The sequence below is a fragment of the Bythopirellula goksoeyrii genome, assembly GCF_008065115.1.
Classification (GTDB): Bacteria; Planctomycetota; Planctomycetia; order Pirellulales; family Lacipirellulaceae; genus Bythopirellula; species Bythopirellula goksoeyrii.
In genome coordinates this window covers 1515978-1573648 of record NZ_CP042913.1, presented here as the reverse complement: position 1 = coordinate 1573648, position 57671 = coordinate 1515978, and the positions used below count along the sequence as shown (strand labels likewise).

Sequence of the window (57671 nt, the reverse complement as noted above, 5' to 3'; positions counted from 1 at the left end):
CACGACCCGGTGTTTGCGCGGTTTAAGTTGAAATAGAACTCGACGCGCTCCGCTACGCCGAGCAGGACTCGCCTGCCGCGTCGCGGCTAACCCGGGGACCTACTGCATTGCTAGGTCGCTGCGGGCTTTGCTGGCGGAGAGATCGACGCGGCGGACGAGTGCCCAGTCGTCCTTGAAAACGACCGGAGCAAACTTGCTCGTCCCATCGGCACCGAACTCTTCCGCGATCTTCGTGCCATCCCACTCGAATTCGAGCAGAGCCTGGCGGACGGCATCCTGGATTTCTGGGGCCAGATTATAGGCGAAACCAAAGGCCGCGGGGGGGAATTTTTCCGATTCATAAATGCTGCGCACCGCCTCGGGATCGACCTCCCCTTTGGCTTTCATCCGCGCGAGTACATCACTGGCAATCGGTGCAGCATCGACCTCGCCAGCCAGGACGGCGTCAATCGAACCTTGATGACCATATGTGTAGCTCCACTGGTAATCGAGTTCAGGCTGCAGATTCTTCTCGTCCATCAGCAACATTGCCGCCGCCTTGCAGCCGGAATTGGAGCGGGGCCGAGTGAAAGCAATTCTCTTGCCGCGTAGATCTGCCAGGTTTTTGATCGGACTGTCGGCCTTGACGATAAACTCCATTTTGTAACCGCTTGTGCCATCTTCCTGGCCAAACGCACAAACGGGGATAAATCCGGCCGTGTTGACTGCGGCGGGAACTTCTCCGGTACTCAATGCCGTAATGTGTAGCTGTCCGTTGCGCAGGGCCTCGTATTGCTGACGCGAGTCGGTCAGTCGCAAATAGGTCACCGGAATACCGGTCTTATCGGCAATCGCATCCATCAGTTCTTGCCACTGAGCCGGCTCATTGGTGGAGTCTTCGGAGGTGATAAAAGAGAGCACCAATTCGGCGGGCTTGGCCTGCAGGGCTTCGTTCTCGGGGACGTCCGCCAGGAGGTCCCCATCGGCGTCGCGATACACCGAGTCGAGCTGAGTAATGGGATTGAGACTCGTAAAGAAGTTGCTCATCGTCCGCGTGACGTATTGCTCTTTGGCAGTCCTTTCCCAGCTAGAGGCAACATAGGAGGCGTAGCCGGCAACTAACGCCGCCACGGCAATTGCGACAATGACCCGGATACGCACAAATGCAGATTTGGTGTTCACGAAAAGAGTCTCCCCAGAATAGTGCAGATCAGAATTCTACATCGACGGGTTCAGGCCCATTGCTTGCATTGAAACGCCCATCGCGTGTGCCGAGGGCACGCCAAACGTCCAGATTGATACTATCATTAACGATAGCGGTGTGTCCATCACCAAAGGCGACAACTACTGCGCCAGGGTGATCGCTACGAGCGGCTATGATCGCGTGCTCGGCCGGAGTATCTGGGATAAAGTTGACTCCACAGTCCTGACCTGTCCAGTTTGGTGGTGCAACATGGTTGTACTGGGTCGAATCGTAACCAGCAAACGGCCAGCCATTGGACCAATCGCCAATCCAACGTCCTGCCGCATCGAAATTGAATCCATCCGCTACGGGTGTGTAGTCGGTTGCTGCCTGATAGGCGACGTCAATATTGACATTGGGAGCCAGATTGCCAGGGCAGCGAATCATGGATGTCCGAGAAGGCAAAGAACTATTCTCTTCCCCCTGACCTTTTATGCGTTCCGAGAAAAAGGCTGTTTTCGAAAGGCCATCTGCATAGGCACTTGTCTTCAAGCCCTTTTCACCGATGGTAAAAGCTCCGCTTCCTCCAATATGCCACCAGTCCCCTGATGGACGTGGTTCAACTATCGTCATTGAATTTGTGCGTACTCCAGCGCCAGGGCCATCTCCTCCAAAGTTCGCTCGGTAATTGTTCTCAGAGATCACCATTCCCGTATTCGCATCGCTCGGACAGATAAATAGTCCCTGGGCAGTCGAATACGCATCGAAATGAGGATTAGTAGGGTTCAGCATTTTCTTAACTTGAGGTTGGTTGAAGTCAATCAAGTTGTACACATTGTTCGCTTCCATATAGGGCAGAAGCCAGATATGGACGGAATAGAAGCCAGTCTTGTCTCCTGGAGTTGGGCCAGGATCATAGCTGGTGTAGCCTCCCTTGATACTTCCGCCGCTGACCCAATCTGGGAACAGCCTCCCTGGAGGAAACGTACCACGGGCACTTTCATAGTTGGCAGCAGCCAATCCCATTTGCTTAACATTATTAACGCAAGAAGTGCGTCGAGCCGCCTCGCGTGCCGCCTGGATGGCAGGCAACAATAGCGCAACCAATACACCAATGATGGCGATCACAACAAGCAGCTCGACCAAAGTGAAACCAAATGACTTGCGTTGGGACATAGCACACATCTCCATCAAGGAAGAAAAAATAGCAAGTTAGAATTATAGGATAAAATTACTCAAGGTAGGGTTAAGTAAGAAGTTATCAACTTATGCGTATCACTACCAATCAACATCCACCCAAACCAATCGATGGTCAGAACTGGGAAACGGATAGGTTCCAACCAACGAGAAGAGGCTGTCTGTATTGTCGGGCCAAAATACGCCGGAAGCAACTACTTTTAAATCATTTGACGGTAAAACGTAATCTAAGCGTAGATTCCCCGGGCCATCGTCGGCGGCATCGAGCGTGTCATTGCGGGAACTACCCACATGCTGGGCGTTCACTCCTCCCTGCAACCTTGCCTGTTCTGCGCCACCCTTACTCTCAGGCGGTGGATACTGGACAATTGCCGGCGATGCAAGAAGCTGTGCGATGCCTGCCGACCCTTCACCGTCATGAGGATCACCATTGAGGTCTCCTAGGAGGACAAAGCTCTCCCCTGGTGCGAGGCCACCATACTTCCCTAGATCATCGTATATGTATTCGCCATCTTCCCCAGAAATGTAGTCGACCCAAAAACGGATTTCGTCGTGGTTGCGCCGACCGTTACGATCCTCCGCGCCGTCGAAAATCGGCGGCGTCGGGTGACTCGCCAATACATGAATCGTCTGCCCATCAACCAAGATTGGCACATCCCAATGGCTCTTGGAGGAAAGTCGAAATTGAGCCAGAGCTTCTGCCGAGTACCAATCCGCCGGCTCGTCATTGTCTACATCATCCGGGAGCAGCGCACCGGGCATGTCGTTCCACAAGAATTTCTGAAACGTGCGAACATTCTCGACGTCGATCGGGAATCTGGACAGTAGTACCATACCGTATTGCCCGGGGTATTGACCGAATCCCCAGCAGTCTCCGCCATACTCGCGGCTGCCAGGTTCACTGGTAATTTTGCCGTTGCGATCCAAGTCAAAACCGGAGGGCATACCTGTGTTTACGGATGCGAAATAACAATAAGGATAATCCATCGGCTCGGCCGGACCTGCTTCCGATCCAGAAACATTCTGCTCCACGCCGAGGTACTTTTCCCGGAATTCTTTAACGAGTTTGCCCTTAGGGTCGTAGTCCACTTCATTCAAAAGCAAGACATCGGGCCGAACTCGTTGAATGATCTCCGCATCGTAACTGGCTTGTTGGTCGTCTCCTTCGGCAAGCCGTTTTGCGACTTCTCCAGCCGAGCCCCCATAAAGCGACACATTGAACGTGGCGAAACGTACTGGCTGGCCTGCTTCCCCAGGCTGAGCGGCTACCACGCTGGGGAGGAGAAATAGAAAAACAGTTAGGTACCTGACATTCGTACAGGTGATGTCGGCAAAACTGATTCCAGGATCGAAAGTTGACATTTTCTCTGACTCTCATTTGCACGAGTGAATCGCCCCCAAGAATGTCTCAGAACAAGAATTCACAGTGTTTTTTGTGACTCTCGCTGGCACCTCGAGGCAATCCCGCTTCGTACGCCTCTTTCCATGGGACAAAGCCGAGTTTCCTGCAGAGAAACTGGATAATCGCCCTAGGTCGCTTCTCAACCGTGAGTTCTACCGCATTGATGTGAAGAATTAGAGGATGGGTTGGGGCGAGAGGGCTGGAAATAAGGGATTTCCGCAATTAGGCTAAAAAGAGTGCCTTTTCTTTGGCAAAATCCGCAGGATCTTCATAAATTGTAGATAGTTCCCAAGTATAATCGACGTTTGTGGCGTGCCATGTTGGTGCGTGTTTTCAAGTTGGTAGTCCATTTCGCATGCCATGGGCTACTGTGTCATTTAGTTTCGCATGACTGTAAAGGGGAGAAGTTCTAATGAAGAAACAGCTCAGTTTAGTTCTGGTCGCAACAGCGATCGTTGCCATGACAGGTGGCATTGCCAGTGCGACGACATTCATGTCGGACACTTTTAGCTACGCCGACGGCGAGTTGACTAGCAACGACGGAACGGGCGACAACGTCTCGGGTGGTGCGTGGAGATCCCATAGCGGTGAAACTTTTGATGACAATATCGATGTCATCAGTGGTCAGGCCGAACTTCTCAATTCTGGTAGCGAAGATGCCCACCGCGACGCGGTCTTCGGAGGTTTGCAACAAATTGGTGCCGGCGAGACTTGGTATTACGCTGCCTTGGTCACCGTCAACGACCGACGTGCAGACCCGAACAACGAATCGCTTAACAACGATTATTTCATCCACTTCATGGACAATGGTTTCGGTTTTCGTACACGTACCTGGATTGATGATCCGAACGTTGCTGATCCAACCAAATTCACCTTTGGGTTGTCCGCGACATCGGGTTCTCAAGCTGCTAAGTGGGCGACCGATTTAGACTTTGGACAAGAATATAAAATTGTTGGGTCCTATGCAGTTAGTACCGGAGAGACAAACCTTTGGGTAGACCCTGTTGATAGTAGCAGTACGAAAATCACTCATACAGACGGAGCTGCTGCTCTTACCCTCATTCAAGCCCTAGGATTGCGTCAAGACTTTGTTGGTGGTACGCCCAACAATCAGATTCTGGTTAATTCGGTTGCATTGGGTAACGACTTTGACAGTGTGTTGATGAACGCTATGAATGGTTCGAATATTCCCGAGCCTACTAGTCTGGCTATGGCCTTTTTGGCTTTGGTTGGAATTGTTGGTTCACGCCGGTCGCTGTAGTTTTTCTACGAGAGCAAGATTCATGGATTTCATTCACTGATTCTTGTTTTCAGACTAAACAGTTTTAACGATCGAGTAGATTGCACTGAGATCGAGCTGTCGTCGGTCGCCTTTCCGGCGGCAGCTCGTTTCGATTTTAGTCGACACCCCAAGCCACTCATTCCTCAGCCAAGAAGGACACAAGGATAGATCGTCATGGAATTTAGCCGCTTTTTTCGCACCTTGCTTACCTGCCCGTTTATCATGGGGCTTTGCCCCGCAATAGCCCTAGCAGCGGCACCCACTCCGCAAAAGATTTTTGCGGTCTCTCAAACTCAGCCCGGGGGAGTAGCGGAAATACCAGGTGCACCTTCTGATTCACTAATCTTCTACGATGTCACGGACATAGGTAACGGTGCCAGTTCAGGGGTGTTCAATAACGATCCTTTGTTTTCCGTCTGGATGGGGTTCGAGATTTTTGAGGGCGAGAGGAATGAACTTCCTGAAGGCTTGCCGGCAGGTAATCGCGAAGAGTTTTCTGCCTTCACGTTCAATCCTGCCAACGGCACGATCTACGCAGCCGCTTTTGACAGTGGTGCTCCGTCTGCGCTTGATGGCGTAGGTGATACACAAGGCGATTTCGATCTCTACCGAATTGACTATCAATCGATCCTCAAGGATTTTACGGATAACGCTCGCCCGAAGGGGACTATCTATGCCCCAAAAACTTTGAACATTACAACTGCGAATGAACAGTTTCTGTCGGATATCAGCAGCCCACTCTTTGATGGGTTGGTTGATGGGTTGGCGAATGATATTCCTCATCCCTCCCTGGTAAACACGGTTCACCTTCCAGGGGCGTTTCAAAAGATTGGTGAAGTTGGGCGGTCGCAGTCTTCCACTTCGTTTTTCGACTATCAGATAGATTTCCTAAACCCAGAAACTCTTTTACTAATGGATGCCAATTTTGGCACTACGGATCCTGCGACCCAAGACTTTAACATTCGCACTTTAAGTCGCGCGAGTACGAGCCAAGGGGCTGCAACAATTCCACCAGATCTGTTCCCGAATACACCCACAGACCAACAGGGCGGTTTTAATAGTGTCAACAATACCGAGTCGTGGAATTCCAAGATTGCTGGGTTCCTGAATCTCGATGCCGCTGGAATTACGACTCCTCGTGGTTGGACACTCGTCAAGAACAACGGAACACTAGGCATTTGGGCTGCAGATAGTGATGGCGGTGGAGACGACTTCGCTTTCTACGAGCTCGACCTGTCCGGGCCGAACCCCACGGCAACCAAGAAGGAGCTTTTTACTTCGCCAACCGGTGGACCCTATGCAAATCAAATAAGTTTGGCTGAAGATCCCACTTCGGACACCACGACCAACGATGGCGAGATCGACCACTTGTTTGTCGACAAGAATGGAAATCTGGTGATCGTCGAGAGTGGTTTCTTCGATACGACGATGGGCAGTACAACTCCTCCGCTAGGCAATGGCGGCGAGACGGCCCAGGAGCCTCGGGTGTTTACCGTCGGAATTGCTGATTACAACAGCCCTGATTCCGACGGCAGCGGTTTCAATGAAGTCGTTCCTACTGGCCCAGCTGGGACAGGATTCAATGATTCGTCACCCTGGGCAGTCACTGCCAGTATCCCTGTGACTGGTGCCATAGACAACGACGATGATGTAACTAACAGCACTCGCGTAGCCTATGACAAGAGTACAGGCTATCTCTACATCGTCGACCAAGACACGGGATTCACCGAAGACATTTATGTTTTCGACCCTGCCACTGGCACGATTGTTTATTCCGAATTGAATCCGTTTGATATCGGCATTTTCAACCGAGGAACGCTCAAAGTCTTCACTCGTGGCGACATCGACGGGAGTGGCGAAGTCACCTATGCCGACATCCAGGCTTTGGCTGACGGAATCGCCGACCCCACTTTGGGTGGTACTGTTTCAGCTTCCGTGGGTGCCGAATGGTACGACTTGACTGGTGATGCCTCTTTGACCGCTGCTGATGTGACGGAATTGGTTGAAAACATCCTTGGCACGAAGCTCGGCGACTTCGATCTTGATGGCGACGTCGATGGCAACGATTTCCTGGTCTATCAACGAGGACCCCAGTTTGACGCCGGAGATTTAGCCGATTGGCAATTGAACTACGGGTTTTCCAACATGGCTCCCCTGGCGAGTGGCACGGCAGTGCCCGAGCCAGCAGCGGTTTCGATGATCCTCTTGGGGTTGGCAGGTATGTCGATTCGAGGCCGAAATCGTTGAATTAATGAGTTAGCCTGACTCCTGTGCGAAGGCACGTACGGTAATCAGCACGACTAGAACAAATGATCTTACCGAAGGCGACGACGGTAACCTGGAGAAGCGAGTCGCACGGAACTACTTACTTGGTGTTGCATCTACCGTGAGGGGAGCGATTCCCAAAGGGAAACATTCTTTCTGAAGAGGACAAATATGAAACGTATCAAAGTAGAAGACAGTTGGGTAAGACGATTCTATTTCGCAAGTGCCTTTGTTGCTTGCCTGACACTTGTGGGAGGCAACACCGCCTTTGCTCAATTGGAAATCACTGAGGTGATGTTCAATCCTATCGACGATAATGTTTGGGAATGGATTGAGGTCCGCAACACCGGGGGCTCTTCTGTCGATCTCAATGGTTATCTAGGTTTCAACCTGGGGGACATAGAACTTACTGCTCCCAATCCAACAATCAATAATGCCCTCGCTCAAAACACCGTGATTGGTGCTGGCCAAGTAGCTGTGATATACGACGCAAACTATGGGAGTGGAAATGCTCCTATGGGCAACCCAAATAATTTCGTCGACGCCGATTTCCGTAGTGCCTGGGGACTCGCACCTACCGTTCCTTTGATAGGAGCTAACTTTTGGCCAGGGCTTTCCAATACAACTGGAAGCCAGGGTCAATCGATCGGATTCTGGCCTGATGCAGCCACCTACGCAATGGACATTAGTCCTGTGGAAGACCCGGATAATCCCGGCACATTCATCAATCGTGTCACCAGTTTTGCCAATACAGCTTTCAGCCTCGACTACTCAGGTAACTATTACATCGATCTTATCCCAGACCCAGTCCCAGGCCCTCCCTTTCCGGCAGATGACGGAATGTCGTCAATTACCTGGACAGGTAATGGCAGCAATCAAATCGGCAGCAATTGGACATTGAGTGTCAGTGGCTCGAATGGAGCTGTTACAAGTGTTCCAGTTCAGGTTCCCGGATTTATCAACAGTGATGCAGACATTGGCAATCCAGGGATTGTACCGACAGGAACACCTGGGACTGCAGGTTTGTACTTTTCAGAAATCATGTTTAATCCCGCTAGCCCTGAAGACGACTGGGAATGGGTTGAACTCTACAATAGCACTCTCTCCGCAGTTGACCTGTCCGGATATATTTTTGATGATGACGACAACCCAGAAATTGCAACTGGAAACATTGCTTCCGGTTCAATTGCGGCGGGTGGCACAGCGATCCTTTATAATGCGGACGATGTTAGTTCCGCAGATTTTGCTGCTGCCTGGGGAGGATCGCTCAATCTAGTAGGAGTGACAACTTGGCCAGCTCTTGGCAATAGCAGCGGTGATGCAATCGTTTTAAAAAATGGATCGGGGACCACTGTAGCAAGCCAGTCTTTTCTAGCGGCAGACGGATTTCCTAATGCAAATGGTTCTTCGATCTCTCCGTTTGATTTAAGCTCTGATCTTGCCGATGGTGGTAACTGGGATCTTTCTCTCGACGGGGACTCCATTGGTTCTTTTAACGCCAACCTGGTGGCAGATCCTGGCGGGATGGTTCCACTGCATGCTGGAGGCGACGTTGGCAGCCCCGGTTCCTTTGGCGTAGTAGTTGGCATCCCTGGCGACTTCGACATGGACGGCAACGTGGATGGCAATGACTTCCTCGTCTGGCAGCGCAACCCCGCAGTCGGAAATCTCTCCGACTGGCAGAGCAACTACGGCACTCCCCTCTCGGCTACGATTGGTGCTGTCCCTGAGCCAGCGACCCTGGTCATGCTAGGCTTGGCTTTGATGCCGCTCACTTGTGGCCGTAAACGATAGTTGCAACTAGAATTGAGATGTGCTTCGGCCATGCCTGCTGATGCGGGCATGGCCGTTTAATTTTTAGACTCTTTTCCGGAACAGAGTGTTGAGTCGATCGCGGTTACAATATGCATTGAGCATGCTTTGCGTGCTTCTTCTGCTGGTGAGTCAGCAAGCGGCTGCCGCTCCGTACGATCCGCCGGCCACTTACTATAACTCTGCTACAGGCACGGGGGCGACACTCAAGTCGCAACTGCGCACCATCATCAGCAACATGGATGGGGTGAGTTACGGCGATGCCCGCTACTCGGCCCCCTATACCGACCAAGACCCGAACAATGCAAACAACATTCTGTTGATCTACAACCGGGCATCAGTAGATGGCGAATGGGAGACAAGTCCTCTCATCTGGAATCGCGAACACATCTGGCCTTCCTCGCGACTTGGTGTGGGTTCACCTAGTAACGGAACGACCAACATCGCATCCGATCAATTCAACTTGCGGCCCTCGGATGACGGAATCAATTCAGACCGGGGTAACGATCCTTTCGGCTTCGACACGACCATCGGCGGTTATGGTCCCGTGGGATCGTATTGGTATCCAGGAGACGCAGACATTGGGGATGTCGCCCGCGCGCAGTTTTACATGGCCACGCGTTACACCCAACTTTCCCTGACCGATTCGTTCCCTTCGGGCGAGCAGATGGGAGATCTTTCCTCACTCGTCGCTTGGCATTATCGCGATGTACCCGATGACTTTGAACGTCGCCGCAATCATGCCATCTATGGGCTAGCAGGCGACGGGGCTCCGGCGATCAACAATCCGTACCGCCAAGAGAACCGCAATCCTTACGTCGACCACCCCGAGTACGTTTGGTCGGTGTTTAAGGATCAGCAAAACGATTCGCAGCTTTACGTCGGAGCATCGCCTAGCGCAAATGGTAGCTCCTCCCAGGATGTGAATCTCGGAAGTGTCCTGGTAGGTGCATCTGTTCCTTCCTCCCAAAACGTGACCCTGCACAAAAATGGTCTGGATGGCACGTACTACGAAGTGACCCCCACAGGCGCTGCGACTTCCTCAGTTTCAGGCCGCTACAATGCATTTCCGATTCTTACTTCCGGCACGAGCAGCAAGAATCTTTCCGTAGGTCTCAATACGACTACGGCGACTGCGGGCCTTCGTTCGGGCAGCATTGCGATCGACAATCTCGACATCACCACTAGTGGCGGCAGCGGCCGTGGGGCCAACGATGGCAACGACTCGATCAACGTCACTCTAAGTGTGCTCGACCATGCCAACCCCTCCTTTGAGCTGGCAAGCGACATCAACACTCTCGCCTTGGATTTCGGTACAGTGTCCATGGGGAGTATGGCACCCACGCTGGACTTTGACATCGCCAACTTGGTGAGCACGGCCAGTTTTACGGCCGGCTTAGACCTCGATTCGATCGTCCCTGCCGGGGATTCGAGTGTGTTGAGTACCGATCTGACGACTTTCACGGGTGCCTCGGCCCTCGACGCAGGCCTGACAAATTCCTTCACGGCCATGCTCGATACCTCGGCAGTCGGCATGTTCTCAGCCAGCTACACGCTCAACTTCTCCGACGAAGACCTCGCCGGGGCGATCGGGCTGGGGAGCCTCACACTGAGTCTCACCGGAAATGTCGAGGCCGCTTTCGTCGAATCGGCCGACTTTGACGAGGATGGCGACATCGATGGCGCTGATTTCCTTATCTGGCAGCGAGGCTTCGGCATGGGGACCTCACTCGCTACCGGAGACGCCAATAACGATATGGTCGTCGACGGCGCCGATCTGGCCATCTGGCAGGACCAGTATGGTTCTTTGCCAGAGAGTCTGGTGAGTGCTGCTGCCGTTCCCGAACCCACGGCCATGGCACTTCTGGCCCTGGCCTGCCTGTCCCTAACCCAATTTGGCCGAGGTCGCTTCAGCGAGCCGGAAAATGACTGTTCTTAGGCTACAAGCCGTTGAACTGCTCCAACCCACTGAAGTGGGCACGGCCGTTGTTTGAGAGTTCGGCGCTTAAACTGCTGCGGTTTCTACGAAATACCAGGCCAACTGTTTGTCACAAACCGTTTTCATGCACACAATGGAGTAGAGGACAAGGTTGGATCTTAACGGGACCAACCGAGAATGGGGCACATTCTTTCGGAGCATTTGATGTTAGGTGGCAAAACGAAGGCGCTAGTTCTACTTTGCGCCGGAATTGCAGGATTCTTCACATGCTTCGATGCGTATGCGCAGTTGCGCATGGTGACGTACAACACCCTGACGGGCCAAGCCTTTGGGGGCCAACAAACGGCCCGCCTTCCGTATAGTTCCACGATCCTCGAAGCGATCGGCCTGGAAAATGTTGGGGGGATCAGCAAGCCCATAGACGTGCTCATTCTGCAAGAACAGTTTTCCATGGAGTTGTCGACTCAATCGTTCGTCGATGTACTCAACAGCATCTACGGAGCCGGCACCTATGCTCGCTCGACCATAAATGGGGCCGTAAGCAGTTTCAATGGAGGAGGTGGTCGTCCAGGACTCGTTTACAATACACAGTCCGTGCAATTGATTGACGAGCTGGCTTTTGGCACAGTGGGAACTGGCGACTTGCAGCCAAGAGCTTCGCTCCGATATCAACTCCGCCCCGTGGGATATGATGCTTCGGCAGATTTCTATGTCTACAACAATCATTACCGCTCAGACAATCCGACCAGCCGTCTCATTGAGGCGACTTCGGTGCGAAACAATTCCGACGCCTTGGGCGAAGGGATCCATGCGATCTACGCTGGCGATTACAACGTCACGAGCAGCAATGTCGGCATGTTTCAAGAATTGCTTTCGAGTGGCAATGGCCAAGCCTTTGATCCCATCGATACGCTTGGCGTTTGGCACGATAATCAGTTTATTGGTCCCACGGATATCCGCCATGTGCATACACAGTCCCCTGCAGTAGATGGTGATCCCATTGATGCGGAAGGGGGCGCTGATGGGGGGCTTGATGATCGCTTCGATTTCCAACTCGTCACGGGTGAATTCCTTGACGATGAGGGGCTGAGTTATATTCCTGGCAGCTATCGAGCGTTCGGCAACAACGGGACCCACAATCTAAATGACCGCATCACTTCTGGCACGGGTGCCTCACCGACGGTACTATCGGCGTTGCTCAACAACAGCGACCACCTGCCGGTGGTAGCTGACTATCAGTTGCCTGCCAAGATGAATGCCATGCTTGCTTCGGTCCCCACGAATGTCATGCAAGGAGCCTCTGTGGGGATTGATGTCTTTGTCGAGAATATCGCCAATGTGCTCTCGGTCAACGGGGCTGACGAGTTAGACTATACGATCACCGTCGGGGGTTCTCTGCTAGGGAGTGGGAGTGGTACGGCTTTTCCACTAGCCGGAGCGGATATGAGCCAGATTTTCCTTGATACTTCTTCCACGGGCTTCAAGACGGGGATCGTCACGGTTGCGAGTTCGAGTCAGCAGGCAGCCAATCCCGTGTTCAATTTCCCCGTTAGCTTCACGGTGGGAGGTGGCAGCGGGGGGGAGGTGTTTGGTGTGATTGCCAAGGACACGTTTGATGAGAGTTTGAAGCTCAATAGTTTTTCGCAAGATCCTGCAGTGGGTGCCTACTCAAGTAATGGGGATGGCTTTCAGCAATATCAAGTTGGTGTTAGCAGCTCGATTCCATCTCAGTTAGTCGACGATTCTCTGAATGGCAATCCTGTTGATGTACAGGGCATGATCGATACCTCTACCAAGACCGACGCTTGGTTTGGCATAACTGATACCGTCAATGGAGATAATCTACCTGTATCCAATCCTGGAGAGGTCACTGCAACATGGGAATTCGATGTTGCTGGTGCTTTCGACATGCAAGTATCGATCGATATGGCTGCCATGGGAGATTTCGAAGCCTCTGGAGTCAATGGTGATCGTTTCAATTGGACCTACCAAATTGACAATGGATCCGTGCTACCTCTTTTTTCCTCTACGATCACCGAAGACATTTCCCAGACCTACGCTCTGGCCGATGGAGACATGTTTACTCTCGATGATCCGGTGCAGATGACGACAACCGATAGTGAAATAGTCACCTTGTCTAATTTGCTTCAGACTTTGACTTCACCCATTGATGGACTCGGTGACCTACTGACCATTCAGTTGACAGCCAAGACTGATGGAGGGGATGAGGCCTATGCCTTTGACAATCTCATCATCGAAGGAACTACCTTTGTTGAGTTCCTGGCCGCCGACTTCAACCAGGATGGCAACGTCGATGATATCGACCTCACCAAGTGGCAAATGGATTACGCCTTGGGCAACGGATCCGACGCCGACGCCGATGGCGACACCGACGGGGCCGACTTCCTCGTCTGGCAACGGCAATATGGCCAAAGTACGCTGCCCCTGCTGGCATCTACCGCGGCTGTTCCCGAGCCGTCAGGTTTCCTACTGCTGACCCTGGCAGCTTTAGTCAGTGGAAGCCTCACCCGCCCAACTCGCTGACATCACACAAATAGTGCAACTTCTCTATGTCGGTAGCCGCGATGCTACGCGTTGCAGGTCCCTCCCGAAACGCCCACCGCTGAATCTGCGGTTTCTACGCAACAGATGAAGATTCCGCTAATCTCGGCAAAAAACAGGCGACAGCGAGTTTAACGGCTGGTAGGATGAGGAAAGGGAGGCCGACGTGTTGGCCGGCTTACGAGTCGACTGGCCGCGGCGTTGAATTACATTTTATGCGGACTCGAAGTTTCAACAGGAGATGAGCTAATGCGAATCGGAAAACAGTTTCTAACAATACTCAGCATCGTGGGAATGCTTTCAGCGACAATGGCAATAGCACCAGCTGCCATCATAATTTCCCAATACTATGAAGGTGCCAGTTTCGACAAGTATATCGAGCTCCACAACACAGGTCCTGCAGCAGTTGACCTTGCTGCTGGCCTGTACAATCTCTCTCACTGGAGCAATGCGGCCCGCGAAGACTGGAAGACCGGTGGTTCACCAACGGGCACCCAAAGCCTAACCGGTGTCATACCAGTTGGAGGGACATACTTGGTTGCTCATTCATCTGCTGCCACTCCTGCCTATGCGCTCCCCGCCGATGCTGCCGATGGCGGCAACGGTGGAGTCAACTTCAACGGCGATGACAGTTCTGTCCTTTGGACCGGTGCAGCATATGCGTTTGCCAGTGTTGTCGACGCCTTCGGTGCAACTGCGAATGCCTTTGGAAACACCAGTTACGTTCGCAATGCCAATATCACCTCTGGTACAAATCTTGATTTCGATGCATCCCAATGGACACAATTCTCGAATGATGACGTGAACAATGCGGCCACTGGTACCAACCAGCGTCTGGGGGAGCATAGCATTATTCCCGAACCCGCCAGCATTACTCTGCTGATCGGTTGTCTAGGGGTAATGACCATTCGTCGTCGCTAAGCTTTATTTTCAAGTCTCGGAAGCCTACGCGGCTGGTCACCTTCGGGTGACCAGCCGTTTGTTTTTTTTGCGCGGGTAAGTCGCAATTTAGGATCGTTTTCTGGAATTAGTACACCTTGAATGTGGCCCCGCTTCTCACGGGATTATGGATCACTCATAGGGCTTCCCGGGCTTTGTGGCTGATTTAACCAACGCCTCCGAAAGCTGTTTTTTTTTGAGCCTTCTACAGAGCTATTCGGAGCTCCCCGAGCTATGATAGAAATAGGCCGATATGGTGGACTCACTACTGGCTCGATTTCCTTGTGTAACCTACCATCCAAACTCTGACAGCACCGCCCAAATACTCCACCAGATCGACACCTCATGCCCAGTCGGCCATCGAAATCGCAATCGATCTCATCGTTTAAGCTTCCACCGGGAAGAATCCTGGCTGGCAAATACGAGATCATCTCCCCCTTAGGGCGTGGCTGGGAAGGGGAAGTTTATAAGCTCCGCGAACTTGAAACGGACATCGAGCGCGCCGGCAAGTTTTTCTTCCCCCAGCGCAATCTCAATGGACGTACCTCGCGTATTTATGCGCGCAAACTAAACAAGCTTCGCCATTTGCCAATTTTGATCCAGTACCACACGAGTGAGTCTTTCATATTCAAGGGCCAAAAGGTAACGTTTCTGGTCTCTGAATTGGTTGAGGGAGAGTTGTTGAGCAAGTTCCTAGCCCGGCAACCTGGTAAACGCCTGAGTGTATTTCAGGGTTTGCATCTCCTGCACGCCCTCTCCCTGGGAATGGAGGGAGTACACAACGCGCGTGAATATCATGGCGACCTGCATATGGGAAACGTCATAATTCGGCGGCAGGGCATCGGTTTTAACATAAAGTTGTTGGATTTCTATGATTATGGCACCGCACGAGCCCATGATCTGCATGACGATGTTTGTGATTTGATCCGAATCTTCTATGATGCTATCGGAGGGAAGCAGTGGTACTCAAAGCATCCTCCTGAGGTCAAAGCCATTTGTCGAGGTTTAAAACGTTCGTTGATCCTACGCAAGTTTCGCACAGCTGGGCAGTTGCGTCAGTATTTGGACACGATGACTTGGTCGTAGGACATTAGCTTATTGGGTTTATTTGTTTCTCATTGAGGGAAACTGACCGGTGCATCGTTTGTAGCGTCTGCACCGTGAGAGAGTGTTTTTTCTCCTGAGGTAGCCTGCGGTATTATTGAGGAGCAATGCCGTGCCGCCCCAAACTATGGATGCACCCTATTTCACTTTTCTAGCGGACCCAGACCACTTGGAGACTTGCCAAGTCGCCGGGGGGGTGGCAGTGGTAGCCTCGCGCACTGCCCCAGAGAAGACGACACCCAACGAGGACTGCGCCTCAGTGATTCCAGTTGGTGACGATCAGGCCGTATTGCTTGTCGCTGACGGAATGGGAGGACACGCTTCAGGGGAAATTGCTTCGCGATTGGCAATCCAGAAGATAGAAGAATCGCTTCTCGAAAAGACCGAGGAAAGCGAAGGACCACTCGACGCCGAACAACTTCGGGCTTCAATCATCACAGGCATTGAACGCGCGAATCAGGCGATCATGGAAATAGCTACTGGGGCCGGTACCACCCTATGTGTCGCCGAAATCCAAGGCGACACGGTCCGAGTCTATCACATCGGAGACTCCGTGATCATGCTGGTCGGACAGCGGGGGAAGATGAAGTTTCAGACCCTAGCGCACTCACCAATTGGCTACGCCGTCGAAGCAGGAATGCTTGAAGAGGCTGACGCGATCCATCACGAAGAGCGTCATCTGATTTCCAATTTTCTCGGATCGCCCGAGATGCGTATCGAGATCGGTCCACCTCGTAAAATGTCATTGCGTGATACATTGATCCTTTCTTCCGATGGCTTGCTTGACAATCTGCTGACCGATGAGATCGTTGAGCGTTGCCGCAAGGGTCCCTTGCCTGCAGCCGTGGAACGACTTGTGGCCGATGCGCGCCATCGCATGGAGATTGGTCCTACCGGAGATCATCCCTCGAAACCGGACGACCTTACAGTGGTTGCTTTTCGTCGCAGTGGTTGATGTTTTACGCGATGGAGGTTGAGAGTTTTACCTCTCTACACGCAAACCGGCATGGTTTGTTGCGCTCAACTGAGTTGAGGGTTGCCCTGGAATAGGTTGCTTGATCAAATTTTTTCTCCGAAACACTCTGTGCATGTCATTACTTGAGTACACGAAATATTTGTTTGCCGGTCTCTTGTCTGCAGTCTGCTGGTTCGCATTCGGCTCAGTAGCCCAAGCACTTGACAACACAAGTCCACTGCAATTGAGCCTAGAAAATGGTTGGCAGGCTTTTGAATTGGTCTCACAAGGTGACGACATCTCAGCAATCAGCGACGTGGGATTTGGCTCGATAGCTTCGAGTGGGAAGTATGATGGCCTGGGAGTCTTCTTATCAGGAAGCATGCTCTCGATTCATGTCAACCACGAGGCCGTCGTGGGTGCCATTAGCCGTGTTGACGTGCAGCTGGATGCTTTGCAGGAAGCCCTCGCCAGCAAGATTGCCGGCGGCGCAACTCCATTTCCAAGCACTCTCGTAACAGGAATAGGGTTTTCATACTCCAGAATATTTGACAAAAACTACCATGCAACAGACGCTCCGGATCCTGTAGCGATGGGAACCGCCGCCGTCAGCACTTATGGCGATTCAAACTTCTCACGATTCTGCTCTGGCACGGCCTATCTGCCGCATGCGTTTGGTCAAGACCGTGGATTCGTCGATCCGATTTACATCACAGGAGAGGAGACCTTCGATGAATTCGGTCAGATGTTCGCCCTCGATCAACTGACGCGTACACTCTGGGAAATTCCTGACTTAGGGACCTCGAGTTGGGAGAATTCTGCCTTGGTCGATACAGGGAACTCAACTCACATTGCTATGGTCTTGAATGCTGACAAGAGTGACGAACCGCTACGGCTCTATGTTGGCGAAAAGGGAGTAGATGCCAATCTCGATGGTTCAATCGACCTTCTCGAACGCAATGGGTTGCGAGGAGGGACCGTTTACTATTTCTTGCCAGATGAGGGGATGGGCACCACATTACCCGATGGGCAAATTAACGGGGCATGGAGTACTACAACCACCGGCGCTTTGACTGAAGATAAGATCGAAGACGTGCACACGAATCCCGCCGACGGTAGCCAGTTGGTATTTGCTGATCAGAATGATGGTGTGTACCGGATGGATTTGAACTTACAATTCCTAGCAGGCATTTTCAATCCTTCAACTTCGACAACTAGCATCTATCAGATCGACGATGCAGGTTCGGAGGCAGCGGGAATCGGCCGCCCCGACAATGTGACATGGTCTCTCGACGGAAACATCTATGTACAAGAAGATGGTGACGGCGACGACATGTGGCAAATAGATCCTAATGGCTCGGGATTAAAGAAAATCGCTCATGCGTTTTCTGAGCCCTCAGGAATAATCGATGTTTCAGCACAAGTTGGTTACCAACCAGGCAGTATATTTCTGACTTCCGTTCAAGGATTGTCAAATGGCAGCTCAGGTGCCCAGTTGTGTGTGCTGATATCTCCAACTGTCTCCAAGCTGATAGATTCCGCCGATTTCGATCTCGACGACGACATCGATGGCAGCGATCTTCTACAATGGCAACGAAACGTGGGTGCCACAGCCATGGGTGCGTTTGCTACTACCGATGCCAATCATGATGGAGTGGTCGATTCGCTTGACTTGGGAGTTTGGCAGGCGCAGTATGACACATTTGAGAGTCTACTTGCTGCTCAGATACCTGAACCGTCAACCCTAGGCTTGTTACTGTGTATGGCAGGGGTGTCGCTGCCATTCAGGAAACTAGGAAACTAGCCGCCAAGCGACAGTTGTGAAACAAGAGTAGAGAAGATTATCGAAGTTAGTGGCCCAACGAGTCATTCGCTCTTCGGTAGGCATAATGCTTGCTTCAGTTCCTCGTGGGTGAAGGGCTTGGTGAGGTAAGCATCCAGGACGTACTCTTCTTCGTCCTCAGGGGTTTCCGAGCCGGTCATACCTACCAAGCGGGGTCTTCCCTGGTTCGCCTGAATGTCGTTCTTGAAGAGCATTCGCACGGATTTGAACCCGTCTTCTTGGTTGACTTTTCGATCTACGAGTACCACGTCAAATTCGTGGGAGCTTAGAAATTCCTCTGCCTGCTGCATATTGTTTGCGGTATGAGAAGAGCAACCGATCGTCTCAAGGGTGGTTGCGAGCGAATCTAGAACAAGATTGTCGTCGTCTACGATGAGTATCTGTAGTTTGGTACCATCAGGCGAAGGGCATTCCGAAGGTTTGGTTAGAATGGCTTGAGAAAGGGCCCCCTGCAACTCTTCTACGCTTGCTGGCTTGTCAACAAATCCTTGGATTCCTAGCGAGCTTGCCTCTGCGGAGCCCACTCGACCGGCGTCACCAGATATGAGAACGATTGGCATAGCAGGCCGCGTGGCATGTATCTGCTTGGCGAGATTCACGCCGCTCATTCCTGGCATCGTATAGTCAGACAGGACGACATCAAAATCACTATCCGGGTTGGCGATCAGTGCCAGGGCTTCCTGGCCCGAGGAGCAGGCTGTCACCCTCATATTGCATTGTCCCAGAACGAGCTGCATCGCTTTTCTTGCTAGTTCGTCGTCATCAACTAGCAGGACGTGCGATGGAGTGGACTGCTGAGTTGACGGCGAGCTGGTTGGTTCAGCTTTCAGCTCTTCTGGCTCAAAACAAGGAAGGGCAATAATGAACTTTGTTCCCTTGCCGAGCTGACTTTCCACTTCCACACAGCCATTGAGGCGAGTCACAGTACCGTGGACAACTGCTAACCCCAATCCAGTTCCCTCGCCAGGACGTTTGGTGGAGAAGAAGGGATCAAAAATCCGTTCGCGCTGGTCTGGAGCGATTCCGACGCCGTTATCTTCTACTGTGATTTCCACATATTCTCCCGGTGCAAGATAGGACCGATGGGAGGTAGTTCTGACTGCTGACACGGATACGACACCCAATTCATCAATCGCCTGGAAAGCGTTGCCACACAAATTGGCAAGGATTTGATGCAATTCGGTCGCATCTGCGGCAATCACTCCACAGTCGTCGGCGATGTCCACATCCAATCGAACGTGTGCCGGGACTGAGATCCCGATGAGATGCATAGCATCTTTCAACACGTTGGTAGCAGGACGATAGTTCAGCGACGGCTGCCCTCCTTTGCGGCCGAAGGTTAAGATTTGTCTGACAAGGTTTTTCGCTCGGTCGGCAGCGGTACGGATTTGCTGGACTTGGTGAGCTTCTAAGGTGCCATCCTCAAGACGCGTTTGTAAGTTCTCGGCGTAGACCAGAATTGGCGTGAGCAGATTGTTGAAATCATGAGCGATGCCACTGGCCAAGAGGGCGATCGATTCGAGTCGCTGGGCAGCTCGGAGCCGTTCTTCAGCTTCTCGCTGTTGAGTTACATCCCGACCAATTGATTGGATCTCACGCACCTTTCCATCCACGTCGAACAAGGCACGATCAATCCATTGGTTGACGACGACTTTGCCAGTTGGCATTAGCGTTCGGCGTTCGTAGTACTTCACAGGACTATCGGGAGTGAGTTTGGCAAACTCGGCTTGCAACCATTGGATTTCATGGGGTGGTATGTCGTCCCAAAGAAAACGACCGATGAGTTCCTCACGAGGTTTATCGAGAAACCGACAATAGGCATCGTTTGCAAAGGTCCGTTTTCCATCGGGAGTGTAGCGAGCGACCAGGTCGATCTGATCCTCGACAACGGTTCGATAGAGTTCTTCGCTCTTACGAAGTCTCTGCTCGAACTCCACACGCTCGGTTACATCGGTCATCAAGGCCAAAACCATGCGACCTCCCAGATGCTCGAAATGGCTCAGAGCAACTTCCATGGGGAAAGTAGAACCATCTTTGCGTTGTCCCGTAAAGTATTTGCCCGCAGCAGGCACGAGAGGCCGTGAGCGCAAGCTTGAGTCCGAAAGAACAAAGGAGTCTTTGCCTCGCAGTTCTGTGGGGAATAGCATCTCGGCAGTGCGCCCCAAGAGCTCATCCCGACTGAACTGGAAAATCTGTTCGACATGGGAATTGACCAAGACAATTCGGTGTTCCTGGTCAATCGCGACCACACCTTGTGCCGCCGATTCAAGCAACGCCCGCAACATTTCCTCAGTCCGCCCCGCGCTGTCCTTAGCATTAATGGGAGTGGCCGGATCGGACTCACGATTTTCGAGCGGATCGACCGATTCGGCCATGTTCGTCTTACTCCAGGAGGGGCACCTTATTTGTCGAAGAGACTCTCTTAAGTCTAGTTTCCCGGACAATGCGAGGGAAGATGAAAGAGGGAATGGGCAACGTCCCATGAGGTCGAGCCTATTGCAAAGCAGCTTGGCTGGCTAGAATTGGTTTATGTCGGAAACGATCCTCGAAAAAATAGTTGCAACCAAACGACGAGAAGTTGCTGAAGCACGCACGTTGGTTCCTGAGAGCGAACTAAGAGCTCGCGTCGTGGATGCCCCGGAGGTGCGCGATTTCTTTGCCGCACTGGCTCAAGGTGACTCAATCCGCTTGATTGCCGAGGTGAAAAAGGCCAGTCCGTCGGCAGGAATTATCCGGGAGGACTTCAGTCCGGTTGAGATCGCTCAAATTTACGAACAGCACGGGGCAGCTTGTATTAGCGTACTAACGGATGTGAGCTATTTCCAAGGAAGCTTGGATTATCTGAGCCAGGTCCGCGCCGCGGTTGGACTGCCTGTACTCCGCAAGGATTTCATCATCGATTCGTACCAACTCTTGGAAGCGCGAGTTGCAGGTGCGGATGCGGTCTTGCTCATTGCCGAGTGTCTGGACGATTGCCAGCTTCGCAAGCTATACGGTGAAGTGATCGAATTGGGGATGACACCACTCATCGAGCTATATGAGCCAGAAAATTTGCCTCGAGTGCTAGAAACGGGTACCAATTTGGTCGGTGTCAATAATCGGAACCTGCACACCTTCGAAGTTGATTTGGGACATACACTGCGACTTCGTCAAGAAATCCCCGATGATTGCGTGCTGGTAGGAGAAAGCGGCATCAAGACTCGCGCCGATGTCTTGCAGTTGGAGCAAGGTGGGGTCGATGCAATTCTGGTAGGTGAATCGCTGATCCGAGAAAAAAACATTGGCTCAGCGGTCGATGAACTCATCAACCGCTGAGCCTTTTGGGAATGCTACCTTTTTTCGGTAATTCTGCGGCCTGTCCAGCAGCCATGGGGGAAGGCTGGAGTATCTCCCTCCACGGCCTCATTGGGCGTGGGCAGGCCATCTCTTTCTCTACTTCCAATATGGATCGCTGAACTACAACGATCGTCGGCTGAAACCCATGACAGCAACGCTACCCAACATCATGAGGATGGTTGCAGAGGAAGGTTCAGGAATTTCTACTTGCGAGAAAGTCTGATCGATGATCGTCATTCTCACAGGAGCATTTGCTCCTTCAGCCGCGAATGCATAAATGTCCTTTTGCACGTGTAGCCATTCGTAGGTATTGTCAAAGATCACTCCGTCTTCAGACTTTTTCCCACCCTGGCCAAGTGTTGAATTGAACACATGCAATGTTTGTGGAATCTGAGGAACATTGCCGAGGAAACTTTCGTCGACAGAACCAAAGGAGCCTGGAGTGCCTTCATCCAAGAAAACAGCACTTTTCAAGTGAGCGTCAGAGATGAGGAATCGCGTCGACCCATATCCATTCTCCGCTTCAGAATTGCCATTGGTAGGCTCGTGAACTACATGCACCGAGAACGACAACGACGCATCCGATGCCACAAGGTCTCCAGGCAGATCGCTGAAGGAACCTTGGAAACGGATGCCAAAATTGTCGTCGCTATCAATGATGGCCGTCACGTTGACGTTCTCAGGCGCCGGCATGTTATTTGTCCAGGAATAGATAAACTCCTTGAACAATTTGTCGCCCACCACAACGCCAGGTATTTCACCTGAGGTTAGTAGATTGAGCTTCACAGATTGCCCAATAGGGAGAGTTTGTGCCCCCGACGGGATGGTACCTGCGTGCAGGCTGGTTGCGACAAGAGAACAAGTCGCAAGTGTTGCTGCCAGTACTCCCAGGCAGCGTTTCTTAGATTGCTGAACTTCGATCATGAGGTAACTCCAGTAAAAAAAGGTATTCATTCCCAAAAATATTCTTGGCGTCGCCAATGAAGCGACGCGACTATTCCCATGCGGCCTAGCGGCCGCTGCTGGTTGCTGGTCGTCGGAACAACCGACAGGTTTGCAACCCCCCGCATTACCCCAGGCTTCTTACCTGGTCGTTCTTCTTCCACTTCTCAAATGAATTCCACCAACAACACTATTCTTGCGGCGTCCGCTTGTCGTCCGACGACGTTTGGCTTGGGACCGCATACTTCCAGTTCTTGCCTCGCGACGGAGGCGAGCAGATCGCACAACCGAGCTTGTTGTGTACTCGGTAGTGATCTCCTCAAATTTTCCGATATTCTTCTTATTCATCGATGTGCCTGCTCTTGTACATTGATGGGGGAGTCAATCTTTGTGTGTAATCGATCAGTCCGCTTTGTCTGTCATAAAGGTTGGTTCACGAATTAGTGGTACGCTTTGAGTTCGACGTAGGTCATTGCGCTCTTGGCTAATGCCTGACGAGCGTCGCTGAATAGGTATTCCAAGCCAGCCAGACCACCATCTCCAGGTAAATAAGCCCAGACACCCAATGAACGGGCCCAAAGTTCTTCCTGACACTGCCCTTCGTTACCGCAGACAATCACTTGAGAATTCCCAATTTCTGAGGCGTGGCTAGCGGCTTGCTGAACCTTCGGATAGGCACCCGAATCCAAAGCGGGTAAGTCAATGAGTGTCAGGGGTAAACGAAGGCGGAATAAGTTGCGCAGGAATTCTTGGATTTCAAGATTGACCGTAGGATGCCATGACTCGTTCTCGGCGGCAGCGCGTAATAAATCACTTCTTTCGTCACACCAGGTCAACATCAGACAGTGCAGCATGCTTGGCAAAACCAGTCTGCCAGCAGGCAGAGCTGATTCCCTCACGGGCAAAGTAGCTCTCTGCTGAGTTGATTGCGTTGAGACAGATTCCACAGTCTATGTCCCTCGAATGTCGTAAAATTTGATCGCTGGTGCCAAAATCATTTTGAAAAAACCCGCAAAGTAACCCACCAAGTGCAACAACACGCCGCACCCACAATTTCTTTCGAACACAAACTACGCAATCAAACTACCGATGCTTCGGCGCATTTCACGCCCAACTGATTGCGCAGCACCTAAAATCCTATTCCTCAGTGTCCGCCCTGAGACGAACACCGAAACCCAGACCTTCGACCCGTCAAAACCCTGAGAGGCGCAAGTCCGATGATTCGTAGAAACACCGAGCGCGCTGCACGGACTTGCGAAACCGAACGCCTTACCAGTTGATTTTTCGTTTACGTCGACGGTGAATTCCGTTGACCGATTGAGGAGACTTCCCGCGGCGATTGCCCCGATTAGGCTGCTCGTTTCTGCGCGCCTTGATCGGCTCACTCCTGCGAAAGCTGTCACCGCTGTAATCTGCTTCCAACGCTTCATAAGATTGGAAATTGCTCATTTGCACTTCTCCTAAAAAAAAGAGGAAACGCACCATGCGTACCTTTACACCGCAATTGCGGAGGCATGGCTCCCAACATCACAAAGATGAGGGGAAACACTAGTCGGACTTATGCCATTGGCGCCAAGCCAATAGCGTCGGCAGCCATCTAGGACGGCAGCCTCGCTCAGCGCAAGCGTTGAGCGACAATGTTTCCTTTGCGATTTGTGTGCCAAGAACTGAGGCACCCATTCTGAGTGGCGCAAGCTGCTGTCAGCTAAGCACTTATGGGACTATTGGGTGATTCACACCTCTGTCCGTCTATTCACCAAAGAGGTGATGAAAACTGCTAGCAAAGATAAAAATCCCCTATTTTTGCAGTGTCAATCAGCGATTTCCCTGAAAAGGTGAGATGTCACCAATAGAGTGAGAGCAGGGGTATCACGCCCGGATGTGCCGTGCTCCGCCCGACACAGAGGGTCTACGACGTGGCGGCGAGTTGTGGGGCAAGGACAAGACCATGCCAGTACTCGCTCGCGTAGCGATGCCAAGAGAGCTCAGAAGAGACGAGCCTTGAAGCATGTTCAGCCAGCGAACTGCTGGAGGAGCCTGTCCTCGAGATGGCCGTTCTCGGGGAAACCGAAGACAAGACTTCACTCGATTATGGTCACCATTTTTTACAAACAACCCCAAGAAGACGCACGATCGATTCAATCGGATCAACCGCTACGTGGGTTTACCGGCCAGGTTAAATCGGTCGATAGGGACAATTGGGGCAAACAGACAGGAGTTGACTAGCAAGAGAACCTTTCGCCTGGTAGCCGACAAGAATCGTTGGCCTCCAAGACTGCGACTAAATAATCCGCGTTACTCAGGTCAGATTGAGTTGAATAGTACCGCTGAGCATAAGCCGGGCCAAGTTGCATAGAAGTACCCATGAATCGAAAACGAAAATGGCTGGTTGACCGCCCGTGCGAAAAGAACTCACAAAGCAATTTGCTCTACCCAAGGCGAATAGTGGCTCCTGAGCGTTTGGAAAGCCGCATCGCTCCAGGAGTGATGTTGCCACTTTTTGGTCCCGTGTTCGACGACAGCGATTCAAGCTCAAGAGGCGACGCAGAGAGCACTTCCACTGTCCGGGTAGCATGCCACTACTATCTCGATGAAGTAGAGACTTCAACGATTCCAGCCCAGATCGTGCACAGTTTCGATATCGAGGAAACTGAAGCGATCGAGGAAACACCAGTAACTGCCCTTTCATTCACCACCGTGCGGCCACGCATTCCCTACGAGGTAGCCGCATTGGACTCGGCGTTTGAATCACTCGGGTATGAGTTGGAGAGCATCTTGGATGAACTCCCTACACGCCTGATTCAGCCGGTGATTATGGATCCGACGAGTCCTCACAATCAGGAGGAAGACCCAGAAACGCCTGTCACTGATACAACTACTGTGGCTTCCTCAACAAATCTTGACTTGGAATTAATTGCTGCCCCAATTCCCGTCGGGAATGTTCGAGCGGACGTTTCGACTCCGGTGATGTCGTCAAATGAAGTTAATGTCCCAGGAGAATTGCCCGCAGAACTTGGCCCTCGCATCATTCAGCCGGTGATCATGGACCCGGAAAGTGAACATAATGTCCCGAATTAGGCAGACAACGTGCTGCCGTAATCAGTGAGAAGCACGGAGGTTTTCACAGTCCGTACAATTCTCCGTATTTTACCGAGAGCTGCTGGATAAGTGCCTGATGCGAGAGTGGCTTGCCGGTGATTCGCTCCGCAAGTTCAGCAGCAGAGTAGCGCTTGCCATGACGGTGGATTTTCTCGCGGAGCCATTCGCGCAAATTGCTAAATTCGCCGCGGCGGAATTGGGCGTCGAGATCGCCGAGGTCTTCTTGTGCTTGACCGAAGAACTGGGCAGAGTAAAGGTTGCCTAGAGCGTAGGTGGGGAAATAGCCGAACAAGCCCGCGCTCCAATGCACGTCTTGAAGAACTCCATCATCTGCGGTGGGGGAAGCGACCCCAAGATAGTGCATGTATTTCTCGTCCCAAGCACCGGGCAAATCTGCCACGCTGAGCTGATCTTCCAATAAGGCCTTCTCCAATTCGAAGCGAATGAGAATATGCAGATTGTAGGTGACTTCGTCGGCCTCGACGCGAATCAGTGACGGACGCACGTCGTTGATCGCACCGTAGAAAGCCTCTCTGGTGACATCGCCCAACGCCTGTGGAAATGCCTGTTGGGCGGACGGAAAAAAATGCTCCCAAAAGGCACGGCTGCGTCCTACCTGGTTTTCCCACAATCGAGATTGCGATTCATGAATGCCCAGCGACACATACTCACCGGTGGGCAGACCATAGTGCTCGGCTGGCAATCCCTGGTCATAAATTCCGTGCCCCGCCTCGTGGAGAATGCTGAAAAAGCAATCGGAAAACCAGTGTTCATCATAGCGAGTGGTCAGTCGCACATCGTTCGGGCCAAGCATGCAGCAGAAGGGATGATCCGTCGAGTCGAGGCGACCAGCAGTGAAATCAAAACAAATTGCAGCCGCAGCTTGTTTGCCGAATGACTCTTGCGCGTCAGCCGGATAGGTGCGTTCTAGAATACTCACGTCGGGGCGCTGCCCGCTCTCGGCGATGGCTTGCACCAACGGCACCAAGGCATCCCGCAAATTGGACAGCACGTGGGCGATGTTTTCCGTCGACTCACCTGGCTCATAGTCATCCAGCAGGGGATCGTAAGGCGTGGTTTCAAAACCGAGGGCTGCGGCTTCTTGCTTCTTCAGGTCAACCATCTTTTCGAGAATCGGTTGAAAAGCCGCAAAGTTATTCGCCTTGCGGGCTGCGGCCCAAATTTGCTGCCCTTCGACAGCTGCGCGGGTGAGTTCTTCGACGAGTTTCTGTGGCTTTCTCGTCTGTTTATCGTATTCGCGCCGGAGATGTCGAATTACGGTGCCAGTGTCGCCGGACTGATCGGCAGCAAGTGGACTCTCAGCCAATTCTGTCAGCCATTCACCAAGCCGAGGGTCCGTTTGCTTGCGATGCTCAAGCCCAGCTACATAGGCGGCCTGATCGGCCCGGTAATTCCCTCCAGCGGCCGGCATCTTGGTGCGCTCGTCCCATTCGAGCAATTCCTGAATGCTCTCCAATATAGCCGCTTCGCGGACGTGTGATGTAACCAAGTCGTAGGTTTCTTCGTACGAATTCAAAGTAATAACTTTCTAATTACAGCCGTGAGGGTGACTACAATTCCGAATTCGGAAACAATATCATAGAAGTTCGGCAAACTGAACTTGTCGCACAACGGTCGGAACTAGACAACTCCAGAATCACCTTATCGGCAGAGAACATCTATGCTTGACCTCCTCGTAGTCGCACCGCATCCCGATGACGCCGAACTTGGCATGGGGGGCGCTATCGTCAAGTTTATCGCCGAAGGTAGGAAGGTCGGAGTACTTGACCTTACCAACGGCGAGCCAACGCCGCATGGGTCGGTACAGATTCGTGCGAGGGAAACAGCGGCAGCATCAAAGATTCTGGGGCTCACCTGGCGCGAGAATCTGGGACTGCCTAATCGCTCTCTTGAAGACACACTGGAAAATCGAGCCAAGTTGGCCGAAGTCTTTCGCCGCACAAGGCCTCGGTGGCTGTTCGCTCCGTACTGGGTCGACGCCCATCCCGATCATTTGGCCGCCACACAGTTAGTCGAAGCGGCCCGGTTTTGGTCAAAGCTCACCAAGAGCGAACTTGCGGGCGATCCTTTCCATCCTGAACGAATCTTCAATTACTACTGCGTGCATCTAAAAATGGTACCTCAACCAGCGTTTGTCCTGGACATCACCGCCGAATGGGACCAAAAGATCGCCGCCATCCGTGCCTATGAGAGCCAATTCATTACGGGCCGCCCCACCGAGCCACCCGCGTTCCTAGACCAACTTCGCGATGAAGCGGCATTTTGGGGTAAGTCGATTGGACGTCCGTACGGGGAGCCGTTTACTTGTCGTGAGCCAATCGGCTTGAAGTCACTAATGGGGCTGGTGTAGGGGTAGACGTTTTGCTGAAATCACAAATCGACTAAGATTCGAGTAGTATTTCTCGGTTTGGAATCTACTGACCTCTCGCCCGCCAGTATTTGCATGACACTTTCTTCCCCTGCTGAAACTGCCTCCGCTCCCTGTCCGCACCAGCAGGCGAGCGAATTTCTCTTGGGCCGCATCAACTACGAGCGTACTGCCGTCTTGCCCTATGGCAAACGCCACATGAAGCTCGATCGCATGCGTACATTGCTCACACGTTTGGGGAACCCGGATGCGGGCATGCCGATCGTACATGTTGCGGGCACCAAGGGAAAAGGTTCCACATCGGCGATGATTGCTGGAGTGCTTCAAGCAGCCGGTTACCGGACGGGGCTGTTTAGTTCTCCGCACCTGGAGTCGATTGAAGAACGCTTTCAAGTAGACTCTGTCCCCTGTCCAGGCGATCAACTTGTTGCGTTAGTCGATAGGCTCCGACCGGTCGTCGAGGAAATGGACCGCGAAGCGGTCGCCGATGGGTCACTGGGCCCGACCTACTTCGAGTTAGTCACGGCCATCGCCCTAATGCATTTTTCCCAGCAGAAGGTTGACATTACCGTCCTGGAAGTCGGATTGGGGGGGCGACTCGACTCGACTAATGTTTGTCAGTCGACCGTCACAGTGATTACCAGTATCAGTCTCGATCACACGAAGCAGCTCGGCTCAACCGTCGAAGAGATCGCCCGTGAGAAGGCTGGAATTATAAAGCCCGGAGTGCCGCTCTTGTGCGGGCCGCTCGAAACGGGGCCACGAAATGTTATTTCTGAGATCGCCCAGCAGCATGGCTCTCGGATGATCGAGGCTGGTCGAGAATTTCACTATACTTACCGTCCTCCCTTGAAGTTGGAGAAACAGGACCGGCTAGGCAGTCTCGATTTTGAAGGAGACATGGGGAGCGAAGATGTGCAGATCACCGATATTCCCTTACGGATGTTGGGCGAGCATCAAGCGGCCAACGCTGCACTTGCAATTGCAACGGCCAGTCAACTCCGCAAACAGGGCTGGCGGATAACAAGCGATGCCATCTGCGATACATTTTCCAAGCTTACACTCCCGGGTCGGATCGAACTCATTTGTCGTCGTCCTGCCGTGGTGCTCGATGTGGCGCACAATGTGGCGGCCGTTGAAGCATTGGTCGAAGTTCTTGCCACGAGCTTTTCTTGTTCTCATCGGGTCCTGCTTCTGGCGGCAACCCGCGACAAAGACGTGCGTGGAATCGTCCGGGTATTGGTTCCTCATTTCGAGCGTGTAATCGTCACCCAGTATCACGACAATCCGCGCGCCGTAGCCACCGAGAAACTAGGAAAGATCGTCCGAGCAGAAATTGAATCTCAAAAGGTGAGCGAAAGGGAAGTCGTCGAAAACCCTGACTCGAAAGCAGCGTGGCAAATCGCTCGAAAAGGAGTTCGTCGAGACGATCTGATTTGCGTCACGGGTTCGTTCTTTGTCGTGGCCGAGCTACGCAGCGTGATCTACGCAGACGCTTGAACCAATCTCCTTTGCGAGGCCCCATGCGTCGAGCAGCGAACACGGCAAGACAACAACCAAGGTAGGTGAGCATGTCGATTCCTTTCACTCGAGACAGAGGTAAAGATAGAACGGATATTTAGGATTGATCTGGCCAATTCCAGCGCGGCTGATCGTACCAATCGAAATCGGTATCGAGTTCCGGAGTAGGAGGTTCCATCTCAGCTATTGCAGAGTCTTCCGTCTGCCAGTTGGCCGTGCGCCTTTCAATCTTGGCACTTCGACGTTCGCCGCGCACTTCATCCTGCAAGTTGGCCACCAGACGGGCGATGGTGGGATCCGACCACGGCAGGCGGTCGCTGGGACGATGTTGAATTCGATTTTCTGAAACCATGCAGCTTTCGTCGGCATTTGGTACCCGTACTACTGTGCAAAAAACGCGACGAATCTTCCTTGGAGCAACCATTGCAATTCCTTTTCCCCTTGTGGGCAAGATTTGCCCATATTGATGATTGAAACGAGAGTAGCTGAAAAGAAGCGATGTGCTGTACAAGCCGTAAATCCCTTCGGCCTTGTGGCGGAACACGTTCGCCCGGTGAGGTCGGTTTTGACGCCTTCCATCACCTTTCTTGGGACTCTCTAGTGCAGACTCCATGCCAAAACTCGTTTGAAGTCGCGAGAGCAGGGACTGAACAACGATAAACTCTATTGGAGTAAGCACTTAGAGCGTTCTGCTAGCAAAGAGGGAACCGCCGTGTAATCCCTGCAAAGAGGAAGATATTTCAATCTAGCTGTAACCGGGAAGAATCTGTACGGCCTAGGAAATATCTACTTCCCCATTTGCGACTGGAGATATTCGATAGCCAAATCGAGAGCTTCATCCCGAAAATCATTCGGTATTCCACCGTTCTGAGAATCAAGCTCCTCGGCGAGAGGGCCATCCGTCTGCTCTCCGAGCAGGTCTCGGCGATAGCGATATTTGCGCCAGAGCAGATATTCATCGTCATCCATTTCTATCTCAAAACCTGTGGTCGGCTTCACCCCCCAGGAATCGGATTCCTTGGCTTCCGCCATACGATGGATATTCTTCCCGCTCGGTCGCCAGTAAGTCGCAGAAGTGAGTTTCAGCAAACTGCGTCCCGATTCGATCTGCATAATGCGTTGAACGGTCCCTTTGCCATAAGAACGCTGGCCAATGATCACGGCCCGGTGGTAGTCCTGCAGACAAGCGGCGAGAATCTCGCTGGCGCTGGCGCTATTGTGATTGATCAACACAGCAATAGGGATATCGAGATAACCACCCCGACCAGTAGAAACAAATCGATCGCGTATTTCTTCTTCGCGATCACGGGTAGTGACGATCGGCTGGCCGGCGCGGAGAAACAAATCGCTGATGCCGACTGCCGCCTCAAGCGTGCCACCGTAGTTGTCGCGGACATCAAGAATCAAGCCTTGAATCCCGGCGGAATTCAATTCAGCCAACACATCCGTAAACTCGTCGAGAGTCTTGTCACCAAACTTGGTAATCCGCACATAACCGATGCGATCGTCAGCGCCCAGGAGAAACTGCCACTTATTACCTTCGCCACGAAGGTCGCCGTAAATCGATTCCACATTGATTACTGCCCGCACGATTTTGACATCGGTCTCATCCTTTTCCTCAGGATGGATGACGGTGAGAGTAACCGGCGTACCGACCTCACCCCGCACCAATCGCAAGGCATCTCGCATCTCCATCTCAGCCGTTGGTTGGCCATCGATCGCTACGATGCGGTCGCCGGCGCGGATGTCGGCACTAAACGCGGGAGTGCCTGGTTCCGGGGGACCGACGACCGTCAACTGCGGAGGATCGCCTAGCTCGAGAATTCGAACGCCAATGCCGCCGAATTCCTGAATCAAGTCTTCCTGGAATGTATCACGCTCTTGCGGGTCAACGAACATCGAGTGTTCGTCGCCCCGTTTGTGCAGAACTTCGATCATGCCATCCATGGCTCCATCGAAGAGTTCTTGATCGGGGGGGGAAACTAACGACCAACGGTCGATCACGGAGTAGCTTGCCGCGATATAGCGGGCATAAGGATTCTGTTCAGCGCGAACGTAGCACACGTACGATAGCAACACGATGAAAACGAACAAAAGTAAATTGCGGAGGGACACGAGAGGATATTTCCGCTAAGAGGATGGAGGTATGAATGGTCATGGATGCCCTAATGATATCACTCGCTCCCTGAATGAAGAAGGGTTCAAAACACGTGGAAGCTCTTCTGGGGCGAGTGTCGCACCCATTCAGGGAGACTTGTGAAGGTGCTGTATCTGGCAACGCAGCCACTCGGCAAGCACCGAAGAGTTCGTCGAATGGGGACTTAAGTGTCGGATTGCTGCAAAGGAGTACTGCGAGCCGGGAGGCTTGTCCCCCCGGGAAGTACCTCTACGCTTGAAACCGAGGGGAAGAAAACCTTGGAGACAAGCCCCTCGGCTCGCGTGAGGATCCCGCAAGTATTCTTATCGTTTCGAATAAATCACCCTATAATGCAGTTCTTTATCTTCCACCTCATTACCCGCTTGTGAAGGAAATATCTTATGGCTCGCGCCGCATTTTTGGGGCTACTTCTCGTCACTTTGTTCTCTCTCCAAGTGGACGATGGAGTCGCTGCTCAGCAGCCGAACATCGTCTTCATCCTTGCTGACGACCTCGGATACGGTGATCTCGGTTGCTTCGGTCAGAAGCAGATCGCAACGCCCCACCTCGATAAGATGGCTGCCGATGGGATGAAGCTCACACAGCATTACGCTGGTTCGACTGTCTGCGCCCCTTCGCGATGTGTGTTGATGACTGGCAAACATTCGGGCCATGTTCCGATTCGGGATAACCGCAACGTAAGCCCTACAAGCAACAAACCGCTGCCTGACGACGAGGTTACCATCGCCGAATTGCTTCAAGAGCAGGGATATGCGACGGCATTGATCGGCAAGTGGGGACTCGGAGATCAGCACAACGCTGGGTTTCCAAACCAACAGGGCTTTGACTACACGTTCGGGTACTTAGATCAGTCGCACGCCCACAATTATTTCCCTGAGTTCCTGTTTCGAAATGGTGAGCGAGTCACTCTGCGAAACTTTGTGCCCGCGGCCCGGCCCAGCGGTGCTGGCGTGGCAAGTGAGAAGGTTGACTATTCGCACGACCGCATCGCAGAGGAAGCGCACGCGTGGCTTAGGTTGAACCACAGAAAACCATTTTTTCTCTACTTGGCGGTGACATTGCCTCACGCCAACAATGAAGCCGGCTCGCGCGGGCAGGAAACGCCCGACTTTGGTCAATATGCGGACCGCGACTGGCCCGATTCCCAGAAGGGGACCGCGTCGATGATCACTCGGCTCGATGAGACGGTCGGACAGGTACGAGAGTTGCTTGAGCTCCTTGGCGTTGAAGAGAACACGATCGTCGTCTTCAGCAGTGACAACGGCCCGCATGCTGAGGGAGGTAACGACCCGGCTTACTTCCATTCGTCTGGTCCGCTGCGGGGAATCAAACGCGATCTCTATGAGGGTGGCATTCGTGTGCCAACTATTGTCGCGTGGCCGGGGCAAATCTCGCCTGGTCATGTAGAAGACACTGTCAGTGCCTTTCAGGACTGGTTGCCAACGTTTGCTGAATTGGCAGGTTCTGAGACGCCGAGTGATATCGATGGCATCTCTCTCGTACCGATGCTCACGGGACAGGGTGAACAAGCGCAACACGATTTCCTCTATTGGGAGTTCTTCAAAGAAGGAGGAAAGCGTGCGATCCGATCTGGCGACTGGAAGGGTGTACAACTTGGCATGAAGCAATCGCGGAAACCGATCGAACTCTACGACCTTCGCAGTGATCTATCCGAAGAGCATGACCTCGCAGATGAGCATCCGGAAGTCGTAGCTCGTCTAGAGCGGCTGATGGACTCGGCCCATTCCGATTCAGGAGACTATTCGTTCCGAGATTGAAAGAAAACACCGAGTAATATGAGCTAAGCCTCCATTCTACGCCAGTCATTCCGTTGAGTCTTTCAGTCACTGATTTCAAATTGACCGCATCCCTGTTGGCAACCCACAACAAGCGTATTTTTGACTAAAGGAGTTACGTCCCTCTCAGTCGATTGGGTCCGGAAAGTGGTTTGGCGGATTTTCGGTTCATTGTCGAGGCGGAGCGAAGCGGGTAAACTAGTGGTCCAAACCCCAGGAGAACTAAAAATGTCTACCCAACCTATACTGCGCATGAAACATACCGCCGGCGGCGGCACGACCAATCGCGATTGGTGGCCCAATGAGCTTAAACTTGAGTTACTGAGTCAACATTCTGCGAAGTCTGATCCAATGGGCGAGGATTTCAACTACGCTGAAGAATTCAATTCTTTGGATCTGGCGGCCGTGAAGAAAGATCTCACGGCACTGATGACCGATTCTCAGGACTGGTGGCCAGCAGACTTTGGGCACTATGGTCCGTTGTTCATTCGCATGGCTTGGCATAGCGCGGGAACCTATCGCACCGGAGATGGCCGCGGTGGCGGAGGCCGGGGTCAGCAGCGTTTCGCGCCGCTCAATAGTTGGCCCGACAACGTCAGCCTGGACAAGGCCCGCCGGTTGCTTTGGCCGATCAAGCAGAAGTATGGCCGCAAGATTTCTTGGGCCGACCTGCTGATTTTGACAGGAAACGTGGCTTTGGAGTCGATGGGATTCAAGACGTTTGGCTTTGCCGGCGGCCGGGAGGACGTGTGGGAACCAGACCTGGATGTGTATTGGGGGGCCGAGACTACCTGGCTGGGTGGCGACGTTCGGTACCATCATGGTTCAGAGGGGGTCGGCAAGGAAAACGGAGTTCTCGTGTCAGAGGACGACGCGGACGGAGACGAGCACAGCCGCAACCTGGAGAACCCGCTGGCTGCGGTGCAAATGGGACTGATCTACGTGAACCCTGAAGGACCGGATGGCAATCCAGACCCGGTCGCGGCAGCGGTTGATATTCGTGAAACCTTCGGCCGCATGGCTATGAACGATGAGGAAACCGTCGCGCTGATCGTGGGCGGCCATTCCTTTGGCAAGACTCACGGCGCCGGCGATGCGGCGAACGTGGGAGCCGAGCCGGAAGCGGCCGGTTTCGAGGAACAAGGCTTGGGCTGGAAGAGTAGTTTCGGCACGGGGAAGGGGGGAGACACGATCACCAGCGGCTTGGAAGTGACTTGGACCACGACTCCCACGAAGTGGAGCAATGGCTTTCTGGAAAACCTGTTCGGCTACGAATGGGAGCTGACCAAGAGCCCAGCCGGTGCACATCAATGGGTTGCGAAAGATGCCGGGGAAACCGTCCCGGATGCGTTCGATTCTTCGAAAAAGCATCGACCGAGCATGTTGACTACGGACCTGGCGCTACGAATGGACCCTGCGTACGAAAAAATATCGCGGCGGTTTCTTGAAAATCCAGACCAACTCGCCGATGCATTTGCCCGAGCGTGGTTCAAGTTGTTACACCGCGACATGGGTCCGCGAGCGAGGTATCTTGGCCCGGAGGTTCCCGAGGAAGAACTCATCTGGCAGGATCCGATCCCCGAAGTGGACCACCCTCTTGTCGATGAGAAGGACATTGCCACTTTGAAAGACAAGATTCTAGCTTCCGGCCTGAGTGTCTCCGAGTTGGTTTCGACTGCTTGGGCATCTGCATCGACGTTTCGCGGCAGCGACAAGCGGGGCGGCGCAAACGGGGCGCGGATTCGCCTCGCGCCGCAGAAAGATTGGCAGGTCAATCAGCCTGCTCAGCTGGCCAAAGTGCTCAAGAGCTTGGAAGGAATTCAAAGTGAGTTCAACGGTGGCGCCTCCGGTGGTAAGAAAGTATCGCTGGCTGATTTGATCGTGCTAGGGGGTTGCGCCGCTATCGAGAAAGCGGCAATGAATGCCGGACATGAAGTGACGGTTCCCTTTACGCCGGGCAGAATGGACGCCTCCGCGGAGCAGACGGATATTGAGAACTTTGAAGTTCTCGAACCGATCGCCGATGGATTTCGCAATTATCTGAAGGGCAAGTACAGTGTCTCGGCAGAAGCACTATTGGTCGATAAAGCACAATTGTTGACACTTACTGCTCCTGAAATGACGGTGCTTATCGGCGGCATGCGAATGCTTGGCACCAATGCCGACCAATCGGGTCACGGCGTATTTACCAAGCGAGCAGAGACTCTCTCGAATGATTTCTTTGTGAATCTGCTCGACATGGGCACACAGTGGAAGCCCACTTCGAAAGAGGCAGAGTCGTTTGAAGGAACCTGCTGCAAGTCTGGTGAGCAGAAGTGGACCGGCACACGAGTTGACTTGGTGTTTGGTTCCAACGCTCAACTACGCGCCTTGGCAGAAGTCTACGGGAGTAGCGATGCCGAGAAAAAATTCGTCGACGATTTCGTTGCTGCCTGGGACAAGGTGATGAACCTTGATCGGTTTGAACTCGCCTGCAAGTAAGTGCGAAGCAGCAGAGCATAAAGAAAGGGGTGCGGCCGGCAATTCACAGCTGGAGGTCTCCCCGAAATCGATGATGAATCAAACGCCGTTTATCACCGACCGCACTTTCTGCAATGTAATAGCTCGCTACATGCGAGGCAACAAAATTGTGGAAAGTTTTTGGATTCGATTCATTGCTGTGATTGCATGAGAAAGCATGTCACTAGAAAACGCCCAGGGATTGCAATCCCTGGGCGTTTTGCGAAATTTCATTGATTGGGACTAGTTGATGGCGTATTTGCCGTCTTCTAGGCCTAGTTTTTTCATCTTTTTGTAGAGCGTCGTACGGTTGACCCCCAGGGAATCAGCCGTTGCATTACGATTCCAGTTGTTCGATTCTAGCACATCGAGGATGATCTGACGCTCAGGTTCTTCGAGGGCTTCCTTGAGAGTGCGCGAGCCGGCACGGGATATGCTGAGCGTCGGACCGCCGGCGATTTCGCGGGGGAGATCACCCACCGTGATCACTTCGCCTTTGCCCAACAGCACTGCCCGTTCGACGACGTTTTGCAACTCGCGAATATTGCCCGGCCAGGGATACGCCTCCAAGGCAAGCAGGGCTTCGTCGCTGAAAGCGCGGACTTCGCGGTTAGTATCCTCGCGGAGCTCGGCCAGGAATGTCTGGGCGAGTAGGGGAACGTCGCTATGACGTTGGCGTAGTGCGGGAAGTTCCACATTGATGACATTGATGCGGTAGTACAAATCTTGGCGGAAGCGTCCCTCGGCAACGGCCTCCGAGAGATCTTCATTGGTAGCCAGAATGACGCGGACATCGACCTTGAATGTTTTCGCTCCACCGACTTGTTCGAATTCCAATTCCTGCAACACACGCAGCAACTTCACCTGCATGGCTGGACTGGATGTGCCGATCTCGTCGAGGAAAATTGTGCCGCCGTTGGCTTGCATAAACTTGCCGACCTTATCGCCGGTGGCTCCGGTAAACGAACCGGCAACGTGGCCGAAGAGTTCGCTCTCCAAGAGATTCTCTGGGAGGGCACCGCAGGCGACTTCGATGAAGGGCTTGCCAGCGCGGCTGCTTTGGCGGTGGATCGTGCGAGCGATCATCGACTTGCCGGTGCCGCTCTCGCCGGTGATCAACACAGTCGCTTTGGTGTCGGCCACACTCGAAACCATATCGAACACGCGGAGCATCCGCGGATCCTGTCCGACGATGCTGTCCATAGCGTGATGCTTGTCGAGTTGCTTGCGAAGCTGATTGTTTTCTTCAACAACACGGCGTTGATCGAAAGCACGCTGCAGGGTCATCATCAGTTCGTCGTCGATCAATGGCTTGGTCAGATAGTCGAAGGCCCCTGCGCGGAGAGCTTCTACGGCGGAGTCGGCGTTCCCGTAGCCGGTCATCAATACGACATGGGTATGCGGATAGCTGCGACGGACTTGCTCCAACAGGTCGAAGCCGTCGCCATCCTGGAGTCGCACATCGACCAGAAGTAGATCGTACTGCTTACGCTGAAGCAATTGCAGGGCGTTGGCATAGCCTGTGGCAGTGTCTAGTTGAAGCCCCTGGTCGCGAAGCCAGTCGGCCATCGACTCAAGAACCTGACGATCGTCATCTACCAACAACAAAGAACCATGGGTCATGGCAGGAAATCTCCCCTCGTGTGTTTACCTTGGTGTTTCAACCAATGCGGAGTGCCACTTGCCGAGTTGGGCGAGCGGCCTTCCTGTGAAACGGTGGCCTGCTGTTGGGGAGAAACAAACGGGCAGTTACCGGCGGGGAGATTTCACCATAGGCTGTCGTTAAATATGTACGTTGCAGCTGTGGGGGAGTCAACAAAAGTGAGCGCGGGGGATTCTGGAAACGGTGTGGAGTTGTACGGGTTGAAAGGGTAGTGGCGATACGCCCATGGATTGCAATCCATGGGCGTTGGTAATAATGATCGCCTAGCGGCACGCAGTTGGCACAACGTGTGCCGGGTTGTTGCCTGCTCACCCATAAAGCTGCGGCCGCTGGCGATTCAGTGGGTTAAGCGTAGGGCCTGAAACAACGTTACAAAGGGATATTCTCGATTTTGTCTTTTTTTGGGGCCCGAGGATATCAATTTTGCGGGTGGTTAGGTTAAAATACAATTTATCTCTTCGTCGTAACTCTTACATTTTGCCCCGACGATTGGCGTGAACTGGGTTATTACCATTCAGGTAATCGGTTCGCTTTAGTTTCATTTTTTTGGAGGGAAACGCTCATGAAGTGTCTTAAGATCAGTCTTGCAGTGGCGGCAGTTGCCGTCTTTTGTTCGCCAGCAATGGCGGTCCACCTCGACAATCCAAATCTACTTGCGGATCCTAGCTTTGAAGGGACTCTCACTTTCGACGGTCCCCCATTTGTGGGAACCTGGGAAGGCTTCAATGCTGGTGGATCTTCTACGGCTGATTTCACTACGAATATGCCGCGCACCGGCGCCCAGTCGCTTGAGACGAACATTGGCGCTGATGCCAACCTGTTTGCCGGCGCATTCCAGGATGCAAGATTCGGCTTTGGATCCGCGGGCGCGATGGCCTGGTTTAGTGGATGGCACAAGCTTGTCGGCGCGGCAGGCGGATCTGAAATCCGCATTGAATGGCGTGACTCGGTTGCGGACGTTGAAATTAGTCGAACTCCCAATCTGACCACGTCCCCAGTGGGTGCCGGTTATGAGGAATTTATCGTAAGTTCGTCTGTACCTGCTGGCGCTAATACAGCCCGTGTGGTCTACGCCATCCAGAGTTTTGGCGGCGCGCTGAATCAACAAGTCTTCGTGGACGATGTCAACTTCAATGTTGAAGGCGTTCCCGAACCCGCATCAGTAGCACTCTTGGGCTTGGCCAGCTTGGCTCTGGTCGGAATGCGTCGTAGGTAATCATTGCTTCCCTCAGTGCCGTTTGCCCTTTCCAATGGAGCGGGCAAGCGGCTTTTTTTGTGAGTGTCGCGTGTTCTCGAAAAGCTTTGAACACTTGGTCATCTTGGCGTGGCTGGTTTCGTATTTCCCATTAGATGCTGGTGCCGTTGTATTTACAGATGTTACCGCCACCGCAGGGATCAACCACCTTCAAGCGACTCCCGCATCAATCCAAGGTCTACCCGGAACCTTCTTCATGACTGGTGGGGTGGCTGCCGGTGATTTTGACGGCGATGGTCGAACCGATCTGCTGTTTACGAGGCTCAATGCCACCGACATCTTTTATCGCAATCTTGGGGACGGCACGTTTGAACCGCGGACCGGTACAGCTGGCTTCAGCACAGCGACTTTGACCAACGGTGTCGTGTCAGGAGACATCGACAACGACGGTGATCTCGATCTCTACATGACCACTACCAACGATACCCGCAACTATCTTTATCTAAACGATGGTGCGGGATTTTTTACGGATGCGGGGATTGGGTCTGTCGCAGCATTGGCCAACGGAACCGTGCGTCAGGGCCAAGGTGCCAGCTTTGGTGATTTTGACAACGACGGATATCTTGATCTTGTAACCGGCGACTGGAACAACCCGGTCGCTAACAGCCAGTCTCGACTTTTGCGCAACCTGGGCGCGTCGCAACCGGGTCAATTCGAGGATGTCACCTCTGCTGCGGGAATCGATGTTTATCGTAATGCAAAGACCTATCGATTTGCTCCACGATTTGTTGACCTCGATCGCGATGGTCACCTGGATTTGACCTTTGCTGCAGATTTTGAGACGAGCCAACTCTTCTGGAATAACGGTGACGGGACTTACACCGATGGTACCCTGCCAGCCGGAGTGGGTACGGATCACAACGGAATGGGGACAACATTTGCTGACTACGACGGCGACGGAGATCTTGATTGGTTTATTACCAACATTACCAATGCACCTGAGTTTCCCGGTCCCTTTGGTGGTTTCAATCGACTCTATCGTAACGAGGGCGATCGCACCTTCACCGATGTAACTCTAGAAGCAGGCGTCCGGGACTCGCGTTGGTCTTGGGGTACAAGCTTCTTCGACTACGACAACGACGGCGATTCGGATCTCATCGCCACCAATGGTTACAACGGCGGCGGTTGGATCGACGACCGCACATTTCTCTGGAGAAATGAAAACGGGGTTTTCACGGACGTCTCTGATTCACTAGGAATAACCGATACGCAACAAGGTCGCGGGCTTGCTCATCTTGACTATGACAACGATGGCGATCTGGATGTCGTGGTCGTGAACAATCTTGACACTCCGATTCTATACCGGAATGACGGTGGCAATGAGAACCACTACCTGAGAATCAAGCCCGAAGGAACTCTTTCCAACCGAGATGGAATCGGAACGTGGATTACGGTTACGCCGGATCTATACGATCCTACTACGCAACTCGTTTGGGAGATCGACGGCGGCAGTAGTTTTCTCAGCCAAAATGAAAGTACGGCCCATTTTGGGCTTGGTCCGAATTCCGAAACAGTGGACATGGTCGCGATTCGGTGGAGCAGTGGAATCTTTCAGTACTTATTTGATGTCGCTGTAGACCAAACGCTTCATGTAGTGGAAGCAGCTTCTGAAGTTTCAGCTGATTTTGACGGCGACGGCGACGTCGACCAACATGACTTAAGCAGATGGCAATCTGCATATAGCATTATCAATAGCGCCGATGCCGATGGGAACGGCATCACCGATGGCGGGGACTTTCTCGTCTGGCAGAGGCAATTTAACCCACCAGCAGCTACCTTGGAATCGAACGTTGCAGTGCCAGAACCTACATCTGGCACGTATTTCTTGCTCATATTGATTTTCAATGCGAGAATTTGCAACCGGCTTCTCAAATCTACCCAGCACGAGGGTGAGCTTTTTCGTAAGCCTGGCGCAGATTGCTGGTGCTTACGTGGGTGTAGATTTGCGTGGTGACGAGACTTGCGTGGCCGAGGAGTTCTTGCACGCTGCGAATGTCGGCGCCCCGGTCCAACAGATGCGTGGCAAAACTATGGCGAAGCGTATGCGGGCTTGTGCGACGGTCGAGGCCAGTCTGGCGAAGATATTTTTCTAGCATTCGGCCGACACTTCGTGTAGTAAGACGCGTGCCGAAACGGTTGACGAAAACGGGAGCCTGGCGACCGGTCGCTTCTTTTGGCGAAAGTTTTCTCGCGGATTGCCAAACCTGAATCGCCTTGGTTGCGTAGGAGCCGAGCGGGGCGAGGCGTTCCTTGCGGCCTTTGCCGCGTACCTTGACGATCCCTTGGGGGAAATCAAGGTCGCCATCGTTAAGATCGACTAGCTCGCTTACCCGCAGTCCTGCCGAATAGAGGGTTTCGAGGATCGCCCGATCTCGAAGCGAGGATAACGACTTGCCCTGGGGGGCAGCGAGCAGCTTACCGATCTGGTCGGTTGTGAGAAAATGCGGCAGCTTGTGGGCCTTACGAGGATTGCGGAGTGCTTTGGCAGGGTTCGTCTTGGCCCACCCTTCACGCTGGCCGAAACGATAGAGGCTACGGAGCGAAGCGAGTTTGCGCGCGATCGAGGTCTTGGCGTAACCTGCTTCGTGGAGCGCGGAAAGAAACCCGCGCAGCTCGACAGCCGTGATCTCGCCGAGGTCGGGAAAACTGCCATCCTCTTCGCTGAAGTAATCAGCGAATGCGGCGAGGTCTTCGCGATAGCCCTTGATCGTATGCGAAGAAGCGCCTCGTTCGATGGTGAGGTGCTGCAGGAATCGGGCTATGGCGCGCTGCATGGTGGAGTCGCGAACGTTGCGCTCCCCTTCGGGTTGCGGCTAAACTATTCCTCAAAATCGGAGGGCTGTACCAAAGAAATGCGGTTCTTAGGTTTGGCGGTTTCGACCGAGCCTGAATTCGCAGCGCTCATCTGACGCACTTTTTGGCTCAGCACAGCCGCATCGTACCAACTGAAACTCAGTTCGGGATTCGACGCATAGCGTCCGAGCATGCGCAGAGTCTCAGCGCGTTGCGAGTCGTCATACAAAAAGATGTAACGCTCGGTGCCTTTAACTAGTGCTAATACATTAATGTCGTCATCGTTCATCGTTGCATCTCTCCGTGCGGCAGCGCGGGGGGGAGCTCTGCCTCCATAGTGCCGGTCCATGGCAGCAGGGACTAACGCGGGTACTTGCCGAGGCAGGGTCAGTTGCCTCAAACATCCTTGCGGGCGAACCCATGGAAACATCATTCCGGCGAGAATAGTTTCCTTTGAGCCTCTATCGGCGTTCTGGCCAGCGTAACACCACCCGCGTTTTGCGACTTCCGCCGCGCGCTGACAGCATTTCGGAGATGTTCATATGACAGCAAAAACGGACGAAGTCGTCGCTGCGCTGCATGTAAGCTTGCCAACCACCGAAGCGCGCGTCTTCCCTAAAGTAAACATAGCCTTTTAATGCCTCGGTCACTTCGGGATCGGTGCCGCTATACAAGCTTGTTTGCGATAATACGGGCCCATTGTGTGGCATGCAGGCAGGACGTCTTGCTCCTGCTGATGGCAGTGCTGTAAAGCAATCGCCTTGAGGGCACGTGAGGGGAGTTGTATCGATTGTGTCAATCGAATCTTCTACAATCATTGATGAGTTACTACCAGTTGTAGCGGACTCGATATCTGCTGGCGTGAATTGCATGCCTTGTGGTAATTCTTCGACTGCTTGCACCAGACGCAATTCACTTCGATCGGTAGCACGCGTTTCTTTTACCGGAGGCGCAAACATATCTTCCTGTTGTTGGGGAGGCTTTGGCAGAGGTTGGATGCTTTGGTCGCAATCAGGGGCAAGGTCGGCCATCTGAGCGCGGGCCTGGGCGAACTTGGCTTCGTACGCTAGTGAATCGGGAATGTATTCTTCTTCAGGCGTGTTCCATGGCAGTCCATAGCCCGCTGGAATCTCATGATAGCCAGGATTTGCCGTGTACCAGTCGACCCTTAGCCCACAGCGTGGTGGATAGTAGGGCGAATAGTCGGTCACGGAGCCAATCACGACGGCATCGACTCCGAGTATTTTTGCAAGGCGACGTGCTTCTCCGGGGCCCGAAAGATCGACTCGATGGTTGATGATGGCTTCCTCAACGACACCAACGGGCACAACTTCAAAACCAGGGGTCTTTTGGAGTTCGGCGAAGTAGGAAATCGCGAACTCACGGCCATCGACCGTGGGTTCATCGCTTTGATTGAAGAAAGGTGCGACGGCGATCTTGCTGAGTTGCGGAAAAGGGTTGTGAATCACCGGCCGATCGCTGATTTCAGGCAGCAATAGGCTACAACCACTCGAAAGTGGTAGGATGCTCACGAGCAAGATGATAAGCGCTGCACGCATGGTGGCAGACGATTCCCGGTTGAAAGGTGGCCCCCCCTTTCAAAAAGGACGCGACCGACAGCGCGAAAGCGTGGCCGGGGCGTTGTCCGTATCTTCGGCAAAAACGGCAGAGTCGCTCAAAGAAATCACTGAAAACAGCGTGAAATGCAGGCGTTGCTAGCGGGAGAAACCATCATTTGATGAGATACAATCGCTAGCGTAGAATGGTGTTCATGACGCTAAATGAGTTAGAAAACGCCATCACAGGACTTTCGCCGGACGAACTCGCTCGATTTCGTGCTTGGTTCGCTCAATACGATGGCGAAATGTGGGATCAGCAAATTGAAGCCGATGCTCTTGCTGGTCGTTTGGATGATTTGGCAGAAGCTGCTCTGCGAGCTCACCGTGAAGGTAAGACGCGGGAGTTATGAAACACTTTGCAGATTCTGAGTTCTGGCAGACATATCATCGGTTTCCAAAACATGTGCAAAGATTAGGAGACAAGAATTTTAGGCTCCTCAAGTCCGATCCAAATCATCCGTCTCTCTCATTCAAGAAAATTGGCCAATTACGATCGGCACGCGTCGGCATCCACTATCGAGCATTGGCAGTGGAGTCTGAGAAGGACTTGGTGTGGTTCTGGATCGGCCCACATGGTGAATACGACAAAATCATCAGGGGATAGAACCTTTTCTCTCTCTAGTTGACTGGGCATCATGTTTCATTGGAATAACGGGGTTTTTCTCACGAAGGCGGGGCTTGCGCTCGATGTGACAAGGCGGCAGAAGGTGGGATTTATCTCACATGCCCATGCGGATCACATGGCCCGGCATGAATTGGCGATCTGCACTCCGGACACAGCGAGGCTGTATCAGCATCGCCTGGGAGCCCAGCGGCGGACGATGGAAATCCGCTATCGGGAGGCGATGCAGTTTGGTCCGCTCGAACTGACGCCCTATCCCGCGGGGCATTGCCTGGGATCAGCGATGTTACTGGCCGACGATGGTAAAAAACGGCTTCTATTTACCGGTGACTTCAAACTGGGGCCTTCTGCGACGAGTGCGGAGGCCGAATTGCCCGAAGCCGACATTCTGGTAATGGAATGCACCTTTGGCAAGCCAAGGTATCAATTGCCGCCAAGGGAAGAGGTTGTTTCGGAGCTAATTTCTCTAGTTCGCGAGACATTGGCGGCGGGGCAAACACCGGTCATCCACGCCTACGCCTTAGGGAAAGCACAAGAGGTGACACGACTCTTGACGCTGGCCGGAATCAAAGTGCAACAACATCCGATGACTTACGCGGTGAGCCTGGTATATCAGCAGTGTGGCGTCGATCTGGGGGACGTGACCGAATACAAGGGAAAGCTGCGTGACGACCACGCCGTCGTGACTTTGCCGCGAGGGATGAAGAACTTTCGCATCGCGGGCATCAAGCACCCGGTGAGTATCGCCGTCACGGGTTGGGCGGCCGACCCCGGAGCCAAGTATCGCTATAGGGTGGATCATGCCTTACCGCTGTCGGATCACGCAGATTTCGGTCAGCTATTAGAAACGGCTAGGCGAGTGGGGGCTGGAGAGATCTACTGCACGCATGGTTCGGCCGAGTTTGTGGGACATCTACGCGCAGCGGGGTTCCATGCGCTGCCGGTGACGGGGAGTTATCAGATGCGGATGTTCTGAAGGGGGATCATCAAAGTACGAACGGCTGATAAGGTTTGCGGGTTGGAGCGGGTGCTAGCGTGGGGAGTGGTTGGAATGTGAGGGCTGTAGGGGTGACTCCCCCAGGCAATGGCCCGGTGGTAGCGGTTTTTCTGGTTTACCAGCGAGGTGCTAGCCGAATCTCACTCAGCAGGCCATGCGCAAGGATTGCGAGAATATGGCCGCTCCACGAAAGTTCATCCAAGGAAGGTTGAACCGATGCAGTTCGGTAAACGCTCACAGCCCCAATGCCATACTTGGCAGGGTTCGTTGTACTTCATGTCTCTATGGATGAGCTGCGCGCTGCTGGCAGGATGTGGTCAGCAGCAACAAGAGAACATAGTCAGGCTCCTGCGTGACTGCACGGCTAAAGCGCGGAAGCAAGCTGTAACTCAGCCGGTAGCTGAGAACTGTATACCTCCGGTTAGCACTGACTCAACTGAATGGGGTTTCGCGTCTGACACTCATCTCACACGCCTTCCGATTGTATGCAGTGGTCAGACACCGTTTGTTGGGTCGCCAGACCATATCGAAAAGGCGGTCGCTCCTAAACAGTTCTTAGGGGCGTTGTTGACTCCAATCGCAAGCCCGGAACTTAGCAATCTAGAAGAAAGCGTCTCTGATATTCCCCCCTTGGTTGAAGCGAAGAGCCCCATCAAGTTCGATGTGAAGCGTGTTGAAAACACATCTGCTGCTCAGACCATGGCAATTGTTGCTCCGGTGCGGGAGGAACTTTCGCCGGAGGAGCGACATTTATTGGATGTGATCGCACGAGACACCTTGGCGGTTTCCACAGGAGCACAAACAGACTTTCGCATGGACCAACTGGCCCGCGAAAAGATTGGGGCCGCATTTGCCCTTGCACAGCGTGGAGCGTCGTATGCAGCCCGGCAGGAACTGATCGAAGTGTTGCGGCTGGTTTCTCAATCTAAAGACAAGCGTGAAGGGACGCGAATCCGCAGCGAGAGTTTGGCGGCGGGGTTACGAGCTTTAGAAGAAGCCGAAGACTTTGTACCACGCGGGACGCAACTTGAAGCAGAAATGGTGCTAGAGGTGATCTGTGCCTCGCATCGAACACCCTTAGCGAAGGAAGCCGACTTCGCAAGGATACTCCCTTCGCAAATGTTGGATCGCTACAACCGCTATGCTCAGATCAAGCTGGCACTGGCCGTGGCAGGTGAGCCAGCGGGTTCGATGACACTATACACCCTGGGAAAACTCAACAGCCAGTTAGGCCAAATGGAACCCGAACAACATCGCATGGCCAAGCGTCGGGCCGTTGCATTTCAGCAGGCAGCCCTGTTGGCCCACAACCAGAACTACATGGCGGCGCACGAGTTAGGTGTACTCTTGGCCGAGACGGGGCATTTGGACGAAGCCCGCCAACTACTCCATCAAGTAGCCCTACGGGAACCCAATGCAGTCGTATTTAGAAATCTGGCTCGAGTGCATGATGAGTTGGGACACGTGGCGGTTGCCAGTCATTGCCGCATGCATGCCGAACAGCTTGCCCTAAATGGGCGCGGACCGGCGGCCCAGGTCGCGTGGGTCTCGCCCCAACAATTCGCCCAGTCCGCTCCGATCAATGTACCACCCCACGTAGCTGCCCACCCCGCCCCGCAAGTCGCTGCCCGCCCTGCTACGCAAGCCGTCCGCTATTAAATATCACGCCGGGACTACAAACCAGAACATCGCTTCTATGAAAACAAATTCGCCCATCACGCGCGTGTTGCTGCTGACGACTGTTGCAATTGCAGTAGGCATGGATTCTACGTGCCTGGCACAGTTACAGCCGTGCAATGCCCAGTGCATTGACCCGGCGGCACCGTTTCCCATTTGGGGTGTCGATAGTACCGCGGGGTGTGGAGCGACGGGTTGTGCCAATTCTGGAGTCCCCTGTGGCGAAGTCGATTGGAAAGCACGTGGCTATATCAATTGGCAGGCCTATGCTCAAGGTGAATATGTAGGCCATGCTCGGACGCCACATGTTCCCGAGTACCGCATTCGCGTCGACGATCAAATCGCCTTCATCTTTCGTTTGACCCGTATTGAAACTTCGCACCCCTATGAACTAGAGGTTGGAGATCGGATTCGCATCGAATCCTTGACTGCTGACAGTGGTGGCAACGCGACGGAGTCGGGAAAGTCGGGAGATCAGATCGCTCGCGAACTCGTTATCCAGCCCGATGGAACGATCAGCCTTCCCCTGTTGGGACAGGTACGAGCAGCCCGGATGACCGTGGACGGCTTGCGGGAGCACCTCGACGAGCGCTATAAGAAATATTACAAGGTGCCAGCGATCACAGTGACTCCAATCGAGGTCAATACACGGCTTCGAGACTTGATCGAATCGGTTGACGCACGCTACGGTGTCGGAGGTTTGCGACTCTTACTGACGGTAACACCTGCGGGAAAACTCTACCTGCCAGGCTTGGGTGTGATCTATGCTCAAGGCCTAACACTCGAAGAACTTAAGAATGAAGTCGATGCCCGCTACGATGCAGCGATCCCCGGCGTGGATGTTACCCCTGTGTTGCAGCAAAGGGCTCCCCGATACTGTTACGTACTGGGTGAGGTCGCGCGTCCTGGGCAGTTCGAACTCAAAAGCCCCACGACGCTGATGGGTGCGATCGCGATGGCCGGGGGCTGGAATCCAGGCGCGAACTTGCGGCAAGTGGTCGTCTTCCGCCGTGGCGACGATTGGCGTCTGATGGCAACGATGCTCGACATCAAGGGTGCCCTCTACGCCCGCCGCCCAGGTCCCGCCGACGAGATCTGGCTCAACGACAGTGATATCATCGTATTGCCAAAGACCTGCATCCAAGCGACCGACGAACTTATCGGCCAGTATTTTACACGTGGACTCTACGGGCTATTTCCTCAGTTTGCGTTTGGGCAATTCAACTTCGATAATTTCCGCACTCTGGGAAATTGAGTAGAGATTAGATTTACGTGCAGGATGATGGAAGTATGAAGTAAAAGGTTAAAATCTAGTTTCCGCTTCTCGGTTTACAAGTCACTCAGCAACTCACTGTTCATCCACGCCAAGTAATCTTCACTTGCCTCGATTATAGGCAAAGCGATAATCTTGGGGCACTTGTAGGAGTGTGATTTCCGTATCGCATCAGCGACCTTGTTGAATAACGACTCGCGTGTCTTGAACAGGCAGTGCCACTCTTTATCTTCCTCCACTTGGCCCTTCCAGTGATAGATGCTACTGACCGGACCGATGATGTGGGCACATGCGACCAGGCGCTGCTCTACGAGCCCCCGAGAAATCTGCTGGGCTTCTGCCTCAGACGCGGTTGTGGTGTCAATTTGGATGAAGGAAGTCATCTCACTATCATATCAGAATTTTTCTCGGCATAAAACTGTCGGGCGACCTGGGTGACGTGGAACGGCAACCATTTGCTGCGAGTGTAAGTAGCATGACCAGCCAAGTGGTGAGGCGCAAACCAATGACCGTCGTGGTAATCGACCAACAGCGTCGTGCCCTCATCGGGAACCCTATGACCCCGCATCCAGCGGGAGAGTCTCCACTCGGGTTGAAGGCCCTGCTCAAGCACCTTCTTGAGTCGCAAATCAGCGAGCAAAGTCCGCACGGCCAAAGGATTTGGAATAAGATTCGTGCCAGCGATACCTAGTTGATGAATGTAATCGCCTTCTTTGGCTTTGAGAAAACGCGGCAGGTGCAGAGGGAATCCTGTTCGATGAACGGGCTGCTGCGGAGTGGGGCGGTGATTCACAAAATGTAGCAGCTTGCTGTAGCCGGCAGTGTCCCAGCCATAGCGGATCGGTGTGCCAAAGGTGACGATGTCGAGAGCCAATCGCCGGAGTGGGTGCTGTGCGTCATTGAGCAACTGGCGTGCCTGCTCCCAGTCAGGCCGGTCAGTTTCTTCACTCCACCAAGGGCTAAAGAATGTCCGAGTCGCGTCAAAGAACTGATTTCGTGTCTCTTGGTTCGCGGCGAGAAGATTCGTTAGGATCGCCAACACATTGCCCCCATGACTGTGACCCCAGAGCATTACTCGGGATGGGTCGCTGCTTTCATCTGCCGTTGGCAAGTCTTCAGCGAGACGAGCCAATTCACAAATCAATCGAACAGCTCCATCTGCACGAGCGATGTGGTTGTTTTGACTTGACCAATGAAAGAGTCGCACAGCAGTGGTGCGGCCTGTGCCAACCGTTAGGCCCTTTTGGAATGTGGCCGCATACTGGGAAGTGTAATTGCCTGTTTCACCAGCGACGACATCAATAAACCCCTTAGTCATTCGACGGATTCTTTCGCTCAGCCAGGGCGAAAATCTGCGAAGCTCCGTCAATAGCCCCAGTACATCATTCCCGGTGTAGGTGCCATGCACCAAATACGTGGCGGCCAGATTGACTTTTGCCATTGGCACGCAGGCCGTGGCGAGTCGTTCGTCGAAGTCCGCCGAAGAAGGAAGTGCCTCCTCGGCTTCATGCACGACATAGTAGGGCGCTACAGGTGGTGTCGCCCGATAGGGTTGATGTCGAAAACGGTTATCTTGCGGCATGGCATTGATACGGAGCGTTGTCTACTTGGATCCTTTCGTGGCCCCGATTGTTATCGGTTTTGGCTTCGAGGTAAACGCGAACTACGAGATCGCTGGACGGGCAGGGATTGATTTTCTTTCAGTTGGGTTACAATAGGTTTTTCTGATCCCGTCGGCATTGCACACTCTGAATATCAATTTCTCCATGATCTTTCTCCTTTCTGCCCGGCAGATTTCTGGACTGGTGCTCGGCTGCCTGCTGGCGGGAATGGCTCTGTGGTGTGCCGCGGATTGGTATGTCGCCTATCCGAGGGACGCCCGACCAAAGTATGTTGGGCACGACTCCTGCATCCGTTGCCACCAAGATCAGCAGCGCAGCTGGCAAGGCTCTGACCACGATCGGGCGATGGAACTTCCCACGAATGATTCCGTGCTCGGCGATTTTGACGATGCTGAATTCACGCGCCACGGCATCACAACACGCTTCTTCCGTCAGGATGACAAGTTCATGGTCAACACTGAAGGGCCAGATGGTGAGATGCATGACTATGAGATCAAGTACACCTTCGGAGTCAGGCCATTGCAACAGTATATGGTCGAGTTTGACGACGGTCGATTGCAGGTACTCACCATTTCATGGGACTCGCGCAAGAACGAGTGGTTCATGGTAACTCCCCCAGACGTACCGCACGAACGCATCCTGCCAGGTGATCCGCTGCACTGGACTGGAATGGCGCAAAACTGGAACACCATGTGTGCAGAATGCCATTCGACCAATCTGGAGAAGAAATTTGATCTCGCAACCAACACGTATCACACGACCTATACGGATATCGACGTAAGCTGCGAAACGTGCCATGGGCCGGGAAGCATGCATGTGGAGATGGCCGAAAGTCATTCTCTGTTTTGGGATCGCCACCGCGGCTTTGGTTTGGAAGATCTCAAAGGTGCCACCGCCACGCAACAGGTGGAAACGTGTGCCCCATGCCATTCGCGACGTTCCCCTTTGCATGTGAATCTGCATGACGGCGAAACGTTTCTCGATCACTACAACCCCTCACTGATTGAACCGGGGCTCTACTATCCCGACGGACAAATACTCGACGAGGTGTACGTCTACGGTTCCTTCTTGCAAAGTAAGATGTACTCCAAGGGGGTGCGCTGCACCGATTGCCACAATCCACATACGCTTGAACTGAAGTTCGAAGGGAACCGGCTTTGTGCCCAATGCCATCAACCGGGCAAGTACGACACGCCCAACCACCATCATCATACCGACTTGGCGGCAACTCAATGCGTCAACTGCCATATGCCTGCGCGAACTTATATGGGAGTCGACGACCGGCGTGATCATAGTCTGCGCATTCCGCGTCCCGATCTGAGCGACGAACTGGGGACGCCCAACGCGTGTACCACTTGCCACACGCGTCCTGAGGAAACCAATGCCTGGGCAGCACAAGCGATTCGTTATTGGTATGGTGACAAGCGGCCAGATGACCCACATTATGGCCCTACTCTGTTGGCGGCCCAACTTGGCAAGCCCGAGGGAGTGAATCTCATTCGCGAGTTGCTGCGAGGAAATCCCCCACGGCCCGACATTGTGCGCGCCACGGCTGTCCAGTTGCTAGGACAATATGGTACTCAGGAATCCGACACCATTTGCCGAGAACATCTGGACGACGAGAGCCCCCTAGTTCGCGCCGCCGCAACGCAGGCATTGTCTGAGACTTCCTTGACGACCTTCGTCCTCGAAGTTGCTGGGCAACTGAACGATCCGATTCGACTGGTGCGCTTTGCGGCAGCTCGGCGATTGATAGGAGCGGCGGCTCAATTGCTCGACCCGAAGTATCGTGAGTCACTCGACAAAGCTATTGCAGAGTATCGACAGGCGCAGGAAATGGTTCTGGATCGGGCGGCGTCGCATTTGAACTTGGCGTCGCTCAACCACGCCCTGGGAGAAGAACTCGTGGCGCAGGAGGAACTTGCGACGGCTATTCGCCTGGAGCCCTATCTCACTGGTCCGCGCGACCAGTTGGCTGAATTACTCCAGCGCGCCGGAGGGGATCCTGCCGAGATCAACCGACTTCGTACGGAGGAAGTCGAGAATCTTACGCGAGACGCCAAGCTCTTGCCAAAAAATGACCAAATTCGTTACCGTCAAGGCATGCTGCTGTACTTACTCGGCCGTAAGAAGGAAGCCCGCGAGTCGTTTGAAGCAGCTTGTGAGTTGAGGCCAGATTCATACGAGAACTGGCTGGCCTTGGCACTCTTGTGTGAAAACCAAAGTTCCTGGCAACGCGCCTACGAAGCATTAGAGAAGATGCATGAACTGCGTCCGGGCGATCCGGCAATACGAGGCATTCTCCAGAATATTCAACAGAAGGAAGCCGCGGAGAAGAAAAAGACAGAGGAGTGAAATGTCATTCTGTAGGCCGGGACGAGCGACGCGAGTTCCGTCCTACGAGTTTAGATTTACGAAATGGAAATAAGATGCGAACCTTTATTTGTCTCTTACTGTTTTTCTTAATCAACCTAGGAAGCGTCATGGCGATTGAAAAGCTGCGGCTCCTGATTGTCGATGGGCAAAATAACCACGATTGGAAAGTCACAACCCCAATTCTTGAGAGGTACTTTGCCGACAGTGGACGTTTCGATGTTGAGGTGGAGACCTCCCCTCCTGAGGGACATGACATGAGCGGCTTTCAGCCGAAGTTTGCCGACTACGATGTGGTAGTGAGCAATTACAACGGCGAAACCTGGTCGGAGACGACCGAGAAAGCCTTTCAAGCCTACGTCTACGGCGGAGGGGGATTCGTTTCGGTCCACGCCGCTGACAATGCTTTTCCCGATTGGCCAGAGTACAACGAAATCGTAGGGCTCGGCGGCTGGGGTGGCCGAAGTGAGAAATCTGGGCCCTATGTCTACGTGAAGGATGGCGAGTTGGTGCGTGATGCGTCCGCCGGGCGGGGCGGCAACCATGGCCAGCAACATGAGTTCCAAGTGACAACTCTTGACCAAGAGCATCCCATCATGAAGGGGATCCCAACCATTTGGCTGCACACGCAAGATGAACTCTACGAACAACTTCGCGGACCAGCGAATAATCTGGAAGTTCTTGCAACAGCCTATGCTGACCCGAAATACGGCGGCACAGGTCGTGCCGAACCTATGTTAATGACCATCACCTATGGTGATGGCCGTGTGTTTCACACGGTCCTCGGCCACGCTGACTATTCAATGAACTGCGTGGGCTTTCTGACGACCCTCCTTCGCGGAACCGAATGGGCCGCGACCGGAGAGGTAACGATCCCCGTGCCGGAGAATTTCCCAACGGCGGAGAAGACGTTGATGGTGGAGTGAAAGAGATGCACCTACTCAGTACACAAAAAAACCCCGGGAGCACTCTCCCGGGGCATTGCTTTACTTATCGCTAAGCAGGCACTTAGCCGCGGACTTTGACGTCCCCGCGACGGGTGACCACGACCTTCACCTCATGACCACAACAGGGCCAGCAGTAGGTACCGATCTGGCGACCCAACAGTCCACTTCTCCAGCAGACGGTCGGTGCCTCAGTGCAGCAACCTGGCACGCACACACAGACGGTCGTCGAGCAACAGCTGCATGGTGGCTGGACACATAGGGTGGTTTGGATAGGTGCTGGTGGACAGCAACATGGATTGCCCGCTTGGACATTGTCGCTTGAAACAACCAACGAGCCGACGACCAACAAAGCCACCGCAACTACAGAATGCAAACGCATCATCTCTAAATTCTCCCCTCTTGAACATTCGGAACAACGCAGACATCAAGCCGAAGCCACTGTCTGCCAACTATCCTCAATTCTAGGAGACGCCGAATCGCTCGCAACTGGGAGAATGGAGAAAAAGAGATATTTAGGCTAAATGAGGTGAAAAAACACCATAATCGCCCCGAAAATCGTCACGTATTTGCTCGATCTGAAAAGCGGGTGAGGGGAATCGAACCCCCGCCTAAAGCTTGGGAAGCTTTCATTCTACCATTGAACTACACCCGCATGCGGCATACTCCATTTTATCGCAAGCCTGGCGAACCGCAATTGGGGGAGGGGGCTGGGGACTGGGAAGCGACAGAAATGAGAACGCTTATGCATAGAGAAAGGCCGGATGGATGCCCAAGTGCATGTCGCACATACCAGGAGCAGGATACTGCTTGCCTCGGGCACACTAGCCGAAGCGGCAGGCGGGTTGGTGTCATACTGGGCCTGCCAAAGAGTCAAATCCGTTCCACTCAAGTGACCAGGAGACAGGCCGCGTTGCCACCCGAGAAAATCTTCCCCGTCGACATCACCGTCGTTATCGAAATCAGCGGTATCGAGTGAGGCATTCAGAACCAAGGTGGAAACACTGTAAGCAGGCATCTCATAGTGGAACGCGTTTACGAGATCAATGGAGATCGTGCCAACGCTTACCGGATTAGAAGTTGCGTTGGTTAGCTGGTACACATCTGCGGAGTCAAAGCGGACATCGCTGGTTAACGAGACGGCAGCATCGAGTGGTTGATCGGTGCGATTGATGGCTACCACAATCATCCGGCTGGGATCGTCTGCATCGATACTGGCACAAATGGCCGACTCCGAAATCATGTCGGTGTTCGAGTCAACTATTGTGTCGCCAAATGCCCCTCCGGAACCATCGAAATCGAGATACATCTTGAAGGCTCCCGAGGCGAATTGCGATTGAGAGTCGCCGTGCAAATTCCACATATTGGCAGCAAATACTTCTTCGCTAGCAAACACTCCCAAGGCGTCTGCCTGGGCAATCGCACCCGAGATGTGATTGGTGCCACCCTTCTCATATCAAATTCGATTCCATACTCCAGGAGAAGTATTCAAGGTGTAGTTCTTGCCGAAGCCGGTTTAGCGTACCAGTCGCGCAGCACCTTCTCTGCTGATTTTCCGTAAATGCAAAAGCCTCGACTATCGGCTGCGTCGGATTCGGAATAGAGGCGGGCGGGCCAGTCCCACCAGGTAAAGCCCATGAACCAGGGTTCATCCCAAAATACTTCCAACATGCCTTGGTAGTAGTTCGATTGCTCCTCCATGTCTACAGGGCTTTCCATATTTGCATCAGGATGTGACCAAGGATAGCGCGCAGCTCCTCTTACGCTGGTAACCCCAGTTTCAATGAACAGAATCGGTTTTTGAAACTTGCTGCTAATCTCAGCCAATTCCCGCTTAACGATGTTCAACGTAGCGACAATATCCGCTTTGCTGGTTGTTTGCTTGATTGCCTCTTCCAGCGATTCGTCAGTCGGCGGGGGAACCGGGTAATAAGCACTAGTGCTGATGACATCAACGGCACTCCACCAAGCCAGTTCGCTTTCACGGCCATGATTGGCGTTGTAAGTGAGGAAGCCACTGTATATTTCCCGGATGTCCTCGATGACTTTATTCCAACGTTCCACATCTTCTTCGGTGGAGTTCATTTCGCAGCCTAAGCAGAAAAGTTCAACCTGCTCGTCTTCGGCAATTTTGGCGTAATGCTCTAAGAATCCTGCGAAATTCTTCCACCATACGTCCCATTGCTTCTCGTCTCGCACCATTCCCTCACGCATCCCAGGTTCATCTCCCCAAGGATCGTATTCACCATGGATGCCTTCCGATTTTTCCTCCTCCGTTACTGGTCTATAAAAACGGATCCACGCCCTCCAAATACTATCGCGGCTATTCACTACGGGTTTCAGGATGACTTTGAGGCCCAATTCTCGGGCCATTGCGATCGCAGTGCGGATTTCCTCGTCGGACACCATGTAGGGATTCTTTTTTGACCAATTAAATTCGGGGTCGTCGTAGGAACGCATAGTAGTTGCAAAGGAAATGCAAACCCAATCGCAGCCCATATCAGCCATTTTCTTCATGGAGTTCTTCGCATGCTTCGAAGCGTAAGCTCCACGGTAGCCATCCCACCCCCAGGTATAGCCTTTCAGAAAACCGAGGGTACTCGGATCACGATTCTCTTGGGCGTCCACTCGGATTGAGCAGCAGAGGATGAGTATCGTCAGACAGACCCGAGCTGCCCAACCAAGGGTTGGCATGAAACTGTTTCTCATGATCGCATTTCCTCTCCGGAGTGTTTTAGTGGTCGTAGCCGATTTCAATGCGAGAAATCTGGAAGATGTGTCCTTCGGCGTCTGAAGTATCTTGCTCAGCAGCTGACGTGTTCTTGAATCGTACAAATCTGAATGTCTCGTTCGCAAGTGTTGCTTCCAATAATACGGGCTGTAGATAGCCATAGTTTCCCGCATCTCGATCGGTAGTCGCACGAGTTGTATCCACTGGTTCATAAGAAATGCCGTCAGAGGAAACAGCTATTTCGCAAAGTGGAACTGCAGAATTGCTAAATAAGAATGCCCGGATGCTGCCAACAGATTTCGGCAACCGATAGACTATAGAACCCCCAGGACCAAGTTCTTGGCGATGAATATCTTCCTGCACTCGCCTGGGCTGATCCTGGCGTCGCTGGATGGGTCCTTCGGTTTGGTGAATCAGGTTGTCGGTTTCCATCTCGTCCACCAGTAACATGTGATCGGCCACGATTGGCCCCACCACATTGGATGGTTCGGATTCGCCAATAGAGTTCTTAGCAATCACGCGATAGAAGTACTGGCCGTCTTTCTCGATACTGGTATCGGCGAAGAGCGGACGATATTGCACCGCGGCGTCACTAATATTCTGTCCCACAGTTTTCCAGGGACCCTTGGCGCTGGACGATCGTTGGACGTCATAGCCACTTGCCCCGGAAGAACCTCGCCAAGAAATGCGTCCAGGGTGTTCAATGGGAAGCAAGTGCGGTGCCGACGGAGAAGCAAGGGCTGGTGGATCCAGGCCCTGGATGCGATAGGCACTTTCTCGGACCATCTCAAGCAGGGCCGTCTCTTCATACCCATCGCCAGAAGGGAAGCCTGGCCAATGATAGGCTTTAAATAGATTCTCTCCGGCAGGTTCGTCATGCCAGTAGAAGCCGCCATCGCGACTATGAAACCGCAAACTCCACAGCAAGGCTCCAGAGATGTTGTTTTCTACTACTGCATCCAGAACCTGCTCTATCTCCGCAGCAGGAACAAAGCCAAATTCGCCGACGAAATAGGGCTTCTTTCCCTTCGTCATCTCACGGGCCTTGAGGATTGGCTTAACAAATCCACCTCCCGCATTCGGATAATGATGCGTCGTAATAACATCGATGTTGGGGTCATCTAATGACTCCTGTCGCACTCCATGCAGGGAGTAGCCGTCAATCACCAAATGGTTGGAGTCAAGACTCTTGATATAGGCGGCAATGCGGCGTGTCCACTCGGGGGTGCTGTCCAATTCATTGCCGGTCTCCCAACCGAATATTGCCGGGTCATTCTTATAAGGAGTCCCTGTATAGGTATTCGTCCTCGAAAGCGTGAAGCGAATGGTTTCCTCAAAATCGCCGATCACTTCCTCGTCCGACCAGAAAGCTTCTGGCGGCTTATCACGAAACTGGGCGTACTCGGCACCACCACCCCACCATTTCCAATTATCAACAAACGGAATAATGACACGGATTCCCTTCTCGCCGGCAATCTGAAGCACCTTATCGAGCACTCGAAAGGCTTCTTCATTGAAATCGCCGGGGCCACGGACATGGACGTATTCTCCCATATCTGATCCTTCGCGGCGCACACTCAATACGTAGGTCCGCACCACCGTGCCACCCAGCTGCCGAATCGATTCGAGAGCATCCTCGATTTCAAATTCATTCGGCCACCGCCAAGGATTGGGGTCGGTGAACGAAAAGCTATCTTCGATCAAATGGAGATTGGGGATATTAAAAGAAATAAATCGAAACAACTGGTCTCCGTCATAGAGCTCGTCACCTTGACTGGAAAGAATATGGCGCACGGGACGAGCATCTTCGCCGGAAGCGAACTGCAGGGGCCCTCCAATGGCAGCAAGGAAGACGAGTACTCGTCGGAAATTCTTCATCGATCAACTCCGAACCAATAAA

45 protein-coding genes and 1 tRNA gene (1 of these 46 only partly in view) are annotated in these 57671 nt (G+C 53.1%); 25 read left to right on the top strand and 21 right to left on the bottom strand.

All coding sequences use genetic code 11. From position 1 onward, the window contains the following. Positions 1-36 carry the 3' end of an endonuclease/exonuclease/phosphatase family protein gene (locus tag Pr1d_RS06260; protein WP_148072732.1) on the top strand. 1221 nt of this gene lie to the left of the window's left edge, so only the last 36 of its 1257 coding nucleotides appear in the window; its start codon lies off the left edge, out of view; it ends in the stop codon at positions 34-36. A 63-nt stretch (positions 37-99) separates the two neighbouring features. Here Pr1d_RS06260 and phnD read toward each other — a convergent pair whose 3' ends face one another. The 3 genes from phnD to Pr1d_RS06245 all read right to left on the bottom strand — a co-directional run bounded on the left by phnD (position 100) and on the right by Pr1d_RS06245 (position 3721). Further along, on the bottom strand, positions 100-1161 hold the full coding sequence (gene phnD, locus Pr1d_RS06255; protein ID WP_148072731.1) for a phosphate/phosphite/phosphonate ABC transporter substrate-binding protein: 1062 nt from the start codon (positions 1159-1161) through the stop codon (positions 100-102). Positions 1162-1189: 28 nt separating this feature from the next. Next, the gene (locus Pr1d_RS06250; protein WP_210417903.1) at positions 1190-2338 is read right to left on the bottom strand and encodes a DUF1559 family PulG-like putative transporter; all 1149 of its coding nucleotides are present in this window, start codon (positions 2336-2338) and stop codon (positions 1190-1192) included. Positions 2339-2440: 102 nt separating this feature from the next. After that, a complete protein-coding gene (locus Pr1d_RS06245) occupies positions 2441-3721 on the bottom strand; it encodes an endonuclease/exonuclease/phosphatase family protein (RefSeq protein WP_148072730.1) in 1281 nt (426 codons plus the stop codon). Positions 3722-4173: 452 nt separating this feature from the next. On the opposite strand from Pr1d_RS06245, the gene Pr1d_RS06240 reads away from it, so the two are divergent. The 9 genes from Pr1d_RS06240 to Pr1d_RS06200 all read left to right on the top strand — a co-directional run bounded on the left by Pr1d_RS06240 (position 4174) and on the right by Pr1d_RS06200 (position 18423). After that, a complete protein-coding gene (locus tag Pr1d_RS06240) occupies positions 4174-5022 on the top strand; it encodes a PEP-CTERM sorting domain-containing protein (RefSeq protein ID WP_148072729.1) in 849 nt (282 codons plus the stop codon). A 195-nt stretch (positions 5023-5217) separates the two neighbouring features. Continuing rightward, positions 5218-7290, top strand: coding sequence for a hypothetical protein (locus Pr1d_RS06235; RefSeq protein ID WP_148072728.1), 2073 nt, complete (start codon positions 5218-5220; stop codon positions 7288-7290). Between the two features lie 189 nt (positions 7291-7479). Then, on the top strand, positions 7480-9102 hold the full coding sequence (locus Pr1d_RS06230) for a lamin tail domain-containing protein (protein ID WP_148072727.1): 1623 nt from the start codon (positions 7480-7482) through the stop codon (positions 9100-9102). Between the two features lie 130 nt (positions 9103-9232). After that, complete coding sequence (locus Pr1d_RS06225; protein WP_168205084.1) at positions 9233-11059, top strand: endonuclease; 1827 nt, start codon at positions 9233-9235, stop codon at positions 11057-11059. Between the two features lie 204 nt (positions 11060-11263). Further along, positions 11264-13603: a hypothetical protein gene (locus Pr1d_RS06220; protein WP_148072725.1), complete on the top strand. Its 2340-nt coding sequence runs from the start codon at positions 11264-11266 to the stop codon at positions 13601-13603. A gap of 267 nt (positions 13604-13870) precedes the next feature. Next, positions 13871-14542: a lamin tail domain-containing protein gene (locus Pr1d_RS06215; protein ID WP_148072724.1), complete on the top strand. Its 672-nt coding sequence runs from the start codon at positions 13871-13873 to the stop codon at positions 14540-14542. A gap of 363 nt (positions 14543-14905) precedes the next feature. Further along, the gene (locus Pr1d_RS06210; protein WP_148072723.1) at positions 14906-15646 is read left to right on the top strand and encodes a protein kinase domain-containing protein; all 741 of its coding nucleotides are present in this window, start codon (positions 14906-14908) and stop codon (positions 15644-15646) included. Positions 15647-15776: 130 nt separating this feature from the next. Beyond that, positions 15777-16619 (top strand): PP2C family protein-serine/threonine phosphatase, encoded by an 843-nt coding sequence (locus Pr1d_RS06205; protein WP_148072722.1) that lies wholly within the window; start codon positions 15777-15779, stop codon positions 16617-16619. A 133-nt stretch (positions 16620-16752) separates the two neighbouring features. Continuing rightward, on the top strand, positions 16753-18423 hold the full coding sequence (locus tag Pr1d_RS06200) for a TolB-like translocation protein (RefSeq protein ID WP_148072721.1): 1671 nt from the start codon (positions 16753-16755) through the stop codon (positions 18421-18423). A 62-nt stretch (positions 18424-18485) separates the two neighbouring features. Here Pr1d_RS06200 and Pr1d_RS06195 read toward each other — a convergent pair whose 3' ends face one another. Beyond that, a complete protein-coding gene (locus Pr1d_RS06195; protein ID WP_168205083.1) occupies positions 18486-20837 on the bottom strand; it encodes a hybrid sensor histidine kinase/response regulator in 2352 nt (783 codons plus the stop codon). 154 nt (positions 20838-20991) lie between these two features. On the opposite strand from Pr1d_RS06195, the gene trpC reads away from it, so the two are divergent. Further along, complete coding sequence (gene trpC, locus Pr1d_RS06190; protein WP_148072719.1) at positions 20992-21777, top strand: indole-3-glycerol phosphate synthase TrpC; 786 nt, start codon at positions 20992-20994, stop codon at positions 21775-21777. A 141-nt stretch (positions 21778-21918) separates the two neighbouring features. On the opposite strand, the gene Pr1d_RS06185 is transcribed toward trpC, so the two are convergent. From Pr1d_RS06185 to Pr1d_RS06175, 3 genes are all read right to left on the bottom strand, one after another. After that, entirely contained in the window at positions 21919-22752 is an 834-nt protein-coding gene (locus Pr1d_RS06185) for a PEP-CTERM sorting domain-containing protein (protein WP_210417902.1), read from the bottom strand. A 428-nt stretch (positions 22753-23180) separates the two neighbouring features. Next, entirely contained in the window at positions 23181-23594 is a 414-nt protein-coding gene (locus tag Pr1d_RS06180; RefSeq protein ID WP_148072717.1) for a hypothetical protein, read from the bottom strand. Between the two features lie 415 nt (positions 23595-24009). Continuing rightward, the gene (locus Pr1d_RS06175; RefSeq protein ID WP_148072716.1) at positions 24010-24189 is read right to left on the bottom strand and encodes a hypothetical protein; all 180 of its coding nucleotides are present in this window, start codon (positions 24187-24189) and stop codon (positions 24010-24012) included. Between the two features lie 915 nt (positions 24190-25104). On the opposite strand from Pr1d_RS06175, the gene Pr1d_RS06170 reads away from it, so the two are divergent. Further along, positions 25105-25818 carry a hypothetical protein gene (locus Pr1d_RS06170; RefSeq protein WP_148072715.1) on the top strand — a complete coding sequence of 238 codons (714 nt, stop codon included), beginning with the start codon at positions 25105-25107 and terminating at the stop codon, positions 25816-25818. Between the two features lie 43 nt (positions 25819-25861). Here the strand turns inward: Pr1d_RS06170 and Pr1d_RS06165 are convergent, their stop codons facing one another. Further along, on the bottom strand, positions 25862-27376 hold the full coding sequence (locus tag Pr1d_RS06165; protein WP_148072714.1) for a carboxypeptidase M32: 1515 nt from the start codon (positions 27374-27376) through the stop codon (positions 25862-25864). A gap of 144 nt (positions 27377-27520) precedes the next feature. On the opposite strand from Pr1d_RS06165, the gene bshB1 reads away from it, so the two are divergent. Together bshB1 and Pr1d_RS06155 are read left to right on the top strand one after the other, a co-directional pair. Next, positions 27521-28210 carry a bacillithiol biosynthesis deacetylase BshB1 gene (gene bshB1 / locus Pr1d_RS06160; protein ID WP_148072713.1) on the top strand — a complete coding sequence of 230 codons (690 nt, stop codon included), beginning with the start codon at positions 27521-27523 and terminating at the stop codon, positions 28208-28210. A 93-nt stretch (positions 28211-28303) separates the two neighbouring features. Next, positions 28304-29728, top strand: coding sequence for a bifunctional folylpolyglutamate synthase/dihydrofolate synthase (locus Pr1d_RS06155; protein WP_148072712.1), 1425 nt, complete (start codon positions 28304-28306; stop codon positions 29726-29728). Positions 29729-29846: 118 nt separating this feature from the next. Here the strand turns inward: Pr1d_RS06155 and Pr1d_RS25685 are convergent, their stop codons facing one another. After that, positions 29847-30101 (bottom strand): hypothetical protein, encoded by a 255-nt coding sequence (locus Pr1d_RS25685; protein WP_168205082.1) that lies wholly within the window; start codon positions 30099-30101, stop codon positions 29847-29849. Between the two features lie 434 nt (positions 30102-30535). Continuing rightward, complete coding sequence (locus Pr1d_RS06145) at positions 30536-31864, bottom strand: S41 family peptidase (RefSeq protein WP_148072710.1); 1329 nt, start codon at positions 31862-31864, stop codon at positions 30536-30538. 423 nt (positions 31865-32287) lie between these two features. Here Pr1d_RS06145 and Pr1d_RS06140 point away from each other — a divergent pair, with 423 nt between their 5' ends. Further along, positions 32288-33685, top strand: coding sequence for an arylsulfatase (locus Pr1d_RS06140; RefSeq protein WP_148072709.1), 1398 nt, complete (start codon positions 32288-32290; stop codon positions 33683-33685). Between the two features lie 246 nt (positions 33686-33931). Next, on the top strand, positions 33932-36184 hold the full coding sequence (gene katG / locus Pr1d_RS06135) for a catalase/peroxidase HPI (protein ID WP_148072708.1): 2253 nt from the start codon (positions 33932-33934) through the stop codon (positions 36182-36184). 261 nt (positions 36185-36445) lie between these two features. On the opposite strand, the gene Pr1d_RS06130 is transcribed toward katG, so the two are convergent. Next, a complete protein-coding gene (locus tag Pr1d_RS06130; RefSeq protein ID WP_148072707.1) occupies positions 36446-37825 on the bottom strand; it encodes a sigma-54-dependent transcriptional regulator in 1380 nt (459 codons plus the stop codon). Between the two features lie 602 nt (positions 37826-38427). On the opposite strand from Pr1d_RS06130, the gene Pr1d_RS06125 reads away from it, so the two are divergent. Together Pr1d_RS06125 and Pr1d_RS06120 are read left to right on the top strand one after the other, a co-directional pair. Continuing rightward, positions 38428-39081 carry a PEP-CTERM sorting domain-containing protein gene (locus tag Pr1d_RS06125; protein WP_148072706.1) on the top strand — a complete coding sequence of 218 codons (654 nt, stop codon included), beginning with the start codon at positions 38428-38430 and terminating at the stop codon, positions 39079-39081. A 70-nt stretch (positions 39082-39151) separates the two neighbouring features. After that, a complete protein-coding gene (locus Pr1d_RS06120; protein ID WP_168205081.1) occupies positions 39152-41074 on the top strand; it encodes a CRTAC1 family protein in 1923 nt (640 codons plus the stop codon). On the opposite strand, the gene xerC is transcribed toward Pr1d_RS06120, so the two are convergent. The 3 genes from xerC to Pr1d_RS06105 form a co-directional block, all read right to left on the bottom strand. Beyond that, positions 40995-41894: a tyrosine recombinase XerC gene (gene xerC, locus Pr1d_RS06115; RefSeq protein WP_148072704.1), complete on the bottom strand. Its 900-nt coding sequence runs from the start codon at positions 41892-41894 to the stop codon at positions 40995-40997. The two genes, Pr1d_RS06120 and xerC, sit on opposite strands and share 80 nt — an antisense overlap. 44 nt (positions 41895-41938) lie before the next feature. Further along, entirely contained in the window at positions 41939-42202 is a 264-nt protein-coding gene (locus Pr1d_RS06110) for a hypothetical protein (RefSeq protein WP_210417901.1), read from the bottom strand. A 172-nt stretch (positions 42203-42374) separates the two neighbouring features. After that, positions 42375-43472, bottom strand: coding sequence for a hypothetical protein (locus tag Pr1d_RS06105; RefSeq protein WP_148072703.1), 1098 nt, complete (start codon positions 43470-43472; stop codon positions 42375-42377). Positions 43473-43684: 212 nt separating this feature from the next. On the opposite strand from Pr1d_RS06105, the gene Pr1d_RS06100 reads away from it, so the two are divergent. The 5 genes from Pr1d_RS06100 (at position 43685) to Pr1d_RS06080 (ending at position 48083) form a co-directional block, all read left to right on the top strand. Continuing rightward, positions 43685-43882 carry a hypothetical protein gene (locus tag Pr1d_RS06100; protein ID WP_148072702.1) on the top strand — a complete coding sequence of 66 codons (198 nt, stop codon included), beginning with the start codon at positions 43685-43687 and terminating at the stop codon, positions 43880-43882. Continuing rightward, on the top strand, positions 43879-44136 hold the full coding sequence (locus Pr1d_RS06095) for a hypothetical protein (RefSeq protein ID WP_148072701.1): 258 nt from the start codon (positions 43879-43881) through the stop codon (positions 44134-44136). Before Pr1d_RS06100 ends, Pr1d_RS06095 begins: the two co-directional genes overlap by 4 nt. A 31-nt stretch (positions 44137-44167) precedes the next feature. Next, a complete protein-coding gene (locus Pr1d_RS06090; protein WP_148072700.1) occupies positions 44168-45130 on the top strand; it encodes an MBL fold metallo-hydrolase in 963 nt (320 codons plus the stop codon). A gap of 237 nt (positions 45131-45367) precedes the next feature. Then, entirely contained in the window at positions 45368-46810 is a 1443-nt protein-coding gene (locus Pr1d_RS06085; protein ID WP_148072699.1) for a tetratricopeptide repeat protein, read from the top strand. A gap of 37 nt (positions 46811-46847) precedes the next feature. Next, complete coding sequence (locus Pr1d_RS06080; protein WP_148072698.1) at positions 46848-48083, top strand: polysaccharide biosynthesis/export family protein; 1236 nt, start codon at positions 46848-46850, stop codon at positions 48081-48083. A gap of 74 nt (positions 48084-48157) precedes the next feature. On the opposite strand, the gene cutA is transcribed toward Pr1d_RS06080, so the two are convergent. Both cutA and Pr1d_RS06070 read right to left on the bottom strand, forming a co-directional pair. After that, the gene (gene cutA, locus Pr1d_RS06075) at positions 48158-48484 is read right to left on the bottom strand and encodes a divalent-cation tolerance protein CutA (protein ID WP_148072697.1); all 327 of its coding nucleotides are present in this window, start codon (positions 48482-48484) and stop codon (positions 48158-48160) included. Beyond that, complete coding sequence (locus Pr1d_RS06070) at positions 48481-49683, bottom strand: hypothetical protein (protein WP_148072696.1); 1203 nt, start codon at positions 49681-49683, stop codon at positions 48481-48483. The genes cutA and Pr1d_RS06070 overlap by 4 nt, the downstream gene beginning before the upstream one ends. A 184-nt stretch (positions 49684-49867) precedes the next feature. Here Pr1d_RS06070 and Pr1d_RS06065 point away from each other — a divergent pair, with 184 nt between their 5' ends. Then, on the top strand, positions 49868-52078 hold the full coding sequence (locus tag Pr1d_RS06065) for a HEAT repeat domain-containing protein (RefSeq protein WP_148072695.1): 2211 nt from the start codon (positions 49868-49870) through the stop codon (positions 52076-52078). A 74-nt stretch (positions 52079-52152) separates the two neighbouring features. Continuing rightward, positions 52153-53022, top strand: a complete 870-nt coding sequence (locus Pr1d_RS06060) for a ThuA domain-containing protein (RefSeq protein ID WP_148072694.1) — start codon at positions 52153-52155, stop codon at positions 53020-53022. A gap of 82 nt (positions 53023-53104) precedes the next feature. Here the strand turns inward: Pr1d_RS06060 and Pr1d_RS06055 are convergent, their stop codons facing one another. The 5 genes from Pr1d_RS06055 to Pr1d_RS06035 all read right to left on the bottom strand — a co-directional run bounded on the left by Pr1d_RS06055 (position 53105) and on the right by Pr1d_RS06035 (position 57649). Further along, the gene (locus Pr1d_RS06055) at positions 53105-53425 is read right to left on the bottom strand and encodes a hypothetical protein (RefSeq protein WP_148072693.1); all 321 of its coding nucleotides are present in this window, start codon (positions 53423-53425) and stop codon (positions 53105-53107) included. Positions 53426-53624: 199 nt separating this feature from the next. Beyond that, a tRNA-Gly gene (locus Pr1d_RS06050) sits at positions 53625-53695 on the bottom strand. Beyond that, positions 53675-54436 carry a hypothetical protein gene (locus Pr1d_RS06045; RefSeq protein ID WP_148072692.1) on the bottom strand — a complete coding sequence of 254 codons (762 nt, stop codon included), beginning with the start codon at positions 54434-54436 and terminating at the stop codon, positions 53675-53677. The genes Pr1d_RS06050 and Pr1d_RS06045 overlap by 21 nt, the downstream gene beginning before the upstream one ends. 92 nt (positions 54437-54528) lie before the next feature. Further along, the gene (locus tag Pr1d_RS06040) at positions 54529-55749 is read right to left on the bottom strand and encodes a glycoside hydrolase family 113 (RefSeq protein ID WP_148072691.1); all 1221 of its coding nucleotides are present in this window, start codon (positions 55747-55749) and stop codon (positions 54529-54531) included. A 25-nt stretch (positions 55750-55774) separates the two neighbouring features. Continuing rightward, positions 55775-57649 (bottom strand): cellulase family glycosylhydrolase, encoded by a 1875-nt coding sequence (locus Pr1d_RS06035; protein ID WP_148072690.1) that lies wholly within the window; start codon positions 57647-57649, stop codon positions 55775-55777. Positions 57650-57671: the final 22 nt, after the last annotated feature.

Coding starts and splice junctions, on each gene's coding strand:
- Pr1d_RS06085 (WP_148072699.1), top strand. CDS start 45,368: ATGCAGTTCGGTAAACGCTCACAGCCCCAATGCCATACTTGGCAGGGT.
- Pr1d_RS06055 (WP_148072693.1), bottom strand. CDS start 53,425: ATGATGCGTTTGCATTCTGTAGTTGCGGTGGCTTTGTTGGTCGTCGGC.
- Pr1d_RS06130 (WP_148072707.1), bottom strand. CDS start 37,825: ATGACCCATGGTTCTTTGTTGTTGGTAGATGACGATCGTCAGGTTCTT.
- Pr1d_RS06080 (WP_148072698.1), top strand. CDS start 46,848: ATGAAAACAAATTCGCCCATCACGCGCGTGTTGCTGCTGACGACTGTT.
- Pr1d_RS06180 (WP_148072717.1), bottom strand. CDS start 23,594: ATGCTGCACTGTCTGATGTTGACCTGGTGTGACGAAAGAAGTGATTTA.
- trpC (WP_148072719.1), top strand. CDS start 20,992: ATGTCGGAAACGATCCTCGAAAAAATAGTTGCAACCAAACGACGAGAA.
- Pr1d_RS06170 (WP_148072715.1), top strand. CDS start 25,105: ATGAATCGAAAACGAAAATGGCTGGTTGACCGCCCGTGCGAAAAGAAC.
- Pr1d_RS06155 (WP_148072712.1), top strand. CDS start 28,304: ATGACACTTTCTTCCCCTGCTGAAACTGCCTCCGCTCCCTGTCCGCAC.
- Pr1d_RS25685 (WP_168205082.1), bottom strand. CDS start 30,101: ATGGTTTCAGAAAATCGAATTCAACATCGTCCCAGCGACCGCCTGCCG.
- Pr1d_RS06095 (WP_148072701.1), top strand. CDS start 43,879: ATGAAACACTTTGCAGATTCTGAGTTCTGGCAGACATATCATCGGTTT.
- Pr1d_RS06060 (WP_148072694.1), top strand. CDS start 52,153: ATGCGAACCTTTATTTGTCTCTTACTGTTTTTCTTAATCAACCTAGGA.
- Pr1d_RS06110 (WP_210417901.1), bottom strand. CDS start 42,202: ATGAACGATGACGACATTAATGTATTAGCACTAGTTAAAGGCACCGAG.
- Pr1d_RS06240 (WP_148072729.1), top strand. CDS start 4,174: ATGAAGAAACAGCTCAGTTTAGTTCTGGTCGCAACAGCGATCGTTGCC.
- Pr1d_RS06070 (WP_148072696.1), bottom strand. CDS start 49,683: ATGCCGCAAGATAACCGTTTTCGACATCAACCCTATCGGGCGACACCA.
- Pr1d_RS06035 (WP_148072690.1), bottom strand. CDS start 57,649: ATGAAGAATTTCCGACGAGTACTCGTCTTCCTTGCTGCCATTGGAGGG.
- Pr1d_RS06175 (WP_148072716.1), bottom strand. CDS start 24,189: ATGAGCAATTTCCAATCTTATGAAGCGTTGGAAGCAGATTACAGCGGT.
- Pr1d_RS06245 (WP_148072730.1), bottom strand. CDS start 3,721: ATGTCAACTTTCGATCCTGGAATCAGTTTTGCCGACATCACCTGTACG.
- Pr1d_RS06065 (WP_148072695.1), top strand. CDS start 49,868: ATGATCTTTCTCCTTTCTGCCCGGCAGATTTCTGGACTGGTGCTCGGC.
- Pr1d_RS06195 (WP_168205083.1), bottom strand. CDS start 20,837: ATGGCCGAATCGGTCGATCCGCTCGAAAATCGTGAGTCCGATCCGGCC.
- Pr1d_RS06215 (WP_148072724.1), top strand. CDS start 13,871: ATGCGAATCGGAAAACAGTTTCTAACAATACTCAGCATCGTGGGAATG.
- bshB1 (WP_148072713.1), top strand. CDS start 27,521: ATGCTTGACCTCCTCGTAGTCGCACCGCATCCCGATGACGCCGAACTT.
- Pr1d_RS06100 (WP_148072702.1), top strand. CDS start 43,685: ATGACGCTAAATGAGTTAGAAAACGCCATCACAGGACTTTCGCCGGAC.
- Pr1d_RS06185 (WP_210417902.1), bottom strand. CDS start 22,752: ATGAATACCTTTTTTTACTGGAGTTACCTCATGATCGAAGTTCAGCAA.
- Pr1d_RS06105 (WP_148072703.1), bottom strand. CDS start 43,472: ATGCGTGCAGCGCTTATCATCTTGCTCGTGAGCATCCTACCACTTTCG.
- Pr1d_RS06200 (WP_148072721.1), top strand. CDS start 16,753: ATGTCATTACTTGAGTACACGAAATATTTGTTTGCCGGTCTCTTGTCT.
- xerC (WP_148072704.1), bottom strand. CDS start 41,894: ATGCAGCGCGCCATAGCCCGATTCCTGCAGCACCTCACCATCGAACGA.
- Pr1d_RS06235 (WP_148072728.1), top strand. CDS start 5,218: ATGGAATTTAGCCGCTTTTTTCGCACCTTGCTTACCTGCCCGTTTATC.
- Pr1d_RS06230 (WP_148072727.1), top strand. CDS start 7,480: ATGAAACGTATCAAAGTAGAAGACAGTTGGGTAAGACGATTCTATTTC.
- cutA (WP_148072697.1), bottom strand. CDS start 48,484: ATGACTTCCTTCATCCAAATTGACACCACAACCGCGTCTGAGGCAGAA.
- Pr1d_RS06140 (WP_148072709.1), top strand. CDS start 32,288: ATGGCTCGCGCCGCATTTTTGGGGCTACTTCTCGTCACTTTGTTCTCT.
- Pr1d_RS06250 (WP_210417903.1), bottom strand. CDS start 2,338: ATGTCCCAACGCAAGTCATTTGGTTTCACTTTGGTCGAGCTGCTTGTT.
- katG (WP_148072708.1), top strand. CDS start 33,932: ATGTCTACCCAACCTATACTGCGCATGAAACATACCGCCGGCGGCGGC.
- Pr1d_RS06210 (WP_148072723.1), top strand. CDS start 14,906: ATGCCCAGTCGGCCATCGAAATCGCAATCGATCTCATCGTTTAAGCTT.
- Pr1d_RS06125 (WP_148072706.1), top strand. CDS start 38,428: ATGAAGTGTCTTAAGATCAGTCTTGCAGTGGCGGCAGTTGCCGTCTTT.
- Pr1d_RS06220 (WP_148072725.1), top strand. CDS start 11,264: ATGTTAGGTGGCAAAACGAAGGCGCTAGTTCTACTTTGCGCCGGAATT.
- Pr1d_RS06040 (WP_148072691.1), bottom strand. CDS start 55,749: ATGAGAAACAGTTTCATGCCAACCCTTGGTTGGGCAGCTCGGGTCTGT.
- Pr1d_RS06090 (WP_148072700.1), top strand. CDS start 44,168: ATGTTTCATTGGAATAACGGGGTTTTTCTCACGAAGGCGGGGCTTGCG.